Origin of the sequence: Nocardioides alkalitolerans DSM 16699, from assembly GCF_000426525.1 — a bacterium.
Taxonomy (GTDB): domain Bacteria; phylum Actinomycetota; class Actinomycetes; order Propionibacteriales; family Nocardioidaceae; genus Nocardioides; species Nocardioides alkalitolerans.
The window spans coordinates 55,908-111,051 of sequence record NZ_AUFN01000017.1; the positions used below are offsets into that span (position 1 = coordinate 55,908).

Annotated in this window: 58 protein-coding genes (2 of these 58 only partly in view); 35 read left to right on the forward strand and 23 right to left on the reverse strand. The window is 73.3% G+C overall.

Going from position 1 to position 55,144, the window contains the following annotated elements:
• Both K329_RS27370 and K329_RS0116335 read left to right on the forward strand, forming a co-directional pair.
• A protein-coding gene (locus K329_RS27370) for an IlvD/Edd family dehydratase (RefSeq protein WP_052337006.1) crosses the window boundary here: on the forward strand, positions 1-328 show its 3' end. The gene continues 1,433 nt to the left of window position 1, outside the view; 328 of the gene's 1,761 nt are visible here — the last part of the coding sequence; its start codon lies beyond the left edge, outside the window; its stop codon occupies positions 326-328.
• Entirely contained in the window at positions 325-1,791 is a 1,467-nt protein-coding gene (locus K329_RS0116335) for a GntP family permease (protein WP_211225891.1), read from the forward strand. Before K329_RS27370 ends, K329_RS0116335 begins: the two co-directional genes overlap by 4 nt.
• 208 nt (positions 1,792-1,999) lie before the next feature.
• On the opposite strand, the gene K329_RS27375 is transcribed toward K329_RS0116335, so the two are convergent.
• The 3 genes from K329_RS27375 to K329_RS27380 form a co-directional block, all read right to left on the reverse strand.
• Complete coding sequence (locus K329_RS27375; RefSeq protein ID WP_052337007.1) at positions 2,000-2,668, reverse strand: class F sortase; 669 nt, start codon at positions 2,666-2,668, stop codon at positions 2,000-2,002.
• 15 nt (positions 2,669-2,683) lie between these two features.
• Entirely contained in the window at positions 2,684-3,964 is a 1,281-nt protein-coding gene (locus K329_RS0116345; protein ID WP_028473892.1) for a hypothetical protein, read from the reverse strand.
• A 335-nt stretch (positions 3,965-4,299) separates the two neighbouring features.
• On the reverse strand, positions 4,300-5,118 hold the full coding sequence (locus K329_RS27380; protein ID WP_052337008.1) for a FadR/GntR family transcriptional regulator: 819 nt from the start codon (positions 5,116-5,118) through the stop codon (positions 4,300-4,302).
• A 197-nt stretch (positions 5,119-5,315) separates the two neighbouring features.
• Here K329_RS27380 and npdG point away from each other — a divergent pair, with 197 nt between their 5' ends.
• Positions 5,316-5,999 carry an NADPH-dependent F420 reductase gene (gene npdG, locus K329_RS0116355; RefSeq protein ID WP_028473893.1) on the forward strand — a complete coding sequence of 228 codons (684 nt, stop codon included), beginning with the start codon at positions 5,316-5,318 and terminating at the stop codon, positions 5,997-5,999.
• Between the two features lie 101 nt (positions 6,000-6,100).
• Here npdG and rpsN read toward each other — a convergent pair whose 3' ends face one another.
• Genes rpsN through rpmB form a run of 3 tightly spaced genes read right to left on the reverse strand, consistent with a single transcriptional unit; the run spans position 6,101 to position 6,819 of the window.
• Positions 6,101-6,406, reverse strand: a complete 306-nt coding sequence (gene rpsN, locus K329_RS0116360; protein WP_028473894.1) for a 30S ribosomal protein S14 — start codon at positions 6,404-6,406, stop codon at positions 6,101-6,103.
• Positions 6,407-6,583, reverse strand: a complete 177-nt coding sequence (gene rpmG / locus K329_RS0116365; protein WP_028473895.1) for a 50S ribosomal protein L33 — start codon at positions 6,581-6,583, stop codon at positions 6,407-6,409.
• On the reverse strand, positions 6,583-6,819 hold the full coding sequence (gene rpmB, locus K329_RS0116370; protein ID WP_028473896.1) for a 50S ribosomal protein L28: 237 nt from the start codon (positions 6,817-6,819) through the stop codon (positions 6,583-6,585). The genes rpmG and rpmB overlap by 1 nt, the downstream gene beginning before the upstream one ends.
• A gap of 73 nt (positions 6,820-6,892) precedes the next feature.
• Between rpmB and K329_RS0116375 the strand changes: the two genes are divergently transcribed.
• The 6 genes from K329_RS0116375 (at position 6,893) to K329_RS0116400 (ending at position 10,275) form a co-directional block, all read left to right on the forward strand.
• On the forward strand, positions 6,893-7,195 hold the full coding sequence (locus tag K329_RS0116375; protein WP_028473897.1) for a type B 50S ribosomal protein L31: 303 nt from the start codon (positions 6,893-6,895) through the stop codon (positions 7,193-7,195).
• A complete protein-coding gene (locus K329_RS27385; protein ID WP_043643985.1) occupies positions 7,192-8,292 on the forward strand; it encodes a CobW family GTP-binding protein in 1,101 nt (366 codons plus the stop codon). The genes K329_RS0116375 and K329_RS27385 overlap by 4 nt, the downstream gene beginning before the upstream one ends.
• A 30-nt stretch (positions 8,293-8,322) precedes the next feature.
• Entirely contained in the window at positions 8,323-8,520 is a 198-nt protein-coding gene (gene rpmF / locus K329_RS0116385) for a 50S ribosomal protein L32 (RefSeq protein ID WP_028473898.1), read from the forward strand.
• A gap of 41 nt (positions 8,521-8,561) precedes the next feature.
• The gene (gene ykgO, locus K329_RS0116390) at positions 8,562-8,684 is read left to right on the forward strand and encodes a type B 50S ribosomal protein L36 (protein ID WP_028473899.1); all 123 of its coding nucleotides are present in this window, start codon (positions 8,562-8,564) and stop codon (positions 8,682-8,684) included.
• A gap of 73 nt (positions 8,685-8,757) precedes the next feature.
• Positions 8,758-9,543 (forward strand): enoyl-CoA hydratase/isomerase family protein, encoded by a 786-nt coding sequence (locus tag K329_RS0116395; protein ID WP_028473900.1) that lies wholly within the window; start codon positions 8,758-8,760, stop codon positions 9,541-9,543.
• A gap of 174 nt (positions 9,544-9,717) precedes the next feature.
• Positions 9,718-10,275, forward strand: a complete 558-nt coding sequence (locus tag K329_RS0116400; RefSeq protein ID WP_157571793.1) for a hypothetical protein — start codon at positions 9,718-9,720, stop codon at positions 10,273-10,275.
• 87 nt (positions 10,276-10,362) lie between these two features.
• On the opposite strand, the gene K329_RS0116405 is transcribed toward K329_RS0116400, so the two are convergent.
• A complete protein-coding gene (locus tag K329_RS0116405) occupies positions 10,363-10,698 on the reverse strand; it encodes an HU family DNA-binding protein (RefSeq protein WP_425411484.1) in 336 nt (111 codons plus the stop codon).
• A 9-nt stretch (positions 10,699-10,707) separates the two neighbouring features.
• Positions 10,708-12,048 carry an MFS transporter gene (locus tag K329_RS27390; protein WP_211225892.1) on the reverse strand — a complete coding sequence of 447 codons (1,341 nt, stop codon included), beginning with the start codon at positions 12,046-12,048 and terminating at the stop codon, positions 10,708-10,710.
• A 253-nt stretch (positions 12,049-12,301) separates the two neighbouring features.
• On the opposite strand from K329_RS27390, the gene K329_RS0116415 reads away from it, so the two are divergent.
• Positions 12,302-12,838, forward strand: a complete 537-nt coding sequence (locus K329_RS0116415; protein WP_028473903.1) for a Dps family protein — start codon at positions 12,302-12,304, stop codon at positions 12,836-12,838.
• Positions 12,839-12,941: 103 nt separating this feature from the next.
• On the opposite strand, the gene K329_RS0116420 is transcribed toward K329_RS0116415, so the two are convergent.
• Together K329_RS0116420 and K329_RS27395 are read right to left on the reverse strand one after the other, a co-directional pair.
• A complete protein-coding gene (locus tag K329_RS0116420) occupies positions 12,942-13,352 on the reverse strand; it encodes a pyridoxamine 5'-phosphate oxidase family protein (RefSeq protein WP_052337009.1) in 411 nt (136 codons plus the stop codon).
• Positions 13,349-14,179 (reverse strand): hypothetical protein, encoded by an 831-nt coding sequence (locus K329_RS27395; protein WP_043643989.1) that lies wholly within the window; start codon positions 14,177-14,179, stop codon positions 13,349-13,351. Before K329_RS27395 ends, K329_RS0116420 begins: the two co-directional genes overlap by 4 nt.
• A 50-nt stretch (positions 14,180-14,229) precedes the next feature.
• Between K329_RS27395 and K329_RS0116430 the strand changes: the two genes are divergently transcribed.
• Complete coding sequence (locus tag K329_RS0116430) at positions 14,230-15,237, forward strand: SDR family NAD(P)-dependent oxidoreductase (RefSeq protein WP_052337010.1); 1,008 nt, start codon at positions 14,230-14,232, stop codon at positions 15,235-15,237.
• 130 nt (positions 15,238-15,367) lie between these two features.
• On the opposite strand, the gene K329_RS27400 is transcribed toward K329_RS0116430, so the two are convergent.
• Positions 15,368-17,206, reverse strand: coding sequence for a dolichyl-phosphate-mannose--protein mannosyltransferase (locus tag K329_RS27400; protein ID WP_245596582.1), 1,839 nt, complete (start codon positions 17,204-17,206; stop codon positions 15,368-15,370).
• A gap of 143 nt (positions 17,207-17,349) precedes the next feature.
• Between K329_RS27400 and rsmI the strand changes: the two genes are divergently transcribed.
• From rsmI to K329_RS0116475, 8 genes are all read left to right on the forward strand, one after another.
• Positions 17,350-18,177 (forward strand): 16S rRNA (cytidine(1402)-2'-O)-methyltransferase, encoded by an 828-nt coding sequence (gene rsmI / locus K329_RS0116440; protein WP_028473906.1) that lies wholly within the window; start codon positions 17,350-17,352, stop codon positions 18,175-18,177.
• A 57-nt stretch (positions 18,178-18,234) separates the two neighbouring features.
• Complete coding sequence (locus K329_RS0116445) at positions 18,235-18,672, forward strand: hypothetical protein (protein ID WP_028473907.1); 438 nt, start codon at positions 18,235-18,237, stop codon at positions 18,670-18,672.
• 60 nt (positions 18,673-18,732) lie between these two features.
• Positions 18,733-19,596: an alpha/beta fold hydrolase gene (locus K329_RS0116450; RefSeq protein ID WP_028473908.1), complete on the forward strand. Its 864-nt coding sequence runs from the start codon at positions 18,733-18,735 to the stop codon at positions 19,594-19,596.
• The gene (locus tag K329_RS0116455; protein WP_028473909.1) at positions 19,593-20,507 is read left to right on the forward strand and encodes a TatD family hydrolase; all 915 of its coding nucleotides are present in this window, start codon (positions 19,593-19,595) and stop codon (positions 20,505-20,507) included. Before K329_RS0116450 ends, K329_RS0116455 begins: the two co-directional genes overlap by 4 nt.
• A 303-nt stretch (positions 20,508-20,810) precedes the next feature.
• Positions 20,811-22,022, forward strand: coding sequence for a resuscitation-promoting factor (locus K329_RS31960; protein WP_281169825.1), 1,212 nt, complete (start codon positions 20,811-20,813; stop codon positions 22,020-22,022).
• A gap of 111 nt (positions 22,023-22,133) precedes the next feature.
• The gene (gene rsmA / locus K329_RS27410; protein WP_084541387.1) at positions 22,134-23,111 is read left to right on the forward strand and encodes a 16S rRNA (adenine(1518)-N(6)/adenine(1519)-N(6))-dimethyltransferase RsmA; all 978 of its coding nucleotides are present in this window, start codon (positions 22,134-22,136) and stop codon (positions 23,109-23,111) included.
• Positions 23,108-24,055: a 4-(cytidine 5'-diphospho)-2-C-methyl-D-erythritol kinase gene (locus tag K329_RS0116470; RefSeq protein ID WP_028473910.1), complete on the forward strand. Its 948-nt coding sequence runs from the start codon at positions 23,108-23,110 to the stop codon at positions 24,053-24,055. Before rsmA ends, K329_RS0116470 begins: the two co-directional genes overlap by 4 nt.
• A complete protein-coding gene (locus tag K329_RS0116475) occupies positions 24,055-25,881 on the forward strand; it encodes an ABC-F family ATP-binding cassette domain-containing protein (protein ID WP_028473911.1) in 1,827 nt (608 codons plus the stop codon). The genes K329_RS0116470 and K329_RS0116475 overlap by 1 nt, the downstream gene beginning before the upstream one ends.
• 72 nt (positions 25,882-25,953) lie before the next feature.
• On the opposite strand, the gene K329_RS0116480 is transcribed toward K329_RS0116475, so the two are convergent.
• A complete protein-coding gene (locus tag K329_RS0116480) occupies positions 25,954-26,439 on the reverse strand; it encodes a MarR family winged helix-turn-helix transcriptional regulator (RefSeq protein ID WP_028473912.1) in 486 nt (161 codons plus the stop codon).
• Positions 26,440-26,542: 103 nt separating this feature from the next.
• Between K329_RS0116480 and K329_RS0116485 the strand changes: the two genes are divergently transcribed.
• Positions 26,543-27,328, forward strand: a complete 786-nt coding sequence (locus K329_RS0116485) for a methyltransferase domain-containing protein (RefSeq protein ID WP_043643993.1) — start codon at positions 26,543-26,545, stop codon at positions 27,326-27,328.
• A gap of 33 nt (positions 27,329-27,361) precedes the next feature.
• Here K329_RS0116485 and K329_RS0116490 read toward each other — a convergent pair whose 3' ends face one another.
• The gene (locus K329_RS0116490; protein WP_052337011.1) at positions 27,362-28,261 is read right to left on the reverse strand and encodes a patatin-like phospholipase family protein; all 900 of its coding nucleotides are present in this window, start codon (positions 28,259-28,261) and stop codon (positions 27,362-27,364) included.
• A 62-nt stretch (positions 28,262-28,323) separates the two neighbouring features.
• On the opposite strand from K329_RS0116490, the gene K329_RS0116495 reads away from it, so the two are divergent.
• Positions 28,324-28,803, forward strand: coding sequence for a hotdog fold domain-containing protein (locus K329_RS0116495; RefSeq protein ID WP_028473915.1), 480 nt, complete (start codon positions 28,324-28,326; stop codon positions 28,801-28,803).
• 74 nt (positions 28,804-28,877) lie between these two features.
• Here the strand turns inward: K329_RS0116495 and K329_RS0116500 are convergent, their stop codons facing one another.
• The 4 genes from K329_RS0116500 to K329_RS0116515 form a co-directional block, all read right to left on the reverse strand.
• A complete protein-coding gene (locus tag K329_RS0116500; RefSeq protein WP_028473916.1) occupies positions 28,878-29,729 on the reverse strand; it encodes an amino acid ABC transporter permease in 852 nt (283 codons plus the stop codon).
• Positions 29,726-30,418, reverse strand: coding sequence for an amino acid ABC transporter permease (locus K329_RS0116505; protein WP_028473917.1), 693 nt, complete (start codon positions 30,416-30,418; stop codon positions 29,726-29,728). Before K329_RS0116505 ends, K329_RS0116500 begins: the two co-directional genes overlap by 4 nt.
• Before the next feature lie 106 nt (positions 30,419-30,524).
• A complete protein-coding gene (locus K329_RS0116510; RefSeq protein ID WP_245596583.1) occupies positions 30,525-31,382 on the reverse strand; it encodes a glutamate ABC transporter substrate-binding protein in 858 nt (285 codons plus the stop codon).
• A 150-nt stretch (positions 31,383-31,532) separates the two neighbouring features.
• A complete protein-coding gene (locus tag K329_RS0116515) occupies positions 31,533-32,309 on the reverse strand; it encodes an amino acid ABC transporter ATP-binding protein (RefSeq protein WP_028473919.1) in 777 nt (258 codons plus the stop codon).
• Between the two features lie 148 nt (positions 32,310-32,457).
• Between K329_RS0116515 and K329_RS0116520 the strand changes: the two genes are divergently transcribed.
• A complete protein-coding gene (locus K329_RS0116520; protein WP_028473920.1) occupies positions 32,458-33,039 on the forward strand; it encodes a hypothetical protein in 582 nt (193 codons plus the stop codon).
• An 80-nt stretch (positions 33,040-33,119) separates the two neighbouring features.
• A complete protein-coding gene (gene miaB, locus K329_RS0116525; RefSeq protein WP_052337012.1) occupies positions 33,120-34,661 on the forward strand; it encodes a tRNA (N6-isopentenyl adenosine(37)-C2)-methylthiotransferase MiaB in 1,542 nt (513 codons plus the stop codon).
• Positions 34,662-34,942: 281 nt separating this feature from the next.
• Here miaB and K329_RS0116530 read toward each other — a convergent pair whose 3' ends face one another.
• The 3 genes from K329_RS0116530 to K329_RS0116540 are packed head-to-tail and all read right to left on the reverse strand — an operon-like array spanning position 34,943 to position 36,056.
• Positions 34,943-35,215: a hypothetical protein gene (locus tag K329_RS0116530; protein WP_028473922.1), complete on the reverse strand. Its 273-nt coding sequence runs from the start codon at positions 35,213-35,215 to the stop codon at positions 34,943-34,945.
• Positions 35,212-35,793 (reverse strand): NUDIX domain-containing protein, encoded by a 582-nt coding sequence (locus tag K329_RS0116535; RefSeq protein WP_084541388.1) that lies wholly within the window; start codon positions 35,791-35,793, stop codon positions 35,212-35,214. The genes K329_RS0116530 and K329_RS0116535 overlap by 4 nt, the downstream gene beginning before the upstream one ends.
• A complete protein-coding gene (locus K329_RS0116540; RefSeq protein WP_028473924.1) occupies positions 35,790-36,056 on the reverse strand; it encodes an antitoxin in 267 nt (88 codons plus the stop codon). The genes K329_RS0116535 and K329_RS0116540 overlap by 4 nt, the downstream gene beginning before the upstream one ends.
• A 70-nt stretch (positions 36,057-36,126) precedes the next feature.
• Between K329_RS0116540 and miaA the strand changes: the two genes are divergently transcribed.
• The 3 genes from miaA (at position 36,127) to K329_RS0116555 (ending at position 38,456) form a co-directional block, all read left to right on the forward strand.
• Positions 36,127-37,068 carry a tRNA (adenosine(37)-N6)-dimethylallyltransferase MiaA gene (miaA, locus tag K329_RS0116545; RefSeq protein ID WP_028473925.1) on the forward strand — a complete coding sequence of 314 codons (942 nt, stop codon included), beginning with the start codon at positions 36,127-36,129 and terminating at the stop codon, positions 37,066-37,068.
• Between the two features lie 187 nt (positions 37,069-37,255).
• Positions 37,256-37,798 carry a dihydrofolate reductase family protein gene (locus K329_RS0116550; RefSeq protein ID WP_028473926.1) on the forward strand — a complete coding sequence of 181 codons (543 nt, stop codon included), beginning with the start codon at positions 37,256-37,258 and terminating at the stop codon, positions 37,796-37,798.
• A 25-nt stretch (positions 37,799-37,823) separates the two neighbouring features.
• Positions 37,824-38,456: a pyridoxamine 5'-phosphate oxidase family protein gene (locus tag K329_RS0116555; RefSeq protein ID WP_028473927.1), complete on the forward strand. Its 633-nt coding sequence runs from the start codon at positions 37,824-37,826 to the stop codon at positions 38,454-38,456.
• A 44-nt stretch (positions 38,457-38,500) separates the two neighbouring features.
• Here K329_RS0116555 and K329_RS0116560 read toward each other — a convergent pair whose 3' ends face one another.
• On the reverse strand, positions 38,501-39,400 hold the full coding sequence (locus K329_RS0116560; protein WP_028473928.1) for a sterol desaturase family protein: 900 nt from the start codon (positions 39,398-39,400) through the stop codon (positions 38,501-38,503).
• Between the two features lie 68 nt (positions 39,401-39,468).
• On the opposite strand from K329_RS0116560, the gene K329_RS27415 reads away from it, so the two are divergent.
• The 9 genes from K329_RS27415 (at position 39,469) to K329_RS0116605 (ending at position 52,153) form a co-directional block, all read left to right on the forward strand.
• Positions 39,469-40,125, forward strand: coding sequence for a TetR/AcrR family transcriptional regulator (locus K329_RS27415; protein ID WP_052337013.1), 657 nt, complete (start codon positions 39,469-39,471; stop codon positions 40,123-40,125).
• Entirely contained in the window at positions 40,122-41,015 is an 894-nt protein-coding gene (gene dapF, locus K329_RS27420) for a diaminopimelate epimerase (RefSeq protein ID WP_043643997.1), read from the forward strand. Before K329_RS27415 ends, dapF begins: the two co-directional genes overlap by 4 nt.
• Before the next feature lie 113 nt (positions 41,016-41,128).
• Positions 41,129-42,916 (forward strand): pilus assembly protein TadG-related protein, encoded by a 1,788-nt coding sequence (locus K329_RS0116575; RefSeq protein WP_028473929.1) that lies wholly within the window; start codon positions 41,129-41,131, stop codon positions 42,914-42,916.
• 110 nt (positions 42,917-43,026) lie between these two features.
• The gene (locus K329_RS27425) at positions 43,027-44,682 is read left to right on the forward strand and encodes an alkaline phosphatase D family protein (RefSeq protein WP_084541390.1); all 1,656 of its coding nucleotides are present in this window, start codon (positions 43,027-43,029) and stop codon (positions 44,680-44,682) included.
• A 166-nt stretch (positions 44,683-44,848) separates the two neighbouring features.
• The gene (gene hflX / locus K329_RS0116585; RefSeq protein WP_483814918.1) at positions 44,849-46,312 is read left to right on the forward strand and encodes a GTPase HflX; all 1,464 of its coding nucleotides are present in this window, start codon (positions 44,849-44,851) and stop codon (positions 46,310-46,312) included.
• A gap of 145 nt (positions 46,313-46,457) precedes the next feature.
• On the forward strand, positions 46,458-48,761 hold the full coding sequence (gene secD, locus K329_RS0116590; RefSeq protein ID WP_028473931.1) for a protein translocase subunit SecD: 2,304 nt from the start codon (positions 46,458-46,460) through the stop codon (positions 48,759-48,761).
• Between the two features lie 115 nt (positions 48,762-48,876).
• On the forward strand, positions 48,877-49,335 hold the full coding sequence (locus tag K329_RS0116595) for a MarR family winged helix-turn-helix transcriptional regulator (protein WP_043644000.1): 459 nt from the start codon (positions 48,877-48,879) through the stop codon (positions 49,333-49,335).
• Positions 49,332-50,018, forward strand: a complete 687-nt coding sequence (locus K329_RS27430) for a hypothetical protein (protein ID WP_052337014.1) — start codon at positions 49,332-49,334, stop codon at positions 50,016-50,018. The genes K329_RS0116595 and K329_RS27430 overlap by 4 nt, the downstream gene beginning before the upstream one ends.
• Before the next feature lie 68 nt (positions 50,019-50,086).
• Positions 50,087-52,153: an ATP-dependent DNA helicase gene (locus tag K329_RS0116605; RefSeq protein ID WP_028473933.1), complete on the forward strand. Its 2,067-nt coding sequence runs from the start codon at positions 50,087-50,089 to the stop codon at positions 52,151-52,153.
• Between the two features lie 128 nt (positions 52,154-52,281).
• Here the strand turns inward: K329_RS0116605 and K329_RS0116610 are convergent, their stop codons facing one another.
• Positions 52,282-53,646: an alkaline phosphatase family protein gene (locus tag K329_RS0116610; protein ID WP_084541391.1), complete on the reverse strand. Its 1,365-nt coding sequence runs from the start codon at positions 53,644-53,646 to the stop codon at positions 52,282-52,284.
• 1 nt (position 53,647) lies between these two features.
• Positions 53,648-55,144: the 3' portion of an alkaline phosphatase D family protein gene (locus tag K329_RS0116615; protein ID WP_245596584.1), read on the reverse strand. Its footprint extends 219 nt past the window's final position; the window shows 1,497 of its 1,716 coding nt (coding positions 220-1,716); its start codon lies off the right edge, out of view; it ends in the stop codon at positions 53,648-53,650.

Sequence of the window (55,144 nt, forward strand, 5' to 3'; positions counted from 1 at the left end):
CGGCACCGCCGCCGGCACGATCGTCCTGCACGTCTCGCCCGAGGCCGCCGCGGGCGGGCCGCTCGCCGTCGTGCGCGACGGCGACACGGTGACGCTCAGCGTGAAGGACCGCGTGCTGGCGATCGACGTCGACGACGCCGAGATCGCGCGCCGCCTCGCGCTGGTCGAGGTGAGGCCGAAGCCGAAGCGGGGCTACGCCAAGCTCTTCGTCGAGGAGGTCACCCAGGCCGAGGAGGGCTGCGACTTCCGCTTCCTCCAGGCCGAGGAGACGACTGCCGCCGTGCCGCGTCGTGCCGGGAGCACCGGGACCGCAGGGGTGTCGTCATGAACGTCGACCTGAGCCACGAGGCCTGGACGATCATCGCCGGTGTGCTGGCGATCGGCCTGCTGCTGACCCTCATCATCGTGTTCAAGTTCCAGGAGTTCCTGGGCCTGCTCATCACCACGATCATCTTCGGGCTGGCGGTCGGCTTCGCGCCCAACGACCTGATGGACCTCATCGTCGAGGCCATGGGCGGATCGCTCGGGCAGCTCGCGCTGGTGATCGGGCTCGGCTCGATCTTCGGCACGGTGCTGCAGCACGCGGGCGCCGCCGAACGCATCGCGGTCACCCTCGTCGAGCGGTTCTCCGACCGCACCGTGCTGTGGGGTCTCGGTCTCGCGGGCTTCCTCGTCGCCACCTCCGTCTACATCGACGTGGCGATCGTGATCCTGGTGCCGATGCTGTACGGCGTCGCCCGCCGTACCGGCCGCTCGCTCCTCCACTACGGCATCCCGATGTGCGCCGGTCTCTCCTGCGCCTACACGTTCATGCCGCCGGCCCCCGGCCCGCTCGCGACGGCGGGCATCCTCGACGCCGACCTCGGCCTCGTCATCCTCTTCGGCGTCATCTGCGGTGTCCCCGCCGTCGCCGTGGCCGGCCCGCTGTTCGGCCGGTGGATCGCCAAGCGCATCTACGTCGAGCCCCCCGTGCTCGCCGCGGGCGGCGGCGCGCCGGTCGGTGCACCGGTGGGCTCCGGCGGCAACGCCGTCCAGGGTGATGGCACCGGCACGAGCGCGCAGGTGGACCTCGCCAAGGGTGACCAGGCCGACCCGGCGTACGACGCCCCGCGCACCGACCTGCCCAGCTTCGGGCTCGTCGTGGGGGCGCTGCTCCTGCCGCTGCTGCTCATCATCGTCGGCACGATCGGTCGCCTCGTCGACAACGGCACCTGGTACACGGCCGGCCTGACCTTCGTCGGGCACCCGGTGATGGCGCTGCTCATCACCGTGCTCGCCAGCATGTGGGTCTTCGGCATCAAGCGGGGCAGCACGAAGGACGACCTCCAGGTGCTCGCGACCCGCGCGCTCGGGCCCGCCGGCATGATCATCCTGGTCACCGGCGCCGGCAGCGTGTTCGGCGACGTGCTCGTGGCCTCCGGGCTCGGCGACACCATCGCCGACGGCATGGAGAACGCCAGCATCCCCCTGGTCGTCTTCGGGTTCGTCGTCTCCGCCGTCATGCGGATCTCGCAGGGTTCGGGCCTGGTCGCCATGGTCACCGGCGCCACGTTCAGCGCCCCGCTCGCCGACTCGCTCGGAGCCAGCGACGCCAGCGTCGCGCTCCTCTGCATCGCGATCGCCTGCGGCGGCGCCGGGTTCTCGCACGTCAACGACTCGGGGTTCTGGATGGCCAACCGCTACTTCGGGATGTCAGTGGCCGACACCCTCAAGTCGTGGACGGTCATGAAGTCGCTCGTCGGGCTGACCGGCTTCGTCGTCGTGCTGGCGCTGAGCCCGTTCGTGCCGTGAGCCGGTCGTTCGTCTGACACCACGGCCGTGCCGGCAGCGAAGCATCGCGTCTGGTGCGGTGCAGTGGTGTCCGGGTGCGTGGTCTACCGCGTGTGCAGTAGCCCGGACACCGCGTTACACGCCGCCAATGCACCGGAGGCGGGCGGAGCATCGGCTCCACCCGCCTCCGGCGGTCGATCTGGGGGATCAGCCCGGCTGTGCGGCCCCGTCAGCCCGCTGCCTGGACCGTGTCGTCGGTCAGCTCCGCGGCGGGGTCGCCCTCCGGCACGCCCAGGGGCTTGCCGAAGACCACCACGTTGTTCTCGTAGTACTCGCCGTTCCAGTCCGCGCAGGTGACCAGCACCAACCGTCCGTCGCCGGCGGTCTGGCCGAACAACGACTCCGCCTCGGCGGCGACGTCGTCGCGGGTGTAGAAGCGGATCTTCTCGACCTCGTAGCGCATCCGGCCCGCGTCGCTGACGACGTCGACGACGTCACCCTCCTCGAGCGACCCGATCCGGTTCATCGACCCGCCGCCGGTGTGGACCGAGTGGCCCGTGATCACCGTCTGGCCGGTCTGCCCTCCGGGCTTCGCGCTCTGGTTCCACCAGCCGACCTTCTCGCTGTCGCGCGGGGGGTCGAGCACCCGCTCGGGGGAGATGCTGATCGGGACGATCGGCGCCGCCACCTCGAGCCGGGGGATCTCCAGCCGGATCGGCGTGGCCGGGTCGAGGGAGGCGTACGCGAGGTCGTCAGCCGCCCCCGAGTCCGCCTCCCCGCCCGGCCACGCGATGCCGGTGCCCACGAGGCCGACACTGAGGACCAGCAGCATCGTCGTCAGCGCGGTGAGGAACGCGTTGCCGCGGCTCACCCGTGCCGTCGGCGTGCTCTCGGTCATCGGTGCCTCCGTCCGTCAGCTGCGGCGCAGCTGGAGGAAACGGTAGCCGCCGACCAGACCGGCCAGGAGCGTCATGGCGCCGAGCGCCACGGGACCCCAGGGAGCCGAGCCCTCCTCGCCGGACATGCCGGCGGGGACGGAGATCGGGACGGTCGGGTTGTTCACGGGCGGCGTCACGGTCGGCGGCTCGGTGGCCGGCGGCGGCTGGGCGACGTCGGCGACGCCACCGGCGCAGAACGCCTTGCCGAGCTCGACCGAGGCGAGGCTCGAGCTCAGGAACTGCTGGGCCGCGGGGAGCACCTGCACGTCGAGGGCGGTGACCTCGATGGAGCTGGGGCTCGGCTGGCTCTGCTTGTTGAGGGTGACCTCGAGGACGTTGTCACGCAGGGGGCCGAGGAGCGGCTCGAGCGCGGTGGTGAGCTCGGGGACGAGCAGGTTGGTGACGTCCTGGATCTGCGCGAGCAGCAGGCCCAGCGGGCCGAGGGCGCCGTTGAGGCCGTTCTGGAGCTGCGTCTGCAGGCCGTTGAGCACCGCGTTGACGACGTCGTTGAGGTCGGCGGTCAGCTCGGTGTTGGGCTCGAGGTCACCGACCGGCAGGTCGAGGATCGTGATGTCCTGACCGGCCACCGTCACGTAGCCGCGGAGGCCGGCGACGTTCGAGTCGGCCGAGGCGGACGTCGAGTTGGCGGTGCAGGTGCTCTGGATCGCGCCGGTGGTCTCGAGGACCACGCCCAGCTCGCCCAGGCCGCCGAGCACCTGGTTCAGCACGTCGCTCAGCGGGGCCAGCACCTGGCTCGCGAGCGGCTCGCCCAGCGCCTGCTGCAGCGGCACGGTGAGAGGAGCGAGGATCTCGCTCTCGATCACGGTCGTGTCGCCGAGGTCGATCGTGCCGGGAACGAGGGAGACGGCGTCGCCGCCGGTGAGGCAGGAGCCGTCACCGACCTCGACCACGACCGCACCCGTGCCGGCGACGCCCGAGCAGGCGTACGCCGTTCCGCGGCCACCGGTGACCGCGGTGGTCGCGTCCTGGTAGAGGACGCCGATGCTGACGTTGCTCTGGTTGGAGAGCAGGTCGGCGACGGCCGGGTCCTTCTGGCCGGTGGCGGTCTCGGTGGTGCCGTCGTTGACGACCGTGTACTGACCCGAGTCGACCGGGCTGCCGGCGATCGTCAGGATGGCGGCGGTGGCGCTGGCCTCGGCCGCCGGCTCGGCGGCCACGGCACCCGGAGCCGTGATGACGCCGACGACGGCGACGGTGGACAGTGCGGCGACGAGGCGCGCGGCGGAGCGTTGCACAGGAATCCCTCCCAGATGGACGAGCACGGGCCGGTGCCGCGACGGGCGGCGACTGGCTGACGTGCTCAACGACACAAGCTGGCTCAGGGTACTCTCAAGTTCTCCTCAAGGAGGGCCCTTCTCGCCTCGTCGGACCGGGTGGAGGTCGAGATGGGCGAACCACCCCACGGATCCCGTCGTCGCTGGACGTACTCAGGGGTAACGCTCATCGGAGCGCGCCTGTCAAGAGTGGTCTAGACCGAGGTGTGACGGCCGTCTCCTGGCCTCGTCTTGAGGAATCGTTGAGGGGTCGTCGACGGCCGGATGGAGCAGGCCTCGAGCTGTCGGCGTCGGGCTCAGTCGAAGAGGTCGAGCACCGGCGGGTCGGCGTCGCGCAGCGTGAAGAAGTACGTCGCCGCCAGCTCCATGTGGGCCCGCCAGTGCTCCTCGGCGCCCTCGGCGTCCTGGGCGCGCACGAGGGCGACCAGCCGGGTGTAGGAGCGGACGGTCCGACGGAAGCGGACCGGGGTGTCGGTGTCCCGCCGGGTGCCGCGCGCGACTGTCAGCTGCGCGTGGGTCGCCACGATCTCGATGAGCACCGAGCCCTGGAGGCCGAGCGTCCGGTTGCCGCAGCGCTCCATCACGAGCTGGTGGAAGCGGTAGGTCAGCTTGGTCCACCGCTCGTACGACGGGATCTGGTCCTCGCGGCCGTCGAGGCTCGCGCGCAGCTCCCGCACGCACGCGTCGAGGTCGTCGAGGTCGGTCGCCGTACGGGCCAGGGCGAGGTGGCGGGCGCAGGCCGGCTCGATGACGAGGCGCGCGTCGTACACGTCCGCGATCGTCGTGCCCGCCAGCTGCAGCAGCAGGCCGGTGTGGCGGGTGGCGACCCGGGGGCTCGGCTGCAGCACCTGCGCGCCGCCGCGCGACCCGCGTCGTACGCCGATGAGGGAGTCGGCCTCGAGGATGCGGAACGCCTCGCGCAGCGTGGGGCGCGAGACGTCGTACTGCTCCATCAGCTCGACCTCGGTGGGGAGGTAGGTGCCGGGCGGCAGGCTGCCCCGCACGATGGTGCGCCGCAGGTGGGCCGCGATCAGCTCGGCGGTCTTCGGAGCGCGGGCCACGACGCCGTCCTGGTCGGCTCCGAGGACGGGAGCGGCGTCGTTGAGTCCGGCCACCTCCGCATCCTAGGTCGCTCAATGATGATCATGCTTGGCGTTCGGATGCCGGGCGGCGGCGCGGGCGGTGAGAGTGGTCACTACGCTCGCCCCCGGGGGCCGAGCGACCGGTCCGTCGAGCGCCGCCCCCGCCCCGACCTCGACCGTCAGCGAACGCCGCGTCACCCGACGCGGGCCCGACCGAAGGAGCCACCGCCGTGACCATCCCCGAGAGCCTGCAGGGCAAGACCATCGCCGTCCTGGGTGGCACCGGCCCCCAGGGGCGCGGCCTCGCCCGTCGCTTCGCCGCCGCCGGCCTGCCGGTCGTGCTCGGCTCGCGCACGGAGGAGAAGGGTGCGGCCGCGGCCGCCGAGCTCGCCGCCGCGCTCGGCGACGGCGTCGGTGCGGTCACCGGCTCCGACAACGCGGGCGCCTCGACCGCCGGCGACGTCGTGCTCGTCGTCGTCCCCTGGGACGGCCACAAGGAGCTGCTCGAGAGCCTCAGGACCGAGCTCGCCGGCAAGGTCGTCGTCGACTGCGTCAACCCGCTCGGCTTCGACAAGCAGGGCCCCTTCGCGCTCAAGGTCGAGGAGGGCTCGGCCACCGAGCAGGCCCAGGCCGTGCTGACCGAGTCGACCGTCGTCGGCGCCTTCCACAACGTCTCCGCGGTGAAGCTCGAGGACCCCGAGGTCACCAGCATCGACACCGACGTGCTCGTGCTCGGCGACGAGCGCGAGGCCACCGACCTGGTCCAGGACCTCGCGTCGGTCATCCCGGGCGTCCGGGGCGTGTACGGCGGCCGCCGCCGCAACGCCCATCAGGTCGAGGCGCTCACCGCGAACCTCATCGCCGCCAACCGCCGCTACAAGGCCCACGCCGGCGTGCGCATCACCGACATCTGAGCCCGACGCGCCGCACGCCCCCACCCGAGCCGGGTGGGGGCGTGCGGTGTCTTCGGGTGGGCGCGGGGGTGGGTGGGGTGGGCGTCAGGCACCCCCCACCCTCACCAGCTCGACTTCGTGATCCCCGGCAGCTCGCCGCGGTGGGCGAGCTCGCGGAACCGGATGCGCGAGAGCCCCGCCTTGCGCAGGTAGCCCCGGGGTCGTCCGTCGACCTGGTCGCGGTTGCGCAGGCGCACCGGTGACGAGTCGCGCGGCAGCTCCGAGAGGGCGCGTACGGCGCTGGCCAGCTCGTCCGAGCCGGGCTCGGCCTTCCGGACGGCCTCCTTCAGCTCCGCCCGGCGCTCGGCGTACCTCTCGACGGTGCGGCGTCGCCTCGCCTCGGCCGCGATCTTGGACTGCTTGGCCATTCAGCGCTCCTCTCGGAAGTCGACGTGCCGGCGCACGACGGGGTCGTACTTGCGGACGACCATGCGGTCGGGGTCGTTGCGGCGGTTCTTGCGGGTGACGTACGTGTAGCCCGTGCCCGCCGTGGAGCGCAGCTTGATGATCGGGCGCACGTCGCTGCCCCGTCCCTTGCCGGCCATCAGAGCCGCACCCCCCGCCGCTGCAGGTCGGCGACGACCGCCTCGATGCCGCGGGCGTCGATCACCTTGATGCCGCGGGCGCTCACCCGCAGCGTGATCGTGCGGCCGAGGCTCGGCACGACGTACCGCTTGCTCTGGATGTTGACGTCGAACCGGCGCTTCGTGCGGCGGTGGGAGTGCGAGACGTGGTGGCCGAATCCCGGCTCCCGGCCCGTCACCTGGCACACGCGTGACATCGGGTCTCCTCTCGTGTGATGATTGATAACGATTCTCATTCTAGTCACACGTCGCAGGAAGCGAGGAACGCCCATGAAGCAGGGCATCCACCCCACGTACGCCGACGTCGTCTTCCGGGACCGCTCGGCCGACTGGCTGCTGCTGACCCGGTCGACGATCGCCCCGAGCAGCGGTGAGACCGTCGAGCTCACCGGCCGCACCTACCCGGTGGTCGACGTCGACGTCTCCGCGGCGAGCCACCCCTTCTGGACCGGCCGCGGTCGGGTGCTCGACACCGAGGGCCGCGTCGAGGCGTTCGAGCGTCGCTACGGGGTACGGCGCAGCGGCGGCCGCGGGAACGCGGGTGCGGAGCCGGACGGGGGAGCCGCGTCGTGAAGACCCCCGTCGTGCTCGTCACCGGCGTCGCCCCCGACGCGATGGCCGCCACGCAGCTGGGCCTGCTGTGGGACCTGCCGCACGCGGTCGCCGTGCGCCACCACCTCGACCCCGCGCGCAGCGTGCTCACCCGGGTCGTCAGCGACATCACGGGCGTCGTCGAGCACGAGGAGATCGAGCTCGAGCACGCCTGCACGAGCTGCGCCCTGCGCGAGGACATCGTGCCGACCCTCGACCGGCTCGCCCGCGACGGCCGGTGGGCCTCGATCGTCGCCCACCTGCCCGTCGGTGCCGAGGCCGACCAGGTCTGCACGGTGCTGTCGTGGGACGCCGCGCTCGCCCGCCGGCTGCGCATCGCCGCCGTCGTCACCGCCCTCACGCGGGGCCGCGTCGTCGAGGACCTCCTCGGCTCCGACACCCTGGCCGAGCGCGGGCTGCACAGCAGCGAGGACGACGAGCGCGGCGTCGGCGAGGTCGCGTGCTCGATGGTCGAGTACGCCGACCTGGTGGTCACCGCCGCTGGTCCGTTCGAGGCCCTCGCGGACGAGGCGGTCGCCACCGAGCTCGACCTCCTCCGCGTGCTCGCGCGCCCCGGCGTACGTCTCGCGACCGCGCCCGAGCTGCTGCCCGGCGCGACGCTCCTGCAGCGCCCGCACCACCGGCACGACGCCACGCGGGCGTGGGCGTCGCACGTGCGGGAGGGCGACCTGCCGGGGATGCCGTCGAACCGGGTCTGGTGCGTCGACCTGCGCGCCGAGCGGCCCTTCCACCCCGACCGGCTGCTCGAGGACCTCGAGTCCCTCGGCGCCGGCCCCCACCGCAGCCGCGGCTGCTTCTGGCTGCCCACCCGCCCCGACCGCGCCCTGCTCTGGGAGGGCTCCGGCGGCCAGCTCAGCGTCGGTGACGGCGAGCCGTGGGGGCGTCGTACGCCGCGCACGCGCCTCGTCTTCGTGGGTGTCGGCGACCCGCCGGCCCACCTCAGCCCCACGTTCGCCTCGCTGCTCGTGCCCCACGCGGCGATCGCGCCGGGCGTGGAGTGGCGCTACGCGGTCGACGGGTTCGAGCCCTGGCTCGGCCCCATCCGCCACGTGGCCTGAGCCCCGCCGTACCCGACCGAGAGGAACCCCGTGGCCGTCCCCAAGCGCCGCCTGTCCCGCAGCAACACCCGCCACCGCCGCTCCGCCTGGAAGGCGGCGTCGCCCGACCTCGTGCCGGTCGTCGTGCGCGGCGAGACGTACGACGTCCCGCGCCGCCTCGTCGCGGCCGTCCAGCGCGGTCTCGTCGACCCCGTGACCGGGCGACCCTCGCGCGGGCCCGGCCGCTGACCCGTCTGCACCACCACCGCATCCCACCGAGAGGAACCCCCATGAAGGTCCGCAACTCCCTGCGCTCGCTCAAGGACCAGCCCGGCTCGCAGGTCGTCCGGCGCCGTGGCCGCACGTTCGTGATCAACAAGCGCAACCCGCGGCTCAAGGCCCGCCAGGGCTGACCTCCGCACGGCGCCCGCCCCACCAGCCGGACGCCCCGCGGCGCCGCGTCCGCCGTACGCGAGACTCGCCGGCATGACCGACGCCGAGACCCACGTCACCTACGCCCTCGACGCCGACGGCGTCGCCCGGATCACGCTGGCCGACGGCGACCACGGCAGCCCGATCCACGTCGCGTCGCTCGCGCAGCTGCTCGAGGCGGTGCTGCGGGCCAACCGCGAGCGGGCGCGGGTGATCGTGATCGCCGGTACCGGGCGGTTCTTCAGCGTCGGCGGCGACCTCGGGCAGTTCGCCGCGGCCGACGACATGGCGGCCTACATCGACCACCTGGCCGACGGGCTGCACCGCGCGGTGAGCGAGCTCGTGCGCTCCGGGGCGGTGGTGGTGGCGTCGGTGCAGGGTGGCGCGGCCGGCGCCGGGTTCCCGCTCGTCGCCGCGGCCGACGTCGTCGTCGCGGCGCGCTCCGCCTCGTTCACCCTCGCCTACACGAAGGTCGGGCTGAGCCCCGACGGCGGCTCGAGCATGCTCGTGCACACCCTCGGGCTCCACACGGCGCTGCGCCTCGCGCTGCTCAACGACCGGCTGAGCGCCGAGGAGGCGCAGGCCGCGGGCCTCGTGGCGCGGGTCGTGGACGACGGCGACCTGGAGCGCGTCACCGACGAGCTCGTGGCGGGTCTCGCGGCCGGGCCGACGGGCGCGTACGCCGCGGCCAAGCGCCTGCTGCGTGATGCGGCCGAGCCCGCCCCCGAGACCCGGTTGCGCGCCGAGACGCTGGCGATCCGGACCCAGGCGGGCGGGCCCGAGGGACGCGAGGGCGTCACCGCGTTCACCGAGAAGCGGGCGCCGCGCTTCCGGGGGTGACGGCGCGGGTCGGCGGGGACGACGGCGGACGACCGGTGACGGGACGGGACGCGTCACCCGTCGCACCCCTGCCGGACACCCACCTCGTCTACCCTCGTCGGTGGACCCGGTTCGGTCCGCGGTGAGCCCGGTCAGGGGGCTCCGGCGAGCCGGGACCCAGCAGGAGGTCATGGCATGAGAGCACGCGTGGGCGCCCGTACGGCGGCACTTCTCGGGGTCGTCGCGATGGTCGCGGCCGGCTGCAGCGGTGGGGACGACGACTCGGACGGCGAGGCCTCGGGCGACCGCACCGACTGGCCGGAGACGCTCGCCGACGCCTGCCCGGAGATCGACACGCTCCTCATCCCCGAGGCGGTCGAGGAGGGCGACGTCGACTACGGCGCGCTCGCGACCGACCTGCGCGACTACGCCGAGAACGGCGGCGACGAGATCAGCGCCGCCGTCATGCCCGTGGCCGACGCGGCCCAGGCCGTCGCGGACTCGCCGGGCGCGGACGCCGAGGCGGCGCTCGAGGAGGGCGCCCAGCTCGACCCCGACAACCTGCCCGAGGGCATCGAGGACCTCGCACCGGGTGAGGAGCTCACCATCAACCCCGAGGTGACCCCCGGCCCCGACGCGGCCGCCTACTCCGAGGCCATCACGGCCTACATCGACTCGCTCGCCGGCCTCAACACCGCCTGCGGCGACGCCGGTTCGCCGCTCGCGCAGGCCACGGAGGACGCCGAGGGCTGAGCGGGCCGACCGCAGCACCCCGAAATCTGACGAGGGCGCCCGACCGGATCTCCGGTCGGACGCCCTCGACGTCTGCTCAGGCGAGAATCACGCGCCCGAGACCTGCTTCTTCAGGGCAGCGGCAGCCTTGAACGCCGGCGAGGTGCTCGCGGCGATCTCGATCGTGTCGCCGGTCTGCGGGTTGCGGCCGGTACGGGCGGCGCGCTCGCGGGTCTCGAAGGTACCGAAACCGGCGACGGCGACCTTGTCGCCGGCCGCGAGGGCCTTGCCGATCGCGTCGAAGACAGCGCTGACGGCAGCCTCCGCCTCGCCCTTGGCCAGGTCCGTCGAACCGGCGACCTGGTCGACGAGCTCCTTCTTGTTCATGTGTGACTCCCTTGTGAACGACGTTGCTTGCGAGATGACCGTATCCCTGCCGACCACATCCGCGCGCTACCGGGCTGCTGCGGGCGCGGGCGTGTCGGATCCGCGTGGTTGTGCGGATTTCTGCGCACCGACCTCGGTGGCCCCCTCCTCGGAGGGTCCGTCGGGGGTCTCGCGGGAGGCCCGGTCGGCCCGTCGCAGCACCCCGCCCGCGAGCAGTGCGAGCAGCAGCGCGGCCGCCGCGCCGGAGACCGTCACGACGTACGCCGCGGTGTGCCCCGCGGTGAGTCCGCCGAGGTCACCGGCCTGCGCGGCGTCCGCGAGGTGGCCCGCGAGCGCCGAGCCGGCGGCGTACCCGAGGCCGGTCGCGCCGGCCAGCAGCGTCATCGCGGTGGTGACGCGGTCGCGCGGCACGACGCGCTCCGCGAGCGTGAACGCGGTGATCATGAACGGCGCCACGGCGAAGCCCAGGAGCAGCGTCACGACCGACGCGCCGGTCAGGGAATCCACGATCAGCAACGGCGTGGCGAGCACGGACAGGCCCGCCGCGGCGACCGCGAGACGCGCCGGCAGGCTGAACGAGTCGGGCAGGTAGACGGTCGCGAGGCCCGCGAGGACGCTGCCGATGCCGAGCAGCGCGTGCACGAGACCGGCCGCACCGGGCATGCCGGCGGAGGTCGCGAGCACCGTCGACCCCGTCTGGATCGAGCCGAAGATCATGCCCAGGCAGCCCTGGGCGAGCAGCAGCACGAGCAGGGCGGCGCTGAGCAGCGGCGCGTCGGTGGCCGAGCGCGTACGGCGGAAGCCGGCCGGCGCAGTGCGGTGCAGCGCGAACCACGAGCCGAAGACCGCGAGCATGCCCGCCGCCGTCAGCAGGGCGCCGGCCGGGGAGACGAGCGCGGCGACGACGCCGACGAGCGTCGGGCCGAGCACGAACGACGCCTCGTCGGCGGCGCCCTCGTAGGAGAAGGCGGTCGAGACCAGCCGGCGCTGGTGGGTCTCGTGCGCCGTGATCGGGCGCCACCGCACGCGGGCCAGAGGGCCGACCTGCGGCAGCGAGGCGCCGGCGAGGGCGGCCGTCGCGAGCACGAGCAGGGTGGACGCGTCGGACGTGGAGGTGAGCACCACGCCGACGAGACCGGCGGCCCCGAGCGCCGACTGGATGCCGACGACACGGCGCTGGCCGAAGCGGTCGGCGAGCGTGCCGGTGAACGGGGAGGCGATGGCGTTGGCGATGGCGAGCGCACCCGCGGCGGCGCCGCCGGCGCCGTAGCTGCCGGTCGCGTCGGCGACGAGCAGGAGGGTGCCGATCTGGGCCATGGCCAGCGGGATGCGGGCGACGAAGGCGACGACGACGTAGAGGGGGCCGACGAGGCCGAAGAGGCGTTGGTAGGAACGCAGAGGTGACATGTTCTTGCTCCGGGTACAGCGAGGCCGCGCGTCGTACCCACCTCCAAGACGCGCCCGAACCCTGAGCATCGCCAGAGTACGCCCGTGCACCCCCGTTCGCGTAGCCCTCGCGACCCCTCCGACCGCCGATCGGCCAGTGGTGGCGGGCGTTAAGGCCAGCCTCACCTGTCTGGAACCATTCCAGAAAAGGTGGTTCAGTAAGCGACATCGGCCGGCACCCCGGCCATCTCGCACCCCAGGAGAGGAGCTCGCCATGAGCGACACGATCCAGAGCACCACCCCCACGCGGACCCACCAGGCCGCGCCCCCGTTCAAGGCGTCGCAGCAGCTCGCCGACAACCTGCAGCAGGTCAGCGCCGACCTCGTCGACCTGCACCTCGTCGGCAAGCAGGCCCACTGGAACGTCGTCGGCAAGAACTTCCGCGACCTGCACCTGGCGCTCGACGAGGTCGTCGACGCCGCCCGCGAGTTCTCCGACACGATCGCCGAGCGCATGCGCGCCGTCTACGTGACCGTCGACGGCCGCGCCGCCCGCGTCGCGACCCAGTCGAGCATCGCGGAGTTCCCGGCCACCGAGATCGACACGGCCGACTGCGTCGACCTCATCGTCGGCGCGCTCTACGCCGTCGCCGGCACCGCGCGCCGCGTGCACGACGCCGTGGACGCCGAGGACCCGACCTCCGCGGACATCCTCCACACCATCCTCGAGCGCCTCGAGCAGCTCGCCTGGATGATCGACGCCGAGAACCGCACGGCCAACGCGAGCCAGCCGGCCAACATCAACGAGTGACCCCCGCCGGGCTCCGGGCCCGGCCGATCGACCTCGAGTCGGCGCCTCTGCACTGCTGTGGTGCGTGCAGAGGCGCCGACTCGGTGCATTGCCGGGGTCTGCCTCAGAGCTTGGCGGAGTGCAGGATCCGCTCGACCTCGATGCGCAGCGCGACGCGCTCCGGACGCTCCTTCGGCTGCCGGTAGCGCCGGGCGTACATCTCGACGGCCCGCGCGACCTCGTCCGGCTCGGTCGTGGCGCGGGCGGTGCCCTCGATCGTGGCCCAGCGGGCGCCGTCCACCTGGCCGGCGGCGACCGGCCCTCCCGGGCTCTCCAGGACGTTGCGGGCCTTGCGCGAGCTGGGGAACGTGATCACCCAGGCGCACCCCTGGTCCACGTCGAGCGCGACGCCGACCGGCACCAGGTGGGGCCGTCCGTCCGGGCGCAGCGTGGCGAGCGAGCACAGGTGCCGCTCGGCCCAGAAGGCTGCGAGCGCCTCGGGCACGTCGTCCCAGCCGGGGGTCCACACACTCATGCCTGCTCCTTCGGGGTGACTGCTCGACGTCGTACGACGGCCACGGCCGCCAGGGGAACGATGGCAGCCGCGACGGCGACGACCCCCACCGGCACCGACTCGGGCTCGCCCGAGAGCCGGTTGACCGCGACCCACGCCAGGCCCCACGACTGGGCGAGCGCGACGGCGACGCGAGCGCCGTACCGGCCGGCCCACACCGCGGCGACGGCCGCGACGAGGACGAGCGCCAGCACCGAGACGACCACCGCGACCGTGCCGGTGCGGGCCTGGCCGTCGTCGGCGCTGCTCGCCGCGATGTTCGCGACGACCGCGACGCTCACCCAGCCCAGGTAGAGCCCGAACGCGCCGTCGACGGCGACGCGCTCGACGAGGCCGTCGGGTCCGGGGTGGCGGGTGAGGCGCTTGACGATCTCGACCAGCACGGCCAGCAGCACCACGATGACGGCGACGCTCGTCCACAGGAAGCCCTGCAGGGCCGCCGCCAGCCAGAGCGCGTTGAGCACGAGCGAGGCGGCGGCGAGCCAGCCGATCGCGCGGTGGCGCGCGGACGCGGCACGGTCGGGCAGCCACTGCACGACGACGTACGCCACCAGCCCCGCGTAGACCACCGACCAGATCGAGAAGGCCGTGCCGGCGGGGGTGAGGAGCGAGGAGTCCGCGGCGAACGCGCCCCCGGAGGCGTCGGCGACGCCCGTGCCGCCCAGCACGCCCGAGCCGACGAGGCTGCCGACGACGCAGACCACGAGGGCGAGGGTCACGCCCGCCTGGCGGGTGCGGTCGGCGGTGGTCGGCGTCTCCCCGGTGGTCCGGGCTGCGGTCGTGGTCACCCGCTCATCGTGACAGGTCCGCGGGGACGCCCCGGCTACCGTCACGAGGCATGAACGCCTCGTCCCCGTCGCTCTCCGTCCGCGTGGGATCGGCCGTCGACACGCTGCTCGACCGCACGATCGCCCCCGGCTACACCAAGCTCGGCCTCGCGGCCCGCCGGCGGCTGCCCGGCTGGCCCGCCGACCCCGAGCGCCGGGCCCTCGCCGGCCGCACCGCCGCCGTGACCGGTGCCTCCTCCGGCCTCGGCATCGCCGTCGCGGAGGGCCTCGCGCTCCTCGGGGCCCGCGTGCTCCTCGTGGTGCGGGACACGACCAAGGGCGAGAAGGTGCGTCGCGAGATCCTCGACCGCGTGCCCGGCGCCGCGCTCGAGGTGCACCGCTGCGACGTGGGCGACCTCGACGACGTACGGCGGTTCGCGGCCGACCTCACCGACCACCTGGGCGACGACGCGCTCGACGTGCTCGTGCACAACGCCGGCGCGATGCCGCCGGAGCGCACCACGTCGACGCAGGGCCACGAGCTCTCGATGGCCGTGCACGTGCTCGGCCCGGTGCTCATGACCGACCTGCTGCGCCCCCGGCTCGCCGCCTCCGGGGTCGGCGCTCGCGTCGTGATGGTGACCTCGGGCGGCATGTACGCCCAGGCGATCCCGGCCGACGACCCCGAGTACGACGTGCCGGCCGACGTCTACAAGCCCCCCACGGCGTACGCCCGCAGCAAGCGCGCCCAGGTCGAGCTGCTCGGCCCGCTCGCCCAGCGCTGGGGCGGCGACTCGATCACCATCGCCGCCATGCACCCCGGCTGGGCCGACACCCCGGGCGTCGTGGACTCGCTGCCGCTCTTCCACAAGATCACCGGACCGGTGCTGCGCGACGCCGACGGGGGAGCCGACACCATCGTCTGGCTCGCCGGCACCTCGCCCCGGCCGGAGGGCGGCCTGCTCTGGCACGACCGCCGGCCCCGCCCGACCGCCCTGCTCAAGAGGACCCGCGCCACGAACGCCCAGCGCGCCGAGCTGTGGGACTGGGTGCGCCGCGTGACGCAGCTGGGGGTGTGAGGGGCGGCCTCGCGCCGGTTTCACCGGCTAGCCGGTGACACCAGCACCTGGCGCGCGAAGGTTCGTGCGCCAGGTGCCGGGTTCGTCACCTAGCCGGTGAAACCGGCACCCCCCGGATCCACCCACCCCGCTAGATCCAGCGGTCGAACCAGATCCGGTCGAGCCACTCGCCGCGGGTGAGCAGCTGGTCGGTGTAGATGGGCCAGAACCACGCGAAGTTCAGGATCACCAGCACGAGCACCGACCCCGCGACCACCACGCCGACGGTGCGCCGGGGGGTGGGGTACGGCGTGCGCCCGACCATCCTGCCCATCGCGAGGCTCAGTGCCATCACCGTGAACGGCAGGATCGCCATCGCGTAGAAGAGGAAGATCGGCCGGTCGGCGTTGCTGAACCACGGCAGCCACGTCGAGGCCGCGCCGACGACGGCGACGCCGTAGCGCCAGTCGCGCGCACCGACCCACATGAGCACCGCGAAGGCCAGCGCCAGTGCGCCCGACCACCACAGCACCGGCGTGCCGAGGATGAGCACCTGGCGCAGGCACGTGCTGTCCGCGGCGGCGGTGCAGCCCTGGTCGCCGGGCTCGATGCCGTTCTCGGCGTGCACGCCGACGGGGCGGTTCAGCACCAGCCAGCCCCGCGGGTTCGACTGGTAGGGGTGGGTCGCGCAGTCGAGGTACTTCGTGTGGAACGTGTAGAGGTCCTGGTGGTAGTAGGCCAGCGAGCGCAACGACTGCACCACCTCGCCGAGCCCGGAGGCGTCGGGCTCGGTGGCGGTCGGCCAGCGCTTGTCGGGGTCGAGCGTGGCCTGGCTGTCGCAGTCGGCGGCCGGAGCGACGAACTGGGTGTACTGCGTCGAGGAGAACGCCTGCTCCTGCTCGTCGGCGTGGATCAGCCAGCCGGTCCAGCTCGCGACGTACGTCAGCGCGGCGACCACCACGAGGTAGCCGAAGGCCGGCAGCCCGTCGACCACCACCGCGCGCAGCAGCGAACGGCGTACGCCGAACATGCGGCGCGCGCCCGCGCTCCAGACCCACACCAGCACCCCGAAGGCGGCGAGCGGGTAGAGCGCCGTCCACTTGGTGCCGACGGCGAGCCCCCACATGACGCCGCCGGTGAGCAGCCACGGCCGCCACAGCAGCACGCGCACGGGGCCCCAGGCGCTCCAGCGGCCGGAGCCGTCGAGGGGGTCGGTCGTCGCGCCGGGCGCGTCGGGGTCACCGGGCGGGTCGACCACCAGGTGCGCCAGCCTGGCGCGCACCCAGAACCGGTCGTTCACCACGCAGGCGACGCCGCACATGATGAAGAGGGCGAGGAAGATGTCGAGCAGCGCGAGCCGGGAGAGCACGAAGTGCATCCCGTCGAAGGTCATCAGCAGCCCCGCGACGCAGCCGATGAGGGTCGACCCGCTCATCCGGCGCACGAGCCGGCACATCACGAGCACCAGCAGGGCACCGGCGACGACGGAGGCGATCCGCCAGCCGAACGGGTCCATCCCGAAGGCCTTGATGCCGAGCGCGATCATCCACTTGCCCACCTCGGGGTGGACGATCATCGACGGCTGGTCGCTCCAGACGTCGGTGTCGCCGGCGAGGATCGAGGCGTCCGCGGTGTCGGGGTAGTCGAGCACGTAGCCGTGGTTGAGCAGCGACCACGCGTGCTTCGCGTAGTAGGTCTCGTCGAACGAGAACTCCCGCGGGGTGCCGAGGTGGTAGAGCCGCAGGCCCAGCGCCAGCGCGAACACCGCCAGCGAGGGCAGCCAGCCGCCCCAGCGCGTCGTCCAGCCGGCGAGCGCCCGGTCGACGGCCCGCGGCACCGGGCCGCCGCCACCGCGACGACCGAGGGTGAGCGTGCGCCGTACCCGACCGCCGGGAGCCGACCCGGGCTCGTCCCCGCCCGAGGTGCTGCCCGACGCGCCCCACGGCACTGGCGCCCCCGGGCGCCCCGAGGTGTCGGTGGGGGTCGTCACGGGGGTGAACTGTACGGATCGCGCCCACGCTCACGTCGTACGCCGGGCCCTGGGATGATCGCCGGGTGAGCGACGACGGGGCAGCGACGGCAGCGACGCGCACGACGACGGGTACGGCCGCCGCCACGGGGGAGGGCCCCGGCGTGCTCGTGCTCGCCGGCACGCCGATCGGGCGCCCCGACGACGCCCCGCCCCGCCTGGTCGCCGAGCTGGCGGGCGCCGACGTCGTCGCGGCGGAGGACACGCGCCGCCTGCGTCGCCTCACCTCCGACCTGGGCGTCGAGATCGGTGGCCGGGTCGTCAGCTACTTCGAGGGCAACGAGGCCGCCCGCACGCCCGCGCTCGTCGAGGCGCTGCGCAACGGCGAGCGGGTGCTCCTGGTGACCGACGCCGGCATGCCGAGCGTCTCCGACCCCGGCTACCGCCTCGTGGCGGCCTGCGTCGAGGCCGGCATCCGGGTGACCTCCGTGCCCGGTCCGTCGGCGGTGCTCACCGCGCTCGCGGTCTCGGGCCTGCCCGTCGACCGGTTCTGCTTCGAGGGGTTCCTGCCGCGCAAGGCCGGCGAGCGGTCGCGGCGGCTGCTCGCGCTGGCCGGCGAGGAGCGCACGATGGTGTTCTTCGAGGCGCCGCACCGCACGCAGGTGACGCTCGAGGCCATGGCCGAGACCCTCGGCGCCGACCGCCCGGGCGCCGTGTGCCGCGAGCTGACGAAGACCCACGAGGAGGTACGGCGCGGGCCGCTCGCCGAGCTCGCCGCCTGGGCCGCCGAGGGCGTGCGGGGCGAGGTCACCCTCGTCGTGCAGGGCGCCCCGGCAGGCGGGACCTCCGTCGCCGACGACCCCGACAGCCTCCGCGCCGCCGTCGCCGAGCACGAGGCCACGGGCGAGCCGCGCAAGGACGCCATCAAGAGCGTCGCCGAGCGCGCCGGCGTGCCGAAGCGGGTCGTGTACGACGCGGTCCACCGCGCCTGAGCGTCACCGGTCGGCCGGCCCCGTTTCCCGTGGCCGTCCGCGGGTAGACCGGCTGCCGTGCCCGTCGAGCTGCTGCGCCCCCTCACCACCGACGACCTGCGCGGCCTGGCCGACTGGACGTGGCTGCCGGGCCTCACCGCCCTGCGCCCCTGGCTGGTGACGGCCCTGGCCGACGTCGTCCTCCAGGGCGACGACGGCCTCTGGTTCCTCTCCACCACCGCCGGCACCCTGGAGCGTCGCTGGGACGACGTCGACCAGCTCCGCGCCGCCGTCGCCGACGTCGAGGGCGCCGACGAGATCCTCTCGGCCTGGCTGGTCGAGGGCGCGGCGCGTCGCGGGCTCGAGCCGGGGCCGGGCCAGTCCCTCGTGCTCGTGCCGGCACCCGCCGTGGGCGGCGGGTTCGACCTCGAGCACCTGGCCCTCTACGACACCGGCGTCGCGCTCTCCCTCTCCGCCCAGCTGCACCGGCAGCTGCAGCAGGGTCCGCCGGCCTGATCCGCCGGCCTGATCCGCCACCCGGTCCGCCGGTCCCGACCCACCGGTAACCTCGCGCCCATGGCAGCTGCGCGCGTCACGACGTACGAGAACGACGGACTCACCTTCGACGTTCGCGACGAGGGGCCGCTCGACGGGCCCGTGGTGGTGCTCCTCCACGGCTTCCCGCAGCGGGCCTCGTGCTGGGACGCGGTGGCCCCGCTCCTGCACGCCCAGGGCTACCGCACGGTCGCCCCCGACCAGCGCGGCTACTCGCCGGGCGCACGGCCCGAGGGTCGTCGGGCCTACACGGTCGACAAGCTGGTGGGCGACGTCGTCGCGCTGCTCGACTCCCTCGGTGAGGCCGGCGCCCGCGTGCACCTCGTCGGGCACGACTGGGGCGCGATGGTCGGTTGGGGCGTGGCCGCCCGGTTCGGCGACCGCGTGCGCACCTGGACGGCCGTGTCGGTGCCGCACCCGCAGGCCTTCATGAAGGCGGGCCTGCGCAGCACCCAGCTGCTGAAGTCCTGGTACATGTACGCCTTCCAGCTGCCCCGCCTCCCCGAGCTGCTCGCGGAGAAGAAGGGCGACCGGCTCGAGCGGATGCTCGGCTCGACCGGCATGACGCGGGCCGAGACGGCGCGGTTCACGCGCGAGATCGTCGAGTACGGCGCCTTCCCCGGCGGCCTCGGCTACTACCGGGCCCTGCCGTTCTCGCTGCGCGGCGGCGTCGGCGGCCGGGTGCGCGTGCCCACCACGATGGTGTGGAGCGACGGCGACACCGCCGTCGACGGTGCCGGCGCCCGGCTCGCGGGCGACTACGTGCTCGCCGACTACGAGCTCGTCGTGCTCGAGGGCGTCAGCCACTGGGTGCCCGAGCACGCCCCCGAGGCGCTGGCCGAGATCGTGCTGGAGCGCATCGGCAGCGCGGGCGACGCCGCGTGAGCGGACCCACCCGCTCCCGCGCCGGGACGACCGAGCAGGGCAGCCGGCGCGACCGCTCCCGGCCCCCGGCGCCGGAGCCCCTGCCCCACCCGGTCGTCGACAACCACTGCCACCTCGACATCGCCGACGGCCGCGGCCCGGACGACTGGCTCGACGTCGACGCCGCCCTCGCCGCGGCCACCGCGGTCGGGGTGCCGCGCATCGTGCAGATCGGCTGCGACCTGCCCGGCGCCCGCTGGGCGGTCGAGACCGCCGCGTCGTACGACGCGATCGTCGCCGGGGTGGCGCTGCACCCCAACGAGGCGCCGCTGCTGGCCGCCGAGGGGCGGCTCGAGGAGGCCCTGGAGGAGATCGAGCGGCTCGCCGGCGCCCACGACGGCGTGCGCGCGGTGGGTGAGACGGGTCTCGATTTCTTCCGGACCGGCCCCGAGGGCGTGGACGCCCAGCGCGAGAGCTTCGCGCGCCACATCGACATCGCGAAGCGGCTCGACAAGACGCTCGTCATCCACGACCGCGACGCCCACGACGCCGTGCTCGAGGTGCTCGACGCCGAGGGTGCTCCCGACCGCTGGGTGATGCACTGCTTCTCCGGCGACGCGGCGTTCGCGCGGGCGTGCCTCGACCGCGGCGCCCACCTCTCCTTCGCCGGCACCGTCACCTTCAAGAACGCCGCTGACCTGCGCGAAGCCCTCGTGGTCGCGCCGCAGGACCGGGTGCTCGTGGAGACGGACGCGCCGTACCTCACGCCGATGCCCTACCGCGGCCGGCCCAACGCCTCGTACCTCGTGCCGCTGACGGTGCGGGCCATGGCGGAGGTGCGTGGCGACGACCTCGGCGAGCTCTGCGCGGCCGTCGACGCGAGCACCGAACGGGCCTTCGGCGGCCCCTGGGGCACCCCCTCCGAGGCCTGACCGAGGGGTGCCTGCGCGGGCGCGCACGGCATGTGTCACGCGCGTGAAGATGTGGAACGGGGATTTGACCGGTCGCCGATGGCGGTTATGGTCGAGAAACTCGTTAGCCGGGATCGGATGGGTGTTCGACCGGCGCAGGGTGCGGCTCGCGGGCCTCGCAGCAGGCAGACAACTGCTGCGGATCGGCCCGTCTTCCCCAGTCGCCCCGTCTGGATCCCGTAGGTGACCGGCCCCGGCCGGTCACTGCCACGGGCCCGGGTGCGCCGACGTCCGAGAACCGGGAAGCTCTTCGTTCGGAGAATCGTGCAGCTCATCAACTCAGACGGTCGGGGCGACTTCGCCCGCATCGTCCGCAGCCGTGGCTTCGTCATCGCCCTGGTGGCCCTCGTGGTCCTCGCCGTCGCGGGGACGACGGCCGGCTACGCGGCCCTCAACAAGACCATCACGCTCAGCGTCGACGGCGACGTCCGCACCGTCTCGGCCTTCAACGGCACGGTCGGCGACGTCCTGGAGGACGAGGGCATCGAGGTCTCCGACCGCGACCGCGTCGTGCCCAGCCTCGACGAGGCGGTGGAGGACGGGTCGAAGATCAACGTCCGCTACGCCCGCCCGCTCGAGCTCACCGTCGACGGCGCGACCGAGACCCACTGGGTGCTGGCCGCGGACGTCGACAGCGCGCTCACCGAGCTCGGCCTCCGGGCCGACGGTGCGCAGCTCTCCGCGAGCCGCAGCGCGAGCATCGGCCGCGACGGTCTGGCGCTCGACGTCGTGACCCCGAAGACGCTGACCATCGCGGTCGGCGGCGAGGAGCCCACGCAGGAGGAGGTCGCCGCGATCACCGTCGCCGACGTGCTCGAGGAGCTCGACATCACCCTGGGCGAGGCCGACGCCGTCGTGCCGGCGCTCGAGACCCCCGTCGCCGCCGGTGACGAGATCGTCGTCACCCGCTGGCTCGCGCAGGAGGCGACCGTCACGGGCGAGTCGATCCCGCACGACACCGTCGAGGTGCCCGACGACTCGATGTTCGAGGGCGACACCGAGGTCGAGGTCGAGGGCCGCGACGGCACCGCCGACGTCACCTACCTGGTCGTCAAGCGCAACGGCTCGTCGATCGGCAGCCGCGAGCTCGAGCGTGTCGTCACGCAGGAGCCGGTCACCGAGCGCGTGCTCGTGGGCACGAAGGAGGAGCCGGTGGCCGAGGCCCCGGCCGCCTCGTCCGGCTCCGGCTCGTCCGGCTCCGGCTCGAACCCGCCGCCCAACTACGCCGGTGGCAGCACCGTGTGGGACGACCTCGCCCAGTGCGAGTCCGGCGGCAACTGGTCGATCAACACCGGCAACGGCTACTACGGCGGCCTGCAGTTCAACGCCCAGACCTGGCGCGCCTACGGCGGCTCCGGCCTCCCGCACCAGAACAGCCGCGAGGAGCAGATCCGCATCGCCACCAAGCTCCGCGACGCCCGTGGTGGGTACGGCGCGTGGCCCGGCTGCGCGAGCAAGCTCGGCCTGCCGCGCTGATGACCGCACGACCGTGAGGTGAGCCGGGCCCGGCCCGCAGCACACACCTCGCACGACGACGAACGCGCTCCCACGTCGGGGGCGCGTTCGTCGTTTCGTAGGCTGCTCCCCATGACGGACTCCGGAGACCAGCCCGGGCACGACCCGGGCGACCCGGGCCCGCGCCTGCTGGGCGCGAGCGACGTCCGCCGCCTCGCCACCGAGCTCGACCTGCGGCCGACGAAGCAGAAGGGCCAGAACTTCGTCATCGACGGCAACACCGTCCGCCGCATCGTGCGCGACTCCGGCATCGGGGCCGACGACGTGGTGGTCGAGGTCGGTCCGGGCCTCGGCTCGCTGACCCTGGCGCTGCTCGCGGTCGCCCGTCGCGTCGTCGCCATCGAGATCGACGAGCTGCTCGCCGCTCGGCTGCCGGCCACGATCGAGGAGTACGCCCCCGCCCAGGCCGGCGCCTTCGAGGTCGTGCTGGCCGACGCCCTGCGCCTCACCACGCTGCCGGGCGAGCCGCCCACGGCGCTCGTCGCGAACCTGCCCTACAACGTCTCCGTGCCCGTCCTGCTGCACCTGCTCGGCCTGCTGCCGAGCCTCGAGCGGGGCCTCGTCATGGTGCAGTCGGAGGTGGCCGACCGGCTCGCCGCCGGGCCCGGGTCGCGCACGTACGGCGTGCCGTCCGTCAAGGCGGCCTGGTACGCGGACGTCCGCCGCGCCGGCGCCATCGGGCGCAACGTGTTCTGGCCCGCGCCGAACGTCGACTCGGGCCTCGTCGCCTGGACCCGGCGCGAGCCGCCCGTCACCACCGCGAGCCGGGCCGAGGTGTTCGCCGTCGTCGACGCCGCGTTCGCCCAGCGCCGCAAGACGCTGCGGGCGGCGCTCCGTGCCGTCGTGGGCTCCACCGAGGTCGTCGAGGCCGCCCTGGAGCACGCGGACGTCGACCCCACCGCCCGCGGCGAGGTGCTCGCGGTGACCGACTTCGCCCGCGTCGCCGAGGGCCTCGCGCTCGCGCGCGCCGCCGTACCGTCGACGCGGCCCGCCGACCTCCAGCCCGACCCCCAGCCCGACCCCGCGACCACCGAGGAGCCGCCCGCGTGACGTCCCAGCCGGTCCGGTCCGTCACCGTGCGCGCTCCCGCCAAGATCAACCTCTACCTGGCCGTCGGCGCTCCCCGGCCCGACGGGTTCCACCCGCTCGGGACCGTCTACCAGGCGATCGGCCTGTACGACGACGTGACCGTGCGGCCCGGCGGCTCGGGCACGGTGCCGCTCCGGGTCACGCTGGACGCGGCCGACCACGTCGAGGCCGACGCCGTCCCCCTGGCCCCCGGCACCAACCTCGTGCACCGGGCGGCGCAGCTGCTCGGCGCGCACCACGGCCGCACGCTGCGGGCCGACCTGCTCATCGACAAGGCCATCCCCGTGGCCGGCGGCCTGGCCGGCGGGTCGGCCGACGCCGCCGCGACGCTGGTGGCGCTCGACCGTCTCCACGACCTCGAGACCCCCGACGACGACCTCCTGGCCATCGCCGCCGAGCTCGGCAGCGACGTGCCGTTCTCGCTCCTGGGCGGCACCGCGGCCGGCGTGGGTCGTGGCGAGCTCGTGACGCCGTACGTCGACCCCGCCATCGCCGAGGCCACCTGGTGGTGGGTGGTGGTGCCGTCGCGGGAGGGGCTCTCGACCCCGCGCGTGTTCGCGCACTACGACCGCCTGCGGCCCGACGCCGCCGAGGAGGTCGTCGTGCCCGACCGCGTGATGGCCGCCCTCGCCTCCCAGGACCCGACGGTGCTCGCCGCCGTGCTCCACAACGACCTCCAGCTGCCCGCCCTCGACCTGCGGCCCGACCTCGTCGGCGTGCTGGAGGCCGGGGAGGAGGCCGGTGCCCTGCGGGGCATCGTGTCCGGCTCGGGCCCGACCTGTGTCTTCCTCTGCGCGTCAGGCGACCATGCTCGTGAGGTCGCCGACCGCCTCCGTCCGTCCTGCGAGGTGGTGCTCGTCGCGACGGGCCCCGTCGCGGGCACCCACCGTGTGGAGTACGTCTGATGGCTGTCCCCAACCTCGTCAACCTCGAGAAGGTCTCCAAGTCGTACGGCGTGCGCCCGCTGCTGACGGAGGTGTCGCTCGGCATCGGCGTCGGTCAGCGCATCGGCATCGTCGGCCGCAACGGTGACGGCAAGACCACCCTGCTCGAGGTGCTGACCGGCATCGAGGCGGCCGACACCGGGCGGGTCTCGCGCCAGCGCGGGCTGCTCGTCGGCTACCTGCACCAGGGGGACGAGCTCGACGACACCCACAGCGTGCGGGAGGCCGTGCTCGGCGGCCGGGCCGACCACGAGTGGGCGGCCGACTCGACGACCCGGGAGGTCGTGGAGGTGCTGCTCGCCGGGGTCGACCTCGACCGACCGGTGCTGGGCCTCTCCGGCGGCGAGCGCCGCCGCTGCTCGCTGGCCGCGCTGCTGCTCGACGAGCACGACCTGCTGATCCTCGACGAGCCCACCAACCACCTCGACGTCGAGGCGGTCGCCTGGCTCGCCCGTCACGTGGCGGCCCTGCCGTCGGCGCTCGTGGTCGTCACCCACGACCGCTGGTTCCTCGACGCCGTGTGCCAGTGGACGTGGGAGGTGCACGACGGGGTCGTCGACGCCTACGAGGGCGGGTACGCCGCGTTCGTGCTGGCGCGCGCCGAGCGCTCGCGCCAGGCCGCCACCGTCGAGAGCCGTCGCGCCAACCTGGCCCGCAAGGAGCTCGCCTGGCTGCGCCGCGGCGCCCCGGCCCGCACGTCCAAGCCCAAGTTCCGCATCGAGGCGGCCAACGCGCTCATCGAGGACGTCCCGCCGCCGCGCGACACCCTGGCGCTGCAGAAGTTCGCCACCCAGCGCCTCGGCAAGGACGTCATCGACGTCGAGGACGTCGACCTGCGCCGCGGCGAGCGGGTGCTGCTCGAGCACGCCACCTGGCGGCTCGGCCCCGGTGACCGGGTGGGCATCGTCGGCGTCAACGGCGCCGGCAAGACCTCGGTGCTCTCGCTGCTGGCCGGCACGCTCGACCCGCAGAAGGGCCGGGTGAAGCACGGGCGCACCATCGCCCTGGCCCACCTCACCCAGCAGCTCGACACCCTCGACCCGACGATGCGCGTGCTGCCGATGGTCGAGTCGATCCGACGCGTCACCAAGACCGCCGACGGCGAGATCACCGCGACGTCGATGCTCGAGCGGTTCGGCTTCACGGGCGACAAGCTCGTCGCCCGCATCGGTGACCTCTCCGGTGGCGAGCGCCGCCGGTTCCAGCTGCTGTGCCTCCTGCTCGAGGAGCCGAACGTGCTGCTCCTCGACGAGCCCACCAACGACCTCGACATCGAGACGCTGCAGGTGCTCGAGGACTTCCTCGACGGCTGGCCCGGCACGCTCGTCGTGGTCAGCCACGACCGGTACTTCCTCGAGCGCGCCACCGACTCGGTGTGGGCGCTGCTCGGCGACGGCCAGATCTCGATGCTGCCGCGCGGCGTCGACGAGTACCTCGAGCGCCGCGCGGCGGGCGACGACGCGCCCCCCGTCGTCCGCGCCCAGGCCGACCGGTCGAGCGCACCGGCGGGCCGCACGGCCGCGGTGGCCGCGGCCTCGGCGGCGTCGGCGGCGCCCAAGGCGAAGGTGGGCGGGGCCGAGGAGCGCTCCGCCCGCAAGGCCGTCGCCCGCGTGGAGAAGCGGCTCGCGAAGATCACGCAGGAGGAGGCCGCCCTCAACGCGGAGGCCCTCGAGCTCGGCCAGGACTACGAGAAGATGGCCGGCGTCAGCGCCCGCCTCGCGGCGCTGGCCGACGAGAAGGAGCAGCTGGAGCTCGAGTGGCTGGAGGCCGCCGAGATCCTCGGCTGACGGCAGGCCACCTCGGCGGGAGCCACGAGCGCAGCGAGTCGCGTCTCGACACCACCCCGGGTCGGGCGGCGGTCAGCCGAACGGCCCCATGAGGGTCCGGAGCAGGTCGGCGAGGCGGGCGCGCTCCTCCTCGGGGAGTCCGGCCACGATCTCGGCCTCGGCGGTGAGCAGGGCCTCGAACGCCCCGTCGACGGCGGCCTTGCCCTCGCGGGTCAGGCGCACGAGCACGCCGCGGCGGTCGTTCGGGTCGGGCAGGCGGTCGACCAGGCCGCGGGAGTTCAGGCGGTCGACGCGGTTGGTCATCGTCCCGCTCGTCACGAGGGTCTCGCGCAACAGCCTGCCGGGGGAGAGCTCGTACGGCGCCCCCGCGCGCCGCAGGGCGGCCAGCACGTCGAACTCCCACGGCTCGATGTGGTGGGCGGCGAAGGCGCGGCGTCGGGCGAGGTCGAGGTGACGGGAGAGTCGGCTGATGCGGCTGAACACCTCGACGGGGCCGAGGTCGAGGTCGGGACGCTCGCGCGCCCACGCGTCGACCAGCTCGTCCACCTCGTCATGCATGTCCGGCATCGTAGCGTCGATCGAGAATCTTGACATCGAGACGTTTGCGGCGCAGGCTGGATTTATCTTGACGTCAAGACATCCACGACCACAGGAGGTGCCCATGCGATGGGATCCCGAGCGCTACCTCACGTACGCCGACCACCGCGGGCGGCCGTTCCTCGAGCTGCTCGCGCGGGTGCTGCCGCTGCCCGACGTCGCGCCCCCGGCGACCGTCGTCGACCTCGGCTGCGGCCCGGGCAACGTCACCCGCCTGCTCGCCGAGCGCTGGCCCGGGGCCGACGTGCACGGCGTGGACTCCTCGGCCGAGATGATCGAGCGCGCGCGGGCCGAGGTGCCGGGCATCGCGTTCGAGGTCGGCGACCTCCGCGCCTGGACGCCGGACGCGCCCGTCGACCTGCTCGTCTCCAACGCCACGTTCCAGTGGGTGCCGGGCCACCTCGACCTGCTGCCCCACCTGCTCGACCGGGTCGCGCCCGGCGGCACCCTCGCGTTCTCCGTGCCGGGCAACTTCGACGAGCCCAGCCACACCCTGCGCGCCGAGCTGGCCGCGGAGGCGCCGTACGCGGACCACGTGCGCGACATCGCCGACCCGTCCTCCCACGACCCCGCGACGTACCTGGACGTGCTGACCCGCGCCGGCGCCGTCGTCGACGCCTGGGAGACGACCTACCTGCACGTGCTCACCGGCGAGGACCCGGTCTTCACCTGGGTCTCCGGCACGGGGGCGCGTCCGACCCTGCAGGCCCTGCCCGACGACCTGCGCGACGACTTCGTCGCCGCGTTCAAGGCGCGCCTGCGGACGGCGTACCCGACGCGGCTGGGACCCGACGGTCCGTTCGTCGTGCTGCCGTTCCGTCGCGTGTTCGTGGTGGCCGAGAAGCGCTGAGCGCTCGCCGGGGGCGGGCAGGTGGGCGAGGGGTCAGCCCCAGAGCTCCCGGACGTCGTCGGCGGCCTCGAGCCCCTGCGCGTGGCCGGCCCGCGCGGAGGCGACCTTCGCCGCGGGGTCGAGCACGTTGCGCCCGATCGCCGAGCGCGAGGCGTCGTCCGGGGCGAGCACGAGGTGGTGCACGCCGCGCAGCAGGGCGGGTGCCGCCCTCATGGGCCCGACCGACCGGTCGACGGGCGCGAGCACCAGGACCCGCTCGTGGTCGGCCGCGAGGTCGGCGTTCGTGCCCGACCGGGCGCCACCGTCGACGTACACCCCGCCCCCGATCGGCACGGGCGGGTAGACGCCGGGCACGGCGCAGCTCGCCGCGACGGCGTCGAGCAGGGTCACGTCGGGGTCGCTGCCGTCGAGCACCCGCAGTCTGCCCGTCTCGGCGTCGACGACGGTGATCCTCAGGGGCTCCGTCGGCCAGTCGTACGACGACAGCCGCCCCCGGATGGCGATGTAGCGCTCGTCCAGCGTGGGCGTGCGGCCGGCCGCGGCGCGCCGTACGGCGTACGCCCCGAGGTGGCGTCCGAAGCGCTCGAGGTCGCCGCGGGCGAGCAGCAGCCCGCGCGCGTAGGCGAGCAGGACCAGCGGCGAGATGGAGGAGCGCGGGGCGTCGGGGCGCGGCGGCGTGGTCTGGGCGGCGTAGAGGTCGGCGAGCGGTGTGCCCGACCGGATCTGCGCGCCGACGACGGAGCCGGCCGAGGTGCCCACCACGAGGTCGGCGGCGGACGCGCCCGCGGTGACGTCGACGCCGGCCGCCGCGAGGCCGTGGAGGAGCCCGGTCTCCCAGGCGATGCCGGTGATCCCGCCGCCGCCGAGGACGAGGGCGCGGGAGAGCGGGGCGGCGGGGGTGCTGCGGTCGGCGTCGTCGCCGGGGGAGGTCATGCCCTCATCGTGCCGGGTGGGGCGATGGACGACCTACGTTACCGACGAGTAAGGTACGGCGCATGCCCAAGGTCCTCCAGCTCTGGAAGCAGAGCACGTCGCTCCCCGTGGTCGGTCCGCTGCTCGGCAAGCGCCTGTTCTCGCTCGCCTTCTCGCAGCAGGCCCCCTACTTCGCGACGATCCGCCCGCGGTTCGTCGAGCTGCGGCCGAACTACGCCGAGCTCGTCATCCCCAAGCGCCGCGGCGTGCACAACCACCTCAAGACCGTGCACGCGATCGCGCTGTGCAACGGGCTCGAGGCCGCGATGGGCGCCCTGGCGGAGTCGACCGTGCCGGGCGACAAGCGCTGGATCCCCAAGGGCATGGACGTCAGCTACACCGCCAAGGCCACCAGCGACATCCGCTGCATCGCCGAGACCGACCCCGAGCAGTGGACCGGCGACGACCCCGACCTGCCCGTGCGCGTCAAGGGCGTGCGCGACGACGGCACCGTGGTCGTCGAGGGCGTCATCCGGCTCTGGGTCACGCCGAGGAAGAAGTAGCCCCCGCCGTACCCGCACAGCACGAGAGCCCGGCACCGAGACGGTGCCGGGCTCTCGTCGTACGTGGGGGAGGGTCAGACGGCGCGACCGCTGTCGACTCCGCCGACCATCGGCACGTCGAGCTGCTTCTTCTCGCCGACCAGCTTGTGCTGGAGGTACGTCGCGAGCCCCGTGAGCAGCAGGTTCACGATGATGTAGATCGACGCGATCACGATCGCGGTCGGCACCTGGTTCTGGAACTCCAGGTAGATCGGACGCATAACCGCGGTGAGGCCCGGGGCGGTGATGTAGAACCCCAGGCTGGTGTCCTTCAGCGCCACGACGCACTGGCTGATCAGGGCCGGGAGCATGATCTTCACCGCCTGCGGCAGCTGGATCAGCCAGATGACCTGCGACTTGCGCATGCCGATCGCGTACGCCGCCTCCGCCTGGCCCGGCGGCACGGCGTTGATGCCGGCGCGCAGCACCTCGGCGAGGACGGAGCCGTTGTAGAGGGTCAGCGCGATGACGACGCACCAGAACGGGCTGAGCGGGCCGCCGCCGATGGAGAACGCGAGCCAGAAGAACGTCATGAGCAGCAGCACGGGCACGGCGCGGAAGAACTCGACGACGAGCCAGGCGGGTGCGCGGACGATCCGGTGGTCGGAGAGCTTGGCGATGCCGAAGACCACCCCGAAGACGATGGCGAGCAGGATCGCGCCGAACGCCATCTGCAGGGTCTTGAGGAGCGCCTCGAGGATGACCTCGAGGTAGGCCGGGGTGAGGAACGGCTCCCAGAGCGCGTACTCGAGCTGGCCGCGGTCGTTCAGCCGCATCACGACGAGGACGAGGAACCCCACGAGCAGGAGCAGCGACACGATCGTGAAGATGCGGTGACGCCGGCGGGCCTTCGGGCCCGGGGTGTCGAAGAGGACGCTGGCGCTCATCGGGCAGCCGCCTTCCAGCGCCGCTCGAGCGCGTACGAGCCGAGGGCGACGATCTCGACGATGATGATGTAGCCGACGGCGATGAAGAAGAAGATCTCGACGGTCTGGTCGCCGTACCGGTTGCCGAGCAGCCGCATGGTGGCGGTGGCCTCGGCGATCCCGAACGCGGCGGCGACCGACGTGTTCTTGGCCAGCGCGATCTGCACGCTGGTCAGCGGGGGCACGACGGCCCGCAGCGCCTGCGGCATCACGATGTTCGTCATGTTCTGGCCGAACGTGAGGCCCAGCGCGCGGGCGGCCTCGGCCTGGCCGATCGGCACGGCGTTGATGCCGGAGCGGAACGCCTCGCAGACGAACGCCGACGTGTAGAGCGTCAGCGCCAGGCAGGCCCGGAAGAAGAAGCCGGAGATGTTCCAGTCACCGACCCGGATCTCCTCCACGAAGTTGAACGTGAAGCCGATCCGGGGCATCGCGATCGCGATGAAGATGAAGATCATCAGGAGCGGGGTGTTGCGGAACAGCGTGACGTAGGCGGCGGACGCCTTGGCCAGCACGCTGATCGGCCCGACCCGCGCGGCGGCGAGCAGCGCGCCGAAGACGAGCGACGCGATCCCCGAGGCGACGAACAGACCGACGGTCAGCCCGAAGCCCTTCAGGTACAGGTCGAAGTCAGTGGTGATCGCCTCCACGTGGCGGCTCTCCCTTCGGAAGGTGGGTCAGGAACGTGCGGATCCCGAGCATGCGACGGCGCCGACGCGGCGGTGGTCACCGCCACGTCGACGCCGGACGCTCAGCTCAGGCGCACTCGTCGAGCGCCGGGGGCTCCGGGGTCTCGTCGAGGGAGACACCGAGCGTGTTGTCGAACGCCTCGGCCCACTTGCCGTCGTCGAACGACTCGGTGAGCGTCTCGTTGATCCAGCCGCACATCTCCGGGCTGTCGATCGAGTAGCCGACGCCGTAGCGCTCCTCGGAGAACGGCTCGCCGACGACCTTGAGGGCGTCGGGCTGCTCGGCCGCGTAGCCCAGCAGGATCGCGCCGTCGGTCGTCATCGCGGCGACCGTGCCGTCGACGACCTGGTCGACGCACTCGGAGTAGGTGTCGAAGCCGCGCGGCACCGCACCCTCGGCCTGCGCGTTGTCGAGCGAGGTCGAACCGGTGACGGAGCAGACCTCCTCGCCGGCGACGTCGGAGACGTCGGCGATGTCGCTGTCGGAGGGCACGAGCAGCTGCTGGCCGGTCACGTAGTACGGACCCGCCTGGCCGACGACCTCACGACGGGCGTCGGTGATCGAGTACGACGCGATGACGAGGTCGACCTCGCCGCTCTCGAGGAACGACTCGCGGTTGGCCGAGATGGTCTCGACCCACTCGATGTTCTCCTCGTCGATGCCGAGGGACGCCGCGAGGATGGTGCCGATCTGCGGGTCGAAGCCGCTCGGGTCGTCGTCGGTCGCGCCCTTGTAGCCGATGCCGGGCTGGTCGAACTTGACGCCGATCTTGATCGTGCCCTGGTCGGCGAGCTCGCGCATGCGCGTGCCCTCGTCGAAGCTCTCGGCGGCGTTCTCGTCGACCTCGACGTCGACCGAGTCGCCCCCGTCGCTGCCCGCGTCGCCACAGGCGGCGAGGGACATGGCGAGGCCGAGGCCGGCCACGGCTGCTGCAGTCCTTCTGAGTCGCATTGGTTCTCCTGGTTCCAGGGCCCCGAGAGGCCCGTCATGGGGTGTGACGGTGCTGGTCCTGCTGATGCTGCTGGTGGTGCTGGACCCGACGCCCGAGCGAGCGCGTCCACGTCTGGGGTCGGGTCAGTGCTTGAGGATCTTGCCGAGGAAGTCCTGCGCACGCGGGCTCTGCGGGTTCGTGAAGAACTCCTCGGGGGTGTTCTCCTCGACGATCTGGCCGTCGGCCATGAAGACGACGCGGTCGGCCGCCGTACGCGCGAAGCCCATCTCGTGGGTCACCACGACCATCGTCATGCCGCCCTTGGCGAGCGTGACCATGACGTCGAGGACCTCGGAGATCATCTCCGGGTCGAGCGCGGAGGTCGGCTCGTCGAAGAGCATCACCTTCGGCTCCATCGCCAGCGCCCGGGCGATCGCCACGCGCTGCTGCTGGCCGCCGGAGAGCTGGGCGGGGTACTTCGCGGCCTGGTGGCCGACGCCGACCCGGTCGAGCAGCTCCTGCGCCTTCGCGTCCGCGTCCGCCTTCTTGACGCCGCGGACCTTGATCGGGCCGAGCGTGACGTTCTCGAGGATCGTCTTGTGGGCGAAGAGGTTGAAGCTCTGGAAGACCATGCCGACCTCGGCGCGCAGGTTCGCGAGCGCCTTGCCCTCCTCGGGCAGCGGCTTGCCGTCGAGCTGGATCGATCCCTCGCCGATGGTCTCGAGGCGGTTGATGGTGCGGCACAGCGTCGACTTGCCGGAGCCCGACGGGCCGATCACGACGACGACCTCGCCGCGGTGCACGGTGAGGTTGATGTCCTTGAGCACGTGCAGGTCGCCGTACCACTTCTGGACGTCGGACAGGACGACGAGCGGCTCACCCTGGGCAGGGGTGGTCGGCTCCTTCTCGAGCGCGGTCATGGGGCGAAACCTAAGCCGGTCCAGACCGGCGGTGCTACGTGGGAGGCCCCACGGGCGCAGATCGGGACCTATTCGTGACCGACGTGGGGGCGGACACCCACCGGAGGTCCCAGGATCAGGGTCGCCACGACCTGACCCCTGGGGGACCATGACCACCGACCTGCCGCCCACCGGCCTCACCCGCCGCTCCGTCGTCCGCACGGTGGCCTGGGCCACGCCGGTGGTCGCCGTCGTCGCGGCCGCACCGGCGCACGCGGCCTCCGTGCCGGGCGGCGCGAACGTCCAGGTGACCGGGGACCTGCGCTGGTACGAGATCCCCGACGTCGGCTACCTCGTGGGGTTCCTGGACCCGCGCGCGCCCGACCCGGACTCCGACTTCGGTCTGGTCGCCAACGCGGGCGCCGGGCTCGCCGGGCCCGCGACCCTCGTCGTGACCGTCACGACGGCGACGCCGCTGACGTCGGTCGACCAGGTCCTGGCCGCCTCGCCGGGCGTCCTCGCCGACCCGGACGACGACCCGGCCACCGTGGTCGACGGGGCGGCACGGCTCGCGGTGCCGTTCCTCGACGGGGTCCCGGCCGGGTCCTCGGCCCTGACCTTCGTCGCCACCGTCCTCCAGGTGGCCCCGCGCCCGACGCGGGTCACCTTCACCGTGCTCGTGGGCTCCGACGTCGTGGGCCTGTCGGTGTTCGACGCGCCGGCGACGTTCGTGCCGCTGCCGGTCGACTGAGGGGCGGGGGCCGGCGGGGCGGACCCGGACGCCCGCGGGGGTTCGTGCGGCGCCGCGGTCCGCCGTACCCTGGGCCGGTCATGTCTGAGACCCTCACCGCCCCCGCGACGACCGACCCCGAGACCACGGGGGCGCTCCCGCGCACCTACGCGGTGCGCACCTACGGCTGCCAGATGAACGTGCACGACTCCGAGCGGCTCACGGGCCTGCTCGAGGGGGCGGGGTACGTCGCGGCGCCCGGCGTCGACGACGCCGACATCGTCGTGCTCAACACCTGCGCGGTGCGGGAGAACGCCGACAACAAGCTCTACGGCAACCTCGGCCACCTGGCGTCGGTGAAGGCGGGCCGGCCGGGCATGCAGATCGCCGTCGGCGGCTGCCTCGCGCAGAAGGACCGCGGCGAGGTCACCCGGCGCGCCCCGTGGGTCGACGTCGTGTTCGGCACCCACAACATCGGCTCGCTGCCGGTGCTGCTGGAGCGGGCGCGCATCGCGGAGGAGGCGCAGGTCGAGATCCTCGAGTCGCTCGAGGTCTTCCCGTCGACGCTGCCGACGAAGCGCGAGTCGGCGTACGCCGCGTGGGTCTCGGTGTCGGTCGGCTGCAACAACACCTGCACGTTCTGCATCGTGCCGGCGCTGCGCGGCAAGGAGAAGGACCGCCGCCCCGGCGACATCCTCGCCGAGATCGAGGCGCTGGTGGCGCAGGGCGTCACCGAGGTGACGCTGCTCGGGCAGAACGTCAACGCGTACGGCGTGGAGTTCGGCGACCGCCAGGCCTTCAGCAAGCTGCTGCGGGCGTGCGGGGAGATCGAGGGCCTCGAGCGGATCCGGTTCACCTCGCCGCACCCGGCCGAGTTCACCGACGACGTCATCGACGCGATGGCCGAGACCCCGACGGTGATGCCGTCGCTGCACATGCCGCTGCAGTCCGGCTCCGACAGGGTGCTCAAGGCGATGCGTCGCTCATACCGCCAGAAGAAGTTCCTCGGCATCATCGAGCGCGTGCGCGCGGCCATCCCCGACGCCGCCATCACCACCGACATCATCGTGGGCTTCCCCGGCGAGACCGAGGAGGACTTCGAGGCCACGATGCACGTCGTGCGCGAGGCCCGCTTCTCCGGCGCGTTCACGTTCCAGTTCTCCAAGCGCCCCGGCACCCCCGCCGCCACGATGGCCGACGAGGTCCCGAAGGCCGTCGTGCAGGCGCGCTACGAGCGCCTCGTCGCGCTCGTCAACGAGATCGCGTGGCAGGAGAACCGGAAGCTCGAGGGGCGTCGCGTCGAGCTGATGGTCGCCGAGGGGGAGGGTCGCAAGGACACGGAGACCGCCCGTCTCACCGGCCGCGCCGCCGACAACCGCCTCGTGCACTTCGAGGCCGACTTCTCGCTCGTCGACGGAGCCGTGCCGCGCCCGGGCGACATGGTGGAGGTGCGGCTGACGTACGGCGCGCCCCACCACCTCGTGGCCGACGGACCGGTGTTGGCCGTGCGCCGTACCCGCGCCGGCGACGCCTGGGAGGCCCGCACCGCCGCCCCCGCCGCGCCGACCGGCGTCACGCTCGGCATGCCCACGATCGGCGTGCCGGCCCCGCTGCCCGAGGGGCCCGGCTGCTCGGTGGGGTGACCCGCCCGTCCCGCGGCTGTCGCCGGACGTCGGTTCACCCGCTCGCGGTGCCGCTCACCGGTTTGTGGGGCCCGCGGCCCCGTGTGCGCCGGCCCCGTGTGCGCCGGCCTCTGCGGCACGGTTGACACGTAAACCGGCACCTGGCGCACTAACCTTCTCGCGCTAGGTGCCGGTTTCACCGGCTAGCCGGTGAAACCGGCGTGGCCCCACGCACACGACGCCCGCCCCCAGACCTCGGGGGCGGGCGTCCGTCGTACAGGTGCGGTCGGTCAGGCCGTCGGTCAGGCCGGGGGCTCGGTCTCCCCGTCGCTGTCCTCGGCGGGCTCGCGGTCGTCCTCGCCCTCGGCGGGGGCCTGCTGCTTGTCGTCGGCGGCCTTCACCTCGTCGGGCACCACGTCCTCCGTGGCCGGGTTCTTCGCCGGATCGAGGTCGGGGATCGCCAGCTCGCCGGTGTCCGTGCCGTAGCGACCGGACTCGTCGATGGCGTCCGGACCTCCCGGGTTGGGCTCGGCGGGCTCGATCGTCGGGTCGGGCTGCGGACCGGGGTCGCTCATCGGTTCTCCTCGTGCTCGTCGTAGCCGTAGGTGAGGTACGGCGCCGGGCTGTGCCCCAACGTACCCACCCCTCCGGCGGGCCAGTCGGCACCCGCCTCGATCGACGCCCGGAGCACCCCGAGCACCTTGCGCTCGTGGGGCACGACCGGCTCGGGCAGCGCGCCGAGGCCGAACCAGCGCAGGTCGGCGCACTTGGCGCCCTCCATGATCCGGGGCTCGCCGGTCCACGCCGAGGTGGCGAAGAAGAAGTCGACACGCTCGTCGATCGCGAGGGCGGGACGGTCGACCGGGGAGGTGCGCTGCATCGTCGCGACGAACTCCAGCGTCGCGTCGGTGATGCCGAGCTCCTCCCGGGCCTCGCGCGCGGCGGCGTCGTACGCCGTCTCGCCCTTCTCCACGTGGCCGGCGGCGCCGGCGGCCCAGTGGTCGTCCATGTAGCCCGTGCCGGAGCGAAGCTGCAGGAGCACCTCGGGCAGGCCGCCGTCGGCTCCTGGCCGCAGGCAGAAGACGTACGACGCGGGCACCACGACGAACCGGCCGAGGCCGACGGGGTCGGCGGAGGTGGTGCTGGCGGTCACCGGAGGGGGCCGGTGCCCGTCCCGCCGGGCTGGTCCGGGCCGTTCTTCTTGTCGAGCTTCTCGATGCCCTCGCGGGCCTTCGTGGTGCCCTTGGCGATCTTGTCGGAGTACTTGCCCTTGGTCTTCTTGTCGGCGAACGCGCCGGCCTTCTCGATGCCGCCGGTGACCTTGTCGCCGTGCTTGTCGACGGCGTCGGCGAGCTTGGGCCCGGCCTTCGTGCGCGCCTGCTCGACGGCGCCCTTCAGCTTGTCTGCGAAACCCATGGGATCCTCCTGGGGGTGGGGTGGCGGTGGGGAACGGGCCCCACGCGTCGGTGCTGAGAGAATATCGACCATGCCTGAGCACCCCTCCCCGGTCGAGCCGCCGATCGTGGCGGTCGTGGGCTCGACGGGCGCGGGCAAGACCGACCTCTCCCTCGACCTGGCCGAGCGGCTGGACGGCGAGATCGTCAACACCGACGCGATGCAGCTCTACCGCGGCATGGACATCGGCACGGCCAAGCTGCCGCCGGCCGAGCGCCGCGGCATCCCGCACCACCTGCTCGACGTGCTCGACGTCACCCAGGCCTCCACCGTCGCCGACTTCCAGACCCGGGCGCGGGCGACGATCGCGGAGGTCCGGGGCCGCGGGCGCGTGCCCGTCCTGGTCGGGGGGTCGGCCCTCTACACGCGCGCCGTGCTCGACCGCTTCGAGTTCCCGGGCACCGACCCCGTCGTGCGGGGGCGTCTCGAGGCCGAGCTCGAGACCGTCGGCGCCCGGACCCTCCACGCCCGCCTCGCCGAGCGCGACCCCCAGGCGGCCGCCGGGATCATCCCCGAGAACGGTCGCCGTGTCGTCCGCGCCCTCGAGGTCATCGAGCTCACCGGGCGGCCCTGGAGCGCGTCGCTGCCGCAGCTCGTGTACGACGACCCCCGCACCGTCCAGGTCGGCGTCACGATCGACCGGCCCACCCTCGACGAGCGCCTCGCCCGTCGCGTCGACCTCATGTTCGAGGCCGGCCTCGTCGAGGAGGTCGAGCGCCTGATGGCGGTGGGGCTCGTGGGGAGCCCCACCGCCGGGCGCGCCATCGGCTACCGCGAGGTCGTCGCGCACGTCGAGGGGACGCTCCCGCTCACCGAGGCGCGCGACCGCACGATGTACGCAACCCGCCGCTTCGCCCGCCGCCAGGACGGCTGGTTCCTCAAGGACCCCCGCATCACCTGGGTGCCGTACGACGCCGAGGACCGCGTCGACCGCGCCGTCGCGGCCGTGGACGCCGTGCGCCACCTCGCCTGAGCCCGCCGACATGTCGCGTCGGCATGCCGAGGACGCGCCGAGCTGTCGGGTCGTGCACGACCGTGCGCGGCAGACGCGACAGTTCGACCTCCGTGAGGCGTGCAGACGCGACAACTCGGCGTCCGTGAGGCGTGCAGACGCGACAACTCGTGGTGAGAATGGGTCGCCCCCACTCGAAGGACCCCTCATGAGCACCGTCTACTACGTCGGCACGAGCCTCGACGGCTTCATCGCCACCCCCGACCACTCCCTCGACTGGCTCACCAGCCGCCACATCGAGGAGGACGGGCCCCAGGGCTACCCGGCCTTCGAGGCCGGGGTGGGCGCGATCGTCATGGGCGCGGCGACGTACGAGTGGGTGCACGCCGCCGTCACCGAGGCCGGCGAGGGGTGGATGTACGACGTGCCCGCCTGGGTGCTCACCCACCGCGAGCTCGCGCCGATCGCGGGCGACATCCGGTTCGCGAGCGCCGACTCCGACGACGAGGTCCGCGCGCTGCACGCCGAGGCCGTGGCGGCCGCCGGCGGCAAGAACGTGTGGATCGTGGGCGGCGGCGAGCTGGTGGGCCGCTTCGCCGACGTCGGCCTCGTCGACGAGCTCGTGCTCGCGTACGCGCCGTGCGTGCTCGGCGCCGGCGCGCCGCTGCTCCCGAGGGCGCTCGACCTCGAGCTGCTCGAGGTGGACCGCAACGGTGACTTCGTGGTGGTCCGGTACGCCGTCGCGCGCTGAGCCCCACCCGTCGTACCGTGCCCGCATGGAGACGAGCTGGACCGAGGTCACCGACGAGGCCGAGCTGACGGCGCTGCTGGGCGTGCCCGCCCCCGCTGCCGTGGCGAAGGAGCGCGACCGGCTCGTCGCGCGCGACGTGGAGTGGCTCGAGGCCTCCGGGTTCTGCGTGCTGGCGACCGCCGGCGCCGACGGCTCCTGCGACGCGTCACCGAAGGGCGACCCGGTGGGCACGCTCGTGCACGTGCTCGACGACCGTACGATCGCCGTCGCGGAGCGCCCCGGCAACCGGCGGGCCGACGGCTACCGCAACATCCTCGTCAACCCGCACGTCGGCCTGCTCTTCCTCATCCCCGGCCGCGGCGACACCCTGCGCGTCAACGGTCGTGCCCGTCTGGTGCGCGACGCCCCGTTCTTCGACGCGATGGTCGTCAAGGGCCACCGGCCCGTGCTCGCCGTGGTCGTCGAGGTCGAGCAGGTCTTCCACCACTGCGCGAAGGCGTTCCTGCGCTCCGGGCTGTGGGACCCGGAGACCTGGGCGCCCGAGGACCACGTGCCCCGCCGCGCCGTGCTGGCCCACGAGCTCGAGCGCCCCGAGACGAGCGTGGCCGAGCTCGACGCCTACTACGGTCCCGCGTACGGCGAGCGCCTCTACACCTGAGGCGGTCCACGCCTGAGCAGGCCGGGCGTCCCGGGAGGGTGGGGCTACGGCGCCGGCTCCCGCGGCCCCTGCGGCACGACGCCCGCCCGGGTCGCACCGGGCGCCCAGCCGGGCGGCCCGAACACGTAGCCGAGCTTCTCGCGCAGCCCCTGCGCCGCGCGCACGTCGTGCGCGATCTCGCGGTAGTGGCCGTACTGCAGCGTGAGCAGGTCGTAGGTGTCGACCTTGGTGGTGAGCCCGTACGTCGGGCGCTGCCGCTCGGGTGCGAAGGTGCCGAACAGGCGGTCCCAGACGATGAGGATGCCGCCGTAGTTCTTGTCGAGGTACTCCGGGTCGGAGCCGTGGTGCACCCGGTGGTGCGACGGGGTGTTGAGCACGAGCTCCAGGGGGCGCGGCAGCCGGTCGACCGTCTCCGTGTGGGTGAAGAACTGGTAGATCAGGTTGAGCCCGAACGCGACGTAGAGCGTCCACGGCGCGAACCCGAGCAGCGGCAGGGGCAGCCAGAAGAAGAACTCGAACCAGGGGTTCCACTTCTGGCGCAGCGCGGTGCCGAAGTTCATGAACTCGCTGGAGTGGTGGGCCTGGTGGCCGGCCCAGGCGATGCGCACCCGGTGGCTGAAGCGGTGGTGCCAGTAGTAGCCGAGGTCGAGACCGACGACGAGCAGCACCCAGTACCACCACGTGTCGGTGGGCAGCTCCCACGGCGCGAACCACACGAAGACGGCCGTGAACGCGAAGAACGTGACGACCTTGAACGCGGTGAGGAAGAAGACGGAGACGACGCCCATGGAGATCGACGCGCGGGCGTCCTTGAGCGCGTAGCCCGTCGTGCTGTCGTCGTGGTCGAGCCAGCGCAGTGCGGCGAGCTCGACGAGGATGCACAGCACGAAGAACGGCGCCGCGTAGGTGAGCGGGTTCTTCAGCGGGTCCAGCAGGTCGGCCATCACGATCCCTCCGATATGACTGCGCGGTAAGTTACCAGAAGGTCAATTGCGGTGGGTAGGCTTTCGCCATGCCTTCCGCGTCCGCCGGCACCACGCGCCGTACCGCCCGCCGCACCGGCACCAAGGGCGTCCCGCGGGCCGACCGCGAGGAGCAGATCCTGGACGCGGCCCTCCGCGAGCTCGGCCGGGTGGGGTTCGCCGCCACCTCCGTCGCCGCCGTCGCCGAGCGGGCGGGCATCTCGAAGCCGCTCGTCTACAACTACTTCGGGTCGAAGGAGGGCTTGTACGGCGCGTGCGTCGACCACGCGGGCGACCTCCTGGGCGACGAGATCGAGCGGATCGCCGGGCTCGGCGCCGTCGGCATCGAGCGCGGCATGCTCACGCTCGAGGGGATGGCGGAGGTCCTCGACTCCCGGCCCTACCTCTGGCGCGTGCTCTTCGACCCCTCCGCGCCGACCGAGGGGCCGGCCGCCGACGCCGTACGGCGCGCGACCGCCCGCATCGAGCGCATCGCCGAGGAGGGGGTCACCGAGATGCTGACCCTGGCCGGCGACCCCGACCCGGTCGACCACGCCGTGATGACCCGGGTGTGGCTGGGCATCGTCGACACCGTCATGCGCTGGTGGGCCGACCACCCCGAGGAGCCGGCCGTCGAGGTGAGCCGCCGGGCGCGGCGCATCGTCGGCGCGCTGTTCGTGGACGCGTCGGGGACACTGGAGCGGTGACGACCGTGCCCGCCGACCTCCCCGCCGCCCGCGCGCCGTACCCCTTCGCGAAGGGCCACGGCACGAAGAACGACTTCGTGATCCTCCCCGACGCCGACGGCACCCGCCACGCCTCGCTCGACGTCGCCCGCGTGCAGGCGCTGACCGACCGCCGGGCCGGCATCGGCGGCGACGGCATCCTCCGCGTCGTGCGCACCGCCGCCACCGACGACCCGGACGCGGTCGCCGGACGCGACGCGGCGGAGTGGTTCATGGACTACCGCAACGCCGACGGCTCGGTGGCCGAGATGTGCGGCAACGGCATCCGCGTCTTCGTGCGCTGGCTGGTCGACCACGAGGGCGTCGACGGCACCGTCGCGATCCCCGTCGCCACCCGCGCCGGGGTGCTCTCCGTGGCCCTCGAGCCCGACGGCCGGGTCAGCGCCGAGGTCGGCGCCCCGCGGCTCCTGCCCGCCAGCGAGGTCACCGCCGCCGGCCGCACCTGGCCCACGACGGGCGTCGACATGGGCAACCCGCACGCCGTGGCCTTCGTCGACGACCTCGCCGAGCCGGGCGACCTGCGCACCGAGCCGACGTACGACGCGGGGCTCTACCCGACCGGCGTCAACGTCGAGTTCGTCGTACGACGCGGCGAGCGCCACGTCGGCATGCGCGTGCACGAGCGGGGCTCCGGCGAGACCCAGTCGTGCGGCACCGGCGCGGCGGCCGTGATGGTCGCCGCGGCCCTGGCCGACGGCGCCGTGCCGGCCGACGGCACCCCGCCCGACGCGCCCGTCGTCTACCGCGTCGACGTGCCCGGCGGCGAGCTCGACCTCACCTGGACCCCGGCCGGCACCGTCGTGCTCACCGGCCCCGCGGAGATCGTCGCGGAGGGCGTCGCCGCGCTCTGACGGCGCCGTCGGGCTCCTCGGGAGCCGGACTCCTCAAGAACGCCGAGCGGCGACCGATGAGGGGATGGTCCCGGTCGGATGGAGACCCCGGGCAGGTCCCGAGGAGGTCGACCGTGGCACGCACGACCTCGCCGAGGCGCTCGGCCGACGACCGGCGCGACGACCAGCGCGGCGCCGTCGCGGTGCTCGTGGCCCTGCTCATGGCCCTGGTGCTGGCGATGGCCGCGTTCACGGTCGACCTCGGGATGCAGCGCGTGCTGCGCTCCGACATGCAGGCGGTCGCCGACGCGGTCGCGCTCGACCTCGCCTGGCACCTCGACGGTCGGAGCGCGAGCGCCCTCACCCCCGAGGTCGACGCCGCGATGCGGCAGTCGCTCGCCCGCAACGGGGCCTCGCTCGGGGACACGCCCGCGGTCACCTACGTGCTGGGCTTCCTGACGCCGGCGGGCGCCTTCGACTCCCGGCTGCAGCCGGCGGGCGCGACGACGGCGATGGCGCCGACCGCGGTCCGGGTGACCGCGAGCTCGCGCGTCGACTACTCCTTCGCCCCCGGCGACGGCGCCGCGACGCGCTCGGCGGTGGCCGCGGCCTCGGCGTCGGCGTGCTACCAGGTCGGCTCGTACGCCGGGGTGGTGCGCACGGGCAGCTCGGCGCTGCTCAACCCGGTGCTGCGCCGGCTGGGGCAGAGCAACGCCGTCCTGGCGGCCGCCGACTACACGGCCCTGGCGGGTGCCTCCGTGAACCTCGACCAGCTGGCCACGGGGCTCGGGCTCGCGTCGTACAACGAGCTGGCCACCGCCAACGTCACCGCGCGCAGCTTCTACACGGCCCTCGCCGCGTCGGTGGGGAGCAGCGCCGGGTCGACGACGCTCTCGGTGCTCAACGCGCTGAGGACCTGGAGCAGCACGACGGCGCGGATCGACGTGGGTCGCCTCCTCGGCGTGACCTCCGGATCGGGAGCCGTGCTCGGGGCGACGTACAACGTGCTCGACCTCGTCGCGGGCTCGATGTTCGCGCTCAACGGCAGCAACGTGGTGAACGCCTACCTCGGCGCGCAGCTGCCCGGCACGGCGAACCTCGGCGTGGCGATCAAGCTGGGCCAGCGGGCCCACAAGTACTGCGGACGGCCCGGCACCGCCGCCACGACCGGGTCCGGGGCCGACACCGAGCAGCTCGGCGTGCACGTCGACGGCTCGTTCAACCCGGGCACGGCCACCGTGCAGGTGCCCGGCATCCCGGGGCTGCTGGGCTCGCCGGCGTCGCTGACGGTGCACCAGCCGAACCACTTCGGGCTCGACCTCTCGCTGGCGGCCACGACCGCGACGCTGACGAAGGTCACCTGCGGCGGTGCGTCGGGCACGACCCGCAGCGCCACGCTCGACGTGCGCAACGGGCTGGTGACCGTCGACCTCCAGACCCCGATCCGCACGACGCTGCGGGCCGGCCTGAACGTCGGGCTGCTCGGGGCGCTCACGCAGGTGCAGGTCGACGTCAACGCCACCGTCCGGGTGCGCGCGACGATCAGCCCGTCGGGCGTCACCGACTTCACGATCACGGTCCCGCCGCAGCAGTACGACACGCCGTACGCCACGTCGACCGGCGGCTTCTCGGTCGGCACCCCCACCGTGCAGGCGGGCGCCAGCGTCTCCGCCCACGTCGCCCTCCTGAACGGCACGCTGGGCGCCTGGGTCAGCCTCGACGCGACGCAGCAGGCCCTGCTGCTCGACTCGGCGGTGAAGGCGGCGGTCAAGGCCTACTTCGACGCCTCCAACCCGACGAGCATCGCGAGCGGCCTGATCAACCCGCTGCTCGGCCTGGCCGGGGCCGAGGTCGCGGGCTCGCGCGTCACCCTCGAGAGCACCCCGCCGCTGCAGTGCGCCACGCCGGCGCTGCGCGGCTGACCTGGGGCGTCCCGTCCGTCGTGCGACGGTCGCGCACTGTTCGCGGGCAGGTGGACGCGGGCTCTCCGTGACGGTGCCGCGGGTTCACCCGGGGTCGTTCGACTGCGGACGTGCCGACTTCTCGGGGTCTCGGACAGAGCGTGCTGCGGCGGCGGGGGCTCCTCGCCCTCGCCGGAGGCGTGACGGGCGGGGTGGTGCTGGGGCGGCCGGCCTGGACGCGGCCGGCGGTGCAGGCCGCCGTGACGAACCGGCCGGTCCCGCAGAGCACGGCGGGCCTGATCCGCACCCGGGACGCGATCTCCCACGTGCAGACCGGTGACGTCACCCCCACCGGCGGGGTGCTCTGGGGGCGCAGCGAGGGCCAGGGCCAGCTGCACCTCCGGCTGACCAGCGGCGGTCGGGAGGTCCGCACCCAGGTCGGGCCGGCCGCCGTCGACGCCACCGACCGCACGGCCCGCATCGACCTGTCGGGGCTGGCACCGGGCCGGGAGTACGAGGCGCAGGTCTGGTTCGCCTCCGCCGAGGGGGTCGCCGGGGAGCGCCGTACGGTCACGTTCGCCACGCCCGCCCTGACCCCGGCCGCCACGTCGTTCGCGTGGTCGGGCGACACGTGCGGGCAGGGCTACGGCATCAACCCCGACGCGGGCGGGCTGGTCGGGTACGCCGCGGTGGCCGACCTGCGACCGGACGTCTTCATCCACTGCGGCGACAACATCTACGCCGACGAGCCGATCACCGACACGGTGATCGAGCCGGGCGGCACGACCTGGCGCAACCTCGTCACCGACCACGTGGCGCGCCCGGCGCAGACGCTCGCCGAGTACCGCGGCCGCTACCGCTACGTGCTGCTCGACGAGAACGTCCGCCGACTGCACGCCTCGGTGCCGGTGATCGCGCAGTGGGACGACCACGAGACGACCAACAACTGGTACCCCGGCGAGGTGCTCGGCGACGACACGACGTTCCCGTACGACGAGGAGCGGCGCGTCGACGTGCTCGCGGGCTTCGGTCGTCGGGCCTGGCAGGAGTACATGCCGATCGGCACCCGCCACCTGCTCGGTCGCGGGGAGACCGGGTTCGCGGCGAAGGGCATCTACCGCAAGGTCTCGCGCGGGGCCCACCTCGACGTGTTCTGCCTCGACCAGCGCTCCTACCGCGGCGGCAACGACGAGCAGCTCGCCGACGGCGGTGAGCGGCCGGCCGCGCTGATGGGGGAGGAGCAGACGGACTGGCTGATCCGCGAGGTCACGGCGTCGAGCGCCACCTGGAAGGTCATCTCGGCCGACCAGCCGCTCGCCCTCGCCCCGCGCCAGGAGCGGGACTTCGACGGCTACGGCAACGGCGACGACGGCGCGCCCCGGGGCCGGGAGCACGAGGTCGCCCGTGTGCTGAGCGCCTTCAGGGCGGCGGGCGTGCGCAACGTCGTCTGGATCACCGCCGACGTCCACTTCACGGCGGCCCACCGCTTCGACCCCGGCCGCGCCGCCTTCACCGACTTCGACCCGTTCTGGGAGTTCATCGCCGGCCCGCTCGCCTGCAGCTCGTTCGGCACCAAGACCCCCGACACCACCTTCGGCGCCGAGCAGGTGTTCGCGAAGGGCAACCCCGAGCCGAGCCGGCGCGCGCCGCGTCCCGACCAGCTCTTCGTCGGGTACGGCGAGATCACCGCCGACGGGCTCCTCACCGTCTCGCTGCGGGACGCGACCGGGGCCGTGCTGCACTCCGTCGACCTCGAGCCGGAGCCGGTCGGGCGCCGCCCGGGCTGAGCCGGCCGTAGGGACGTCCCGCCGCCCGGCGCCCGGTCACGGGCCAAACCAGTCGCCAGAGTTCGCCCCTGCGACCTACTCTGGGAGGCGTATGAGTAACGCACACGACTTCTCCCTCGCCTCCGAGCTCGCCGCCACCGACGGCTGGGACTCCGACGACGAGCCCCTGGACGCGACCGACGAGCTCGACGACGAGCTCGACGACACCGAGGACGACGGGTTCGTCTCCGGCTACGACGACGACGAGCCCGACCCCGAGACCCTCACCGTCGGCGCCATGGAGCTGGCCGAGCGCCACCAGCTGCGCCGCGTCGCCAGCCTGCGCACCGAGCTCGAGGACATCACCGAGGTCGAGTACCGCCAGCTGCGGCTCGAGCGCGTCGTGCTCGTCGGCGTCTGGACCACCGGCACCACGGAGGACGCCGAGAACTCGATGGCCGAGCTCGCCCTGCTCGCCGAGACCGCCGGCTCCGAGGTGCTCGAGGCCGTCTACCAGCGCCGGCAGACGCCCGACCCCGCGACGTACGTCGGTCGCGGCAAGGTCGACGGCATCCGCGAGATCGTGCAGGCCACCGGGGCCGACACGGTGATCTGCGACGGCGAGCTCGCCCCGAGCCAGCTGCGCAACCTGGAGGACCGGCTCAAGGTCAAGGTCGTCGACCGCACCGCGCTGATCCTCGACATCTTCGCCCAGCACGCGAAGAGCCGCGAGGGCCAGGCGCAGGTCGAGCTGGCGCAGCTCAGCTACATGAAGCAGCGCCTGCGCGGCTGGGGTGGCAACCTCTCGCGCCAGGCCGGTGGCCGGGTCGCCGGCGGTGCCGGTATCGGTGGCCGTGGTCCCGGTGAGACGAAGATCGAGACCGACCGTCGTCGCATCAACACCAAGATCGCCAAGCTGCGCCGCCAGCTCGCCCACATGAAGGGCACCCGCGACACGATGCGCTCCGAGCGCCAGCGCCACCAGGTGCCGAGCGTCGCCATCGCGGGCTACACGAACGCCGGCAAGTCCTCGCTCCTCAACCGCCTCACCGGCGCCGGGGTGCTCGTGGAGGACGCGCTGTTCGCCACCCTCGACCCCACGACGCGTCGTACGACGACGCCCGACGGCCGCGTCTACACGATGTCCGACACCGTCGGGTTCGTGCGGCACCTGCCCCACCAGCTCGTCGAGGCGTTCCGCTCGACGCTGGAGGAGGTCGCGGACTCCGACCTCGTGCTCCACGTCGTCGACGGCTCGCACCCCGACCCGGAGGGCCAGATCGCGGCCGTCCGCGAGGTCTTCGCCGAGATCGGCGCCGACAAGGTGCCCGAGCTGATCGTCATCAACAAGGCCGACGCGGCCGACCCCCTCGTGCTCGCCCGCATCCAGCAGCGCGAGCCGCACTCGGTGGTCGTCAGCGCGAAGACCGGCCAGGGCATGGACGAGGCGCTGCGCGTCATCGAGGGCGAGCTGCCGCACCCGGCGGAGCCGTTCGACGTGCTCGTGCCCTACGCCCGCGGCGACCTGATGAACCGCATCCACCAGCAGGGCGAGATCGAGGCGCTGGAGCACACGGCCGACGGCACGCGTGTCTCGGGACGCACCAACGCGGCCCTCGCGGGCGAGCTCGCGACGTACGCGGTCGGCTGACGAACCCGTCGGTCGGACCCGGCCCGGGGCTCACCCCGCCGGGGGAGGAACACGCCCGTGCGCCGGGATGCGGGGCGGCTGCACGCGGTCTGTAGTCTTGCGCCGTTTGTTGTCCGGATCCTCCCTCGCCCAGAGCAGGTAGTGCATGTCTCGCGGAATTTTCCTCCGACTGCTGTTCGTCATCGCCCTGCTCGCCGCCTGCGGCGCGGCGGCGTGGAAGATCGAGCCGAACCTCGGTATCGACCTCGAGGGCGGCAGCCAGATCACGGTCACCGTGCTCTCCGACGAGGAGGGCGAGACGCCGTCGGCCGACCAGGTCGACCAGGTCGTCGAGGTGCTCCGCCAGCGTGTCGACGGCCTCGGCGTCAGCGAGGCGACGGTCGTCCGCTCGGGCTCCAACCGCATCATCGCGGAGCTCCCCGGCCTGCAGGACCCCGACCAGGCGCTCCAGGTCATCGGCCAGACCGCCCAGCTCGAGGTGCGTCCGGTGCTCGACCCCACCACGCTGACCGAGGCTCCGGTCGACATCGCGGAGGCGGCGGACGACCAGCCCGCCTCCACCGTCGACGAGGACGGCGCACCGCTCGCGGTGGGCCCGGTCGCGCTCAAGGGCGACGAGATCACCGGGGCGCAGGCCGTGCAGCCGCAGGACGCGGTGGGCTGGGCCGTCACGGTCGACTTCTCCGACTCGGGCTCCGACGCGTTCGGCGACCTGAGCCGCGAGGCCGCCTGCGCCACCGGCGACGCGAGCCGCATCGCGATCCTGCTCGACGACAAGGCGATCTCGTCGCCGCAGGTCACCGTGCAGTGCGGCGCCTCGATCACGGGCTCGACCCAGATCACCGGTGACTTCACGCAGCAGACCGCCGACGACCTCGCCGTCCTCATCGAGGGCGGCTCGCTGCCGCTGCGCATCGCGAGCGAGGCCGACGGCGCCGACATCGCGCCCGACGTGCGCACCATCGGCCCGACCCTCGGTGCCGCCGCCATCAAGGCGTCCGCCGAGGCCGGCATCATCGGTGTGGCCCTCACCGGCATCTTCATCATCATCGTCTACCGCCTCGTCGGCTTCCTCGCGACGGCCGCGCTGACGTCGTACGCCCTCATCTCCTACGCCCTGCTCGTCTTCCTCGGCGCGACGCTGACGCTCCCCGGCCTCGCGGGCTTCGTGCTCGCGATCGGCATGGCGATCGACGCGAACGTGCTCGTGTTCGAGAGAGCCAGGGAGGAGTACGCCGCCAACAAGGCCGGCGGCATGAGGCGGGCCCTGCAGATCGGCTTCAACAAGGCGTTCACCGCCATCCTCGACACCAACGTCACGACCCTCATCGCGGCAGCGCTGCTCTACTTCCTGGCCTCCGGCCCCGTGCGGGGCTTCGGCGTCACGCTGGCCATCGGTGTCATCGCGTCGATGGTCTCGGCGCTGATCATCGCCCGCGTGCTCACCGAGGTCGCGGTCTCGAGCCGCTTCGTGGCCCGCCGACCGCGCATCACGGGTCTCGACAACATCGGTCGGGTCCGGGTGTGGCTGGAGAAGAAGAACTTCCAGATCATCCCGAAGCGCAAGGTGCTGCTCATCGCGGCGTCGATCTTCTTCGTCGCGATGGTCGCCGGCATCGGCGTGAAGGGCCTCAACCTCGGCCTCGAGTTCACCGGTGGCCGCAACGTGGTCTACGCGACCACCGAGCCGATCTCGGCCGACGACGCCCGCCAGGTCGTCGCCGACGCGGGCTTCCCCGAGGCGACCGTGCAGACGGCCGACGAGGGCGACATCTCCGTGCGCACCGGTCGCATCACCGACGAGGAGGAGCAGCAGATCCGCGACGCCCTCGACGCCGAGGTCGGTGTCTCCGACGTGGTCGCCGACGACAGCCTCGGCGCAGCGCTGGGTGGCGAGCTGCAGCGCAACGCCCTCATCGCGTTCCTCGTGGGTCTCGCCCTGCAGATGGCCTACCTGGCCTTCCGCTTCAAGTGGACCTTCGGCGCCGCTGCCGTGGCGGTCATGTTCCACGACGTGCTGATCGTCATCGGCGCCTTCGCGTGGCTCGGCAAGCCGGTCGACGGCGTGTTCCTCGCCGCGGCCCTCACCATCATCGGCCTGTCGGTGAACGACACCATCGTGGTGTTCGACCGCATCCGCGAGAAATGGTGGGCGTCGACCGACGAGAAGTTCATCGACATCGCCAACAAGGCCACGCTCGACACCATGCCGCGCACGGTCAACACCGGTCTGGGCTCGCTGTTCATCCTCGGTGCCCTGGCGCTGGTCGGTGGTGACTCGCTGCAGGACTTCTCCATCGCCCTGCTCATCGGCCTCAGCGTCGCCCTGCTGTCGTCGGTCTTCGTGGCCACGCCGATCCTCACCTACCTGCAGGAGAAGGCACCCTTCAAGCGCGAGAAGCGCGAGAAGGTCGTGCGCGACGAGACCGACTCCGGCGCCGTCGTCTGACCGCTGCTCCCGTACGACGCCCCGGCCGGGCACCCCTCGCGGGGTGTCCGGCCGGTGTCGTCCCAGGCGACGAGCAAATCGTGAAGCATCTACATGATGTAGTAGCATCACCGCCATGTCCGACGCCCCGCCCACCCTCCCCGAGACCGCGCTCGACCGGTTGCTCGAGCTGACGCTGACGGTGCAGGACGACATGACGTCCGGCCTCTCGGCCCTCGGGCTCACCGAGTCGCGCACCCACCTGCTGTGGGTCATCGCCGCTGGCGGCCCGCAGACCCAGCAGGCGCTGGCCGCTACGCTCGGGGTCAGCCCCCGCAACGTCACCGGGCTCGTCGACGGGCTCGTGGCCGGCGGCTTCGTCACCCGCGAGCCGCACCCCACCGACCGGCGCGCCACGCTCGTGACCCCGACGCCCCACGGCGCCGAGGTCATCGCCGGCCTGGTCGCGGGTCGCCGTACCCTCGCCGACCAGCTCTTCGGCGACCACCCCGCCGCCGAGCTCGAGCGCCTCGTCGGCGACCTCGCGGCCCTCACCGCGCGGTTGCGGCGACTGGTCGAGGAGGCCTCGCCATGACCGACGACACCCCCCGCGTGCCCGTCACGGCGCCCGGACGCCTCGGCACCGCCGGCCTCGTCCGGCGCCTGCTCGCCGCGGAGGTCGCGGGCTACCGCAGCATCGGTCGGTGGCTCCGGCGCCGCCCGGCCGTGCCCGCCGACCACGAGCCGGTCGGCTACTCCCAGATCGTCGGTCCGATGCTGTGGCTCTTCGTCTTCGGCTCGGCCGTCGAGGTGCCGGTGGTGCACGTGCTGCTGCACCGGTGGCCGGCCGTGCAGTGGCCGGTGACCGTCGTCGGCGTGTGGAGCCTGGTCTGGATGATCGGCCTCCTCGCCGCGCTGCGCACCCACCCCCACCTCCTCGGCCCGGCCCACCTGCGTGTCCGGGCGGGCGCGACGGTCGACGTCGCGGTCCCGTACGACGAGGTGGTCGCGGTCGTCACCAGCGAGCGGGAGCTGCCGGACTCCCTGAAGACCGTCTGGGCCGAGGAGGAGACCGACGGCGTCGGGGTCTGGTACGCCGTGGGCGTCTCCGGTCGCACCAACGTCCAGCTGCGGCTGGCCCGCCCGCTTGCCGTGCCGGCGCCGGGACTGCGGGCCGCGGGCGAGGTGGGGGCCACCACGATCGGGCTGTGGGCGGACGACCCGCGGGCGCTGCGGCGGGCGCTCGAGGAGCGGCTGGCCGCCGCACGACGCGGCTGACGATGCCCGCCCCGGCGACCTGTTGACGGGGGTCCGCGTCCGTCGGCGGTCGCGGCTAGGGTTCTCGGGTGCCTGAGCAGACCCCCGCCCCGACCGCCCGTGTGCGCGAGGTCCTCGCGACCGCGGTGTCGGGCCTCGGCGGGTCGGAGCGCGCCGGCCAGGTGCAGATGGCCGAGGCCGTCACGCGGGCGCTGACCGAGGAGGAGCACCTGCTCGTCCAGGCCGGCACCGGCACCGGCAAGTCGCTCGCCTACCTCGTGCCCGCGATGCTCCACCGCCAGCGGGTCGTCATCGCGACCGCGACGCTGGCGCTGCAGCACCAGCTCGTCGAGCGCGACCTGCCCCGGCTCGTCGAGGCGGTGAAGAAGGAGAAGGGCGTCGACACGTCCTACGCCGTGCTCAAGGGGCGCTCGAACTACGCGTGCCTGCACCGCATCCGCGAGGGCGTGCCCAACGACCAGGGCGTGCTCGTCGACGTGCCCGAGGGCTCGCTGGGTGCCGAGGTGCTGGCGCTGCGCACCTGGGCCGAGAAGCAGGCCGAGACCGCCGGGCCGGGCGACAAGGACCACGCGCCCCGCCACAACGACCGCACCTGGCGCCAGGTGAGCGTCTCCGCGCGGGAGTGCCTCGGGGCGGCCCGCTGCGCGTACGGGGAGGAGTGCTTCGCCGAGCGCGCGAAGGAGAAGGCGGCCCAGTCGCAGCTCGTCGTCACCAACCACTCCCTGCTCGCGATCGACGCGATCGAGGGCATCCCGATGATCCCGGAGTACGACGCCGTGGTCGTCGACGAGGCCCACGAGCTCGTCGCCCGCGTCACCCAGGCGGCCACCGACGAGCTGAGCGCCAACGACGTCGACCGCGCCGCCCGCCGCGCGCAGAAGCACGCCGGCGACGGCCAGGGGCTCGGCAACCCGGCCGACGACCTGGGCGACGCCTCCGAGTCGCTCCGGGCGGCGATGGCCGACCTCGAGGGCGGCCGCATCGACCGTCCCGACGACGCGCTCGCCGACGCCCTCGTGCTGGTGCGCGACGCGGCCCGCGACTGCGTCTCGGCCATGGCGCAGGCCGCGAAGGGCCAGGGCCAGGCCGAGGAGCCCGATGCCGGCCGTGCCCAGGCCAAGGCCGCGGTGCAGGAGGTCTTCGCGACCGCCGAACGCATGGCCGCGGGCTCCGACGCCGACGTGCTCTGGCTGTCGCGGCCCTACCAGGGCTCCGGACGCGAGCGTCAGCCCGACCGGCTGTGCATCGCCCCGCTGCAGGTGTGGGGCCAGATGCGCGACCGGCTGCTCGCCGAGTCCACCGTCGTCTTCACGAGCGCGACCCTCATGCTCGGCGGCAACTTCGACGCCGTCGCCGCGACGGTCGGTCTCAAGCCGTCCGAGCGGGTGCCGGAGAACGCGCCCGACGACACCGGGGCCGCCGAGGTGGCCGAGCGCGGCGAGGACGTGCTGCCGTGGCGCGGCCTCGACGTCGGCTCGCCGTTCGACTACGGCAAGCAGGGCATCCTGTACGTCGCCCGCTCGCTGCCGCAGCCCGGACGCGACGGGCTCGGCGCGGCGCAGATCGACGAGATCGTGCGGCTCGTCGACGCCGCCGAGGGCCGCACGCTCGGACTGTTCTCCTCGCGCCGCGCGGCCGAGGCCGCCGCGGAGGCGGTGCGGGAGCGGCTGCCACACCTCACCACCCTCGCCCAGGGCGACGCCCAGCTCTCCGAGCTCACGCGCCAGTTCGTCGGCGACCCCCACACGAACCTCTTCGGCACCCTCGGGCTGTGGCAGGGCCTCGACGTGCCCGGCGACACCTGCCAGCTGGTGATCATCGACCGGATCCCGTTCCCGCGCCCGGACGACCCGCTGATGTCGGCGCGCCAGCGCGCGGCCGACGCCGCCGGCGGCAACGGCTTCATGCAGGTCGCCGCCACCCACGCCGCCCTGCTGCTCGCCCAGGGCGCCGGCCGCCTGATCCGGACCACGAGCGACCGCGGCGTCGTCGCCATGCTCGACCCGCGCCTGGTCACCGCGCGCTACGGACGGTTCCTCGAGGCCAGCCTGCCGAGCATGTGGCGCACCCTCGACGGCGACGTCGCGGTGAAGGCCCTGGCGCGGCTCTCCGCGGCGGCCGGCTCCGAGAGCTGAGCCCGCGCGCCGAGTTGTCGGGTCTGCACGCGCGTACGGCGCCGAGTTGTCGGGTCTGCACGCCCGTACGGCGCCGAGTTGTCGGGTCTGCACGCTGGTGCGGCGCCGAGTTGTCGGGTCTGCCACGCTCAGATGCGCGCCTGTCCCTCCCAGGCCTGGCGACCCGTCGGGAACGGCAGCCCGAGGAACTTCGCGACCGTCGGCGTGACGTCGACCGTCGTGGCCGGGAGCGGTGACGACCCCGGGCGCACGATCGGGTGCCCGCCCGAGACGAAGAACGGGATCGGCGCGGTCGGCGGGTGGCCGTGGTTGCCCGGGATCGGGTTGCTCAGCACGTTCGGATCGCTGAACCGCCAACCGGCCTGGCAGTAGACGACGACGTCGCCGGCCTCCGGTCCGAGCCGCAGCTGCCGCTGGACCTTCGCGCGGTCGTAGACGCCCAGCACTCCGCGCTGCGCCCGCGCGATCGCGACCATCCGGTCGACGCCGGCCTGCCGCTGCGACGCCGGTCCGGTCCAGTAGAGGAGGTTCGCACCCCCGTTCTGGGCGATCTCGACCTTTCCCGCGAGGAACGGGTCGGCCGCCAGCGGGCGGGTCAGCGAGATGACGCGGTGGGGGAGCGACCAGTCCATCGAGTGGTCGGCCAGCACGACGACGATCGACTTCTCCCACCGACCGGTCGTCCTCAGCATCTGCACGAACCGGCCCACCTGGAGGTCGGTCGTGACCAGCGCCGTACGGCGGAGCACCTCGAGCGAGAGCCCGCCGGTGAGGTCCGTGTGGCCGACGCGGTCCACGTCGCCGAGGTTCACGAACACGAGGTGGGGGTCGAACCGCTCGACGATGGAGAGCGTGGCGTCCATCGTGAAGCTGTCGGGCGCGTGCCCGGAGATCGGCACGATCGGCCGGGGCTCCCAGCGGTACGTCGCCTGCCGCCCGAAGATCCCGTAGAGGTACTCCTTGCTCAGCACGGTGCCGGAGGTCATGCCGTGCTTGCGTGCCCACCAGAGCAGCGTCGACGCCTTGAGGTCGCCTGGCCGGTCGAGCGTGCGCTCCTCGCCGAGGGCACGGTCGAAGAACGAGTTCGCCGGCACGCCGTTCCGGTCCGGACGCACCCCGGTCATCATCATGACGTGGTTGGGGATCGTCTCCATGACGGGCAGCGACCGCGCGGCGGGGTAGGTCGTGCCCGACGACCGCAGCGCCTTCAGGTTCGGCATGAGGCCGGAGTCGATCTCGTCGGGTCGGCAGCCGTCGACCACCAGCACGTACGCCCGGTTCCAGGTGCGGGGGGCGGCCACGGCCGTCTCCGCGCCGGGGGCGGCGGAGAAGAGGAGACCGGCCCCGCCCGCGCCCGCGACCTTGAGGAACGTACGGCGGTCGGCGGCGGGTCGGAGCCGCTCGCGCTCCGGGTCGCCGTCCAGGAACGGCGACGGCCCCCGCCGTACGGGAACGCAGCCACGGTGCTCGTGGCGCTGGGGGTGCTCGGTCATCTCAGTTCCCTCCCACGGGGGCGCTCGCGCGTCGGAGCGTGTTGGTGCCGGCGAGCGTCTGGAACGACGTCGCCCAGGTGCTGCCGGCGTTGCGCTGGTCGCGGGCGCCGGTGACGAACCAGTCCATCTGCACCCGCGCGCTCGTCACGTCGAGCACGGAGTAGCCGTGGCTGTCGAAGTCGAGGTACTTCACGTGCCGGTTGGCCAGCTTGATGACGGACTCCACGCCCAGGCTGGCCGTGCGCGGCCGCGCGGCGAGGATGTCCTTGAGGTTGTTCGAGGTGACCGAGCTGCAGACGAGCTCGACGCCGGCGGAGCGCCCGAGCGGGTACGTCGCGACGTCGTACGGCAGGTCGGCCGCCCAGCCGGAGTGGATGTCGCCGGTGACGAAGACGGTGTCGCGGATCCCCTGGTCCCGGATGTGGGTGAAGAGCTCGCGACGGTCGTCGGTGTAGCCGTCCCACTGGTCGACGTTGTACGGCGACCCGTCCCGCGGCAGCAGCCCGGTGACGTCGTTGACCGGGTCGAGCAGTGCGGTGGGCAGCTGCGCGAACGTGACCGGGGCGATCATCACCGGGTTGCCGACGAGCTTCCACTGGACCTCGCGCGACGCGACCGCCCGCTTGAGCCAGTCCATCTGCTCGCGGCCGGTGATCGTGCGGTCGGGCCGGCTCACGGTGGCGTCGACGATCGGGTACGCCGCCTGCTCGTCGCGATAGCTGCGCAGGTCGAGCATCGACAGCTCGGCGAGCCGCCCGAACCGGAGGCTGCGGAAGAGCCGGGTGCCGTCGCCGAGCGCGGTCGTCGAGCTCATGCGCACCGGCATCCACTCGTCGTACGCGCGGTGGGCGCGGGCCCGACGACGCTCCCAGGTGTCCTCGGTGGCGGGCTGGTGGTTCTCGGCCCCGTCCCGCCAGGCGTCGTTGGTCGACTCGTGGTCGTCCCACGTGACGATGAACGGGTACTTCGAGTGCAGCCACTGCAGGTCGGGGTCCTGCTTGTACTGCGCGTGCCGCTGCCGGTAGTCGGTCAGCGTCGTCATCTCGCGGGCCGGCACGTGGGTCCGCACGTCGACGTCGTCGGGGCCCATCCCGTACTCACCCGGCCCGTACTCGTAGACGTAGTCGCCGAGATGAAGGATCGCGTCGAGGTCGCTGCGCGCGGCCAGGTGGCGGTAGGCGTGGAAGTAGCCGGCCTGCAGGTTGGCGCACGAGACGACCCCGAAGCGCACCCGCTCGGGCACCGAGGCGTAGTCGGGCGCCGACCTCGTGCGTCCGACGGGGCTGGCGACGCCGCGGTGCACGAACCGGTAGTAGTACCAGCGCCCCGGCTGCAGCCCCCACGCATCGACCTTGACCGTGTGGTCGGCGCTGGCGTCGGTGCGCACGGTGCCGGACGTCACGAGGTGGCGGAACCGGGTGTCCGTCGACACCTCGTAGCGGACCGTGACGGCGGGCCCGCGCCCCGATCCGGGTGTCGCTCCGGGCTCGGGGGTGAC

What these genes read in the sequence shown, in the direction of transcription:
- secD (WP_028473931.1), top strand. Translation starts at nt 46,458, where the DNA reads ATGTCTCGCGGAATTTTCCTCCGACTGCTGTTCGTCATCGCCCTGCTC.
- K329_RS27415 (WP_052337013.1), top strand. Translation starts at nt 39,469, where the DNA reads ATGCCTTCCGCGTCCGCCGGCACCACGCGCCGTACCGCCCGCCGCACC.
- K329_RS0116375 (WP_028473897.1), top strand. Translation starts at nt 6,893, where the DNA reads ATGAAGCAGGGCATCCACCCCACGTACGCCGACGTCGTCTTCCGGGAC.
- K329_RS0116540 (WP_028473924.1), bottom strand. Translation starts at nt 36,056, where the DNA reads ATGGGTTTCGCAGACAAGCTGAAGGGCGCCGTCGAGCAGGCGCGCACG.
- K329_RS0116595 (WP_043644000.1), top strand. Translation starts at nt 48,877, where the DNA reads ATGTCCGACGCCCCGCCCACCCTCCCCGAGACCGCGCTCGACCGGTTG.
- K329_RS27430 (WP_052337014.1), top strand. Translation starts at nt 49,332, where the DNA reads ATGACCGACGACACCCCCCGCGTGCCCGTCACGGCGCCCGGACGCCTC.
- K329_RS0116430 (WP_052337010.1), top strand. Translation starts at nt 14,230, where the DNA reads ATGAACGCCTCGTCCCCGTCGCTCTCCGTCCGCGTGGGATCGGCCGTC.
- K329_RS0116555 (WP_028473927.1), top strand. Translation starts at nt 37,824, where the DNA reads ATGGAGACGAGCTGGACCGAGGTCACCGACGAGGCCGAGCTGACGGCG.
- K329_RS0116495 (WP_028473915.1), top strand. Translation starts at nt 28,324, where the DNA reads ATGCCCAAGGTCCTCCAGCTCTGGAAGCAGAGCACGTCGCTCCCCGTG.
- K329_RS27390 (WP_211225892.1), bottom strand. Translation starts at nt 12,048, where the DNA reads ATGTCACCTCTGCGTTCCTACCAACGCCTCTTCGGCCTCGTCGGCCCC.
- K329_RS0116400 (WP_157571793.1), top strand. Translation starts at nt 9,718, where the DNA reads ATGAGAGCACGCGTGGGCGCCCGTACGGCGGCACTTCTCGGGGTCGTC.
- rsmA (WP_084541387.1), top strand. Translation starts at nt 22,134, where the DNA reads ATGACGGACTCCGGAGACCAGCCCGGGCACGACCCGGGCGACCCGGGC.
- K329_RS0116415 (WP_028473903.1), top strand. Translation starts at nt 12,302, where the DNA reads ATGAGCGACACGATCCAGAGCACCACCCCCACGCGGACCCACCAGGCC.
- K329_RS0116500 (WP_028473916.1), bottom strand. Translation starts at nt 29,729, where the DNA reads ATGAGCGCCAGCGTCCTCTTCGACACCCCGGGCCCGAAGGCCCGCCGG.
- rpmB (WP_028473896.1), bottom strand. Translation starts at nt 6,819, where the DNA reads ATGTCACGCGTGTGCCAGGTGACGGGCCGGGAGCCGGGATTCGGCCAC.
- K329_RS0116490 (WP_052337011.1), bottom strand. Translation starts at nt 28,261, where the DNA reads ATGACCTCCCCCGGCGACGACGCCGACCGCAGCACCCCCGCCGCCCCG.
- K329_RS0116520 (WP_028473920.1), top strand. Translation starts at nt 32,458, where the DNA reads ATGACCACCGACCTGCCGCCCACCGGCCTCACCCGCCGCTCCGTCGTC.
- K329_RS0116485 (WP_043643993.1), top strand. Translation starts at nt 26,543, where the DNA reads ATGCGATGGGATCCCGAGCGCTACCTCACGTACGCCGACCACCGCGGG.
- K329_RS0116515 (WP_028473919.1), bottom strand. Translation starts at nt 32,309, where the DNA reads ATGACCGCGCTCGAGAAGGAGCCGACCACCCCTGCCCAGGGTGAGCCG.
- rpsN (WP_028473894.1), bottom strand. Translation starts at nt 6,406, where the DNA reads ATGGCCAAGCAGTCCAAGATCGCGGCCGAGGCGAGGCGACGCCGCACC.
- K329_RS0116560 (WP_028473928.1), bottom strand. Translation starts at nt 39,400, where the DNA reads ATGGCCGACCTGCTGGACCCGCTGAAGAACCCGCTCACCTACGCGGCG.
- K329_RS0116395 (WP_028473900.1), top strand. Translation starts at nt 8,758, where the DNA reads ATGACCGACGCCGAGACCCACGTCACCTACGCCCTCGACGCCGACGGC.
- K329_RS0116335 (WP_211225891.1), top strand. Translation starts at nt 325, where the DNA reads ATGAACGTCGACCTGAGCCACGAGGCCTGGACGATCATCGCCGGTGTG.
- miaB (WP_052337012.1), top strand. Translation starts at nt 33,120, where the DNA reads ATGTCTGAGACCCTCACCGCCCCCGCGACGACCGACCCCGAGACCACG.
- K329_RS0116530 (WP_028473922.1), bottom strand. Translation starts at nt 35,215, where the DNA reads ATGAGCGACCCCGGTCCGCAGCCCGACCCGACGATCGAGCCCGCCGAG.
- K329_RS0116480 (WP_028473912.1), bottom strand. Translation starts at nt 26,439, where the DNA reads ATGCATGACGAGGTGGACGAGCTGGTCGACGCGTGGGCGCGCGAGCGT.
- K329_RS0116420 (WP_052337009.1), bottom strand. Translation starts at nt 13,352, where the DNA reads ATGAGTGTGTGGACCCCCGGCTGGGACGACGTGCCCGAGGCGCTCGCA.
- rpmG (WP_028473895.1), bottom strand. Translation starts at nt 6,583, where the DNA reads ATGGCCGGCAAGGGACGGGGCAGCGACGTGCGCCCGATCATCAAGCTG.
- miaA (WP_028473925.1), top strand. Translation starts at nt 36,127, where the DNA reads ATGCCTGAGCACCCCTCCCCGGTCGAGCCGCCGATCGTGGCGGTCGTG.
- K329_RS0116450 (WP_028473908.1), top strand. Translation starts at nt 18,733, where the DNA reads ATGGCAGCTGCGCGCGTCACGACGTACGAGAACGACGGACTCACCTTC.
- ykgO (WP_028473899.1), top strand. Translation starts at nt 8,562, where the DNA reads ATGAAGGTCCGCAACTCCCTGCGCTCGCTCAAGGACCAGCCCGGCTCG.
- K329_RS27375 (WP_052337007.1), bottom strand. Translation starts at nt 2,668, where the DNA reads ATGACCGAGAGCACGCCGACGGCACGGGTGAGCCGCGGCAACGCGTTC.
- K329_RS0116610 (WP_084541391.1), bottom strand. Translation starts at nt 53,646, where the DNA reads ATGACCGAGCACCCCCAGCGCCACGAGCACCGTGGCTGCGTTCCCGTA.
- K329_RS0116550 (WP_028473926.1), top strand. Translation starts at nt 37,256, where the DNA reads ATGAGCACCGTCTACTACGTCGGCACGAGCCTCGACGGCTTCATCGCC.
- K329_RS0116475 (WP_028473911.1), top strand. Translation starts at nt 24,055, where the DNA reads ATGGCTGTCCCCAACCTCGTCAACCTCGAGAAGGTCTCCAAGTCGTAC.